42 protein-coding genes and 2 pseudogenes are annotated in these 46,804 nt (G+C 72.8%); 33 read left to right on the top strand and 11 right to left on the bottom strand.

The genetic code is table 11. The features are described 5' to 3' along the window. From ACGF8A_RS18915 to ACGF8A_RS18835, 17 genes and pseudogenes are all read left to right on the top strand, one after another. The coding region (locus ACGF8A_RS18915) for a biotin/lipoyl-containing protein (RefSeq protein WP_393109495.1) at positions 1-426 on the top strand (426 nt) is incomplete at its 5' end. Between the two features lie 5 nt (positions 427-431). Next, the gene (locus tag ACGF8A_RS18910) at positions 432-1,394 is read left to right on the top strand and encodes a hypothetical protein (RefSeq protein WP_393109493.1); all 963 of its coding nucleotides are present in this window, start codon (positions 432-434) and stop codon (positions 1,392-1,394) included. An 85-nt stretch (positions 1,395-1,479) separates the two neighbouring features. Next, complete coding sequence (locus ACGF8A_RS18905; protein WP_393109491.1) at positions 1,480-2,946, top strand: FAD-dependent monooxygenase; 1,467 nt, start codon at positions 1,480-1,482, stop codon at positions 2,944-2,946. 62 nt (positions 2,947-3,008) lie between these two features. Then, positions 3,009-3,338 (top strand): TcmI family type II polyketide cyclase, encoded by a 330-nt coding sequence (locus ACGF8A_RS18900; protein WP_393109489.1) that lies wholly within the window; start codon positions 3,009-3,011, stop codon positions 3,336-3,338. After that, positions 3,335-4,606, top strand: a complete 1,272-nt coding sequence (locus ACGF8A_RS18895; RefSeq protein WP_393109487.1) for a beta-ketoacyl-[acyl-carrier-protein] synthase family protein — start codon at positions 3,335-3,337, stop codon at positions 4,604-4,606. Before ACGF8A_RS18900 ends, ACGF8A_RS18895 begins: the two co-directional genes overlap by 4 nt. After that, complete coding sequence (locus ACGF8A_RS18890) at positions 4,603-5,823, top strand: ketosynthase chain-length factor (RefSeq protein ID WP_393109485.1); 1,221 nt, start codon at positions 4,603-4,605, stop codon at positions 5,821-5,823. Before ACGF8A_RS18895 ends, ACGF8A_RS18890 begins: the two co-directional genes overlap by 4 nt. 473 nt (positions 5,824-6,296) lie before the next feature. Beyond that, positions 6,297-6,569 (top strand): acyl carrier protein, encoded by a 273-nt coding sequence (locus tag ACGF8A_RS18885; protein ID WP_393109483.1) that lies wholly within the window; start codon positions 6,297-6,299, stop codon positions 6,567-6,569. A 130-nt stretch (positions 6,570-6,699) separates the two neighbouring features. Continuing rightward, positions 6,700-7,485, top strand: coding sequence for a 3-oxoacyl-ACP reductase FabG (gene fabG, locus ACGF8A_RS18880; protein ID WP_393109481.1), 786 nt, complete (start codon positions 6,700-6,702; stop codon positions 7,483-7,485). 37 nt (positions 7,486-7,522) lie between these two features. Beyond that, the gene (locus tag ACGF8A_RS18875; RefSeq protein ID WP_393109479.1) at positions 7,523-8,467 is read left to right on the top strand and encodes an aromatase/cyclase; all 945 of its coding nucleotides are present in this window, start codon (positions 7,523-7,525) and stop codon (positions 8,465-8,467) included. Next, positions 8,455-10,779: pseudogene (locus ACGF8A_RS18870) on the top strand (SDR family oxidoreductase); the annotation flags it as partial. The gene ACGF8A_RS18875 and the pseudogene ACGF8A_RS18870, both read left to right, overlap by 13 nt. Before the next feature lie 4 nt (positions 10,780-10,783). Then, on the top strand, positions 10,784-12,202 hold the full coding sequence (locus ACGF8A_RS18865; RefSeq protein ID WP_393109477.1) for an MFS transporter: 1,419 nt from the start codon (positions 10,784-10,786) through the stop codon (positions 12,200-12,202). A gap of 62 nt (positions 12,203-12,264) precedes the next feature. Further along, positions 12,265-12,714, top strand: a complete 450-nt coding sequence (locus ACGF8A_RS18860; protein ID WP_393109475.1) for an acyl carrier protein — start codon at positions 12,265-12,267, stop codon at positions 12,712-12,714. Next, positions 12,711-13,520 (top strand): 4'-phosphopantetheinyl transferase family protein, encoded by an 810-nt coding sequence (locus tag ACGF8A_RS18855; RefSeq protein WP_393109473.1) that lies wholly within the window; start codon positions 12,711-12,713, stop codon positions 13,518-13,520. Before ACGF8A_RS18860 ends, ACGF8A_RS18855 begins: the two co-directional genes overlap by 4 nt. A gap of 9 nt (positions 13,521-13,529) precedes the next feature. Continuing rightward, on the top strand, positions 13,530-15,161 hold the full coding sequence (locus ACGF8A_RS18850; RefSeq protein WP_393109471.1) for an acyl-CoA carboxylase subunit beta: 1,632 nt from the start codon (positions 13,530-13,532) through the stop codon (positions 15,159-15,161). Next, positions 15,158-15,388, top strand: a complete 231-nt coding sequence (locus tag ACGF8A_RS18845; protein ID WP_393109469.1) for an acyl-CoA carboxylase subunit epsilon — start codon at positions 15,158-15,160, stop codon at positions 15,386-15,388. Before ACGF8A_RS18850 ends, ACGF8A_RS18845 begins: the two co-directional genes overlap by 4 nt. 69 nt (positions 15,389-15,457) lie before the next feature. Then, positions 15,458-16,384, top strand: coding sequence for a nuclear transport factor 2 family protein (locus tag ACGF8A_RS18840; protein WP_393109467.1), 927 nt, complete (start codon positions 15,458-15,460; stop codon positions 16,382-16,384). Between the two features lie 177 nt (positions 16,385-16,561). After that, entirely contained in the window at positions 16,562-17,551 is a 990-nt protein-coding gene (locus ACGF8A_RS18835) for an NAD-dependent epimerase/dehydratase family protein (RefSeq protein ID WP_393109465.1), read from the top strand. Between the two features lie 4 nt (positions 17,552-17,555). Here ACGF8A_RS18835 and ACGF8A_RS18830 read toward each other — a convergent pair whose 3' ends face one another. The 5 genes from ACGF8A_RS18830 to ACGF8A_RS18810 all read right to left on the bottom strand — a co-directional run bounded on the left by ACGF8A_RS18830 (position 17,556) and on the right by ACGF8A_RS18810 (position 21,932). Further along, positions 17,556-18,719: a serine hydrolase domain-containing protein gene (locus ACGF8A_RS18830; RefSeq protein WP_393109463.1), complete on the bottom strand. Its 1,164-nt coding sequence runs from the start codon at positions 18,717-18,719 to the stop codon at positions 17,556-17,558. Positions 18,720-18,798: 79 nt separating this feature from the next. Further along, positions 18,799-19,245, bottom strand: a complete 447-nt coding sequence (locus ACGF8A_RS18825; protein ID WP_393109461.1) for an organic hydroperoxide resistance protein — start codon at positions 19,243-19,245, stop codon at positions 18,799-18,801. 119 nt (positions 19,246-19,364) lie between these two features. Then, a complete protein-coding gene (locus ACGF8A_RS18820) occupies positions 19,365-20,126 on the bottom strand; it encodes an energy-coupling factor ABC transporter ATP-binding protein (protein ID WP_393109459.1) in 762 nt (253 codons plus the stop codon). Further along, the gene (cbiQ, locus tag ACGF8A_RS18815; protein WP_393109457.1) at positions 20,114-20,875 is read right to left on the bottom strand and encodes a cobalt ECF transporter T component CbiQ; all 762 of its coding nucleotides are present in this window, start codon (positions 20,873-20,875) and stop codon (positions 20,114-20,116) included. Before cbiQ ends, ACGF8A_RS18820 begins: the two co-directional genes overlap by 13 nt. 1 nt (position 20,876) lies before the next feature. After that, on the bottom strand, positions 20,877-21,932 hold the full coding sequence (locus tag ACGF8A_RS18810) for an energy-coupling factor ABC transporter permease (RefSeq protein WP_393109455.1): 1,056 nt from the start codon (positions 21,930-21,932) through the stop codon (positions 20,877-20,879). 166 nt (positions 21,933-22,098) lie between these two features. On the opposite strand from ACGF8A_RS18810, the gene ACGF8A_RS18805 reads away from it, so the two are divergent. Next, positions 22,099-22,458 carry an SsgA family sporulation/cell division regulator gene (locus ACGF8A_RS18805; protein ID WP_393109453.1) on the top strand — a complete coding sequence of 120 codons (360 nt, stop codon included), beginning with the start codon at positions 22,099-22,101 and terminating at the stop codon, positions 22,456-22,458. A gap of 10 nt (positions 22,459-22,468) precedes the next feature. Here ACGF8A_RS18805 and ACGF8A_RS18800 read toward each other — a convergent pair whose 3' ends face one another. Continuing rightward, positions 22,469-24,142, bottom strand: coding sequence for a penicillin-binding transpeptidase domain-containing protein (locus ACGF8A_RS18800; protein ID WP_393109451.1), 1,674 nt, complete (start codon positions 24,140-24,142; stop codon positions 22,469-22,471). Positions 24,143-24,223: 81 nt separating this feature from the next. Continuing rightward, on the bottom strand, positions 24,224-24,565 hold the full coding sequence (locus ACGF8A_RS18795) for a hypothetical protein (RefSeq protein ID WP_393109449.1): 342 nt from the start codon (positions 24,563-24,565) through the stop codon (positions 24,224-24,226). A 224-nt stretch (positions 24,566-24,789) separates the two neighbouring features. Here ACGF8A_RS18795 and ACGF8A_RS18790 point away from each other — a divergent pair, with 224 nt between their 5' ends. Beyond that, the gene (locus tag ACGF8A_RS18790; protein WP_393109447.1) at positions 24,790-25,161 is read left to right on the top strand and encodes a hypothetical protein; all 372 of its coding nucleotides are present in this window, start codon (positions 24,790-24,792) and stop codon (positions 25,159-25,161) included. Positions 25,162-25,176: 15 nt separating this feature from the next. Here ACGF8A_RS18790 and ACGF8A_RS18785 read toward each other — a convergent pair whose 3' ends face one another. Then, positions 25,177-26,922, bottom strand: a complete 1,746-nt coding sequence (locus ACGF8A_RS18785; protein WP_393109445.1) for a dolichyl-phosphate-mannose--protein mannosyltransferase — start codon at positions 26,920-26,922, stop codon at positions 25,177-25,179. A 62-nt stretch (positions 26,923-26,984) separates the two neighbouring features. Here ACGF8A_RS18785 and rsmI point away from each other — a divergent pair, with 62 nt between their 5' ends. The 10 genes and pseudogenes from rsmI (at position 26,985) to ACGF8A_RS18735 (ending at position 39,469) form a co-directional block, all read left to right on the top strand. Then, positions 26,985-27,830, top strand: a complete 846-nt coding sequence (gene rsmI, locus ACGF8A_RS18780) for a 16S rRNA (cytidine(1402)-2'-O)-methyltransferase (RefSeq protein ID WP_393109443.1) — start codon at positions 26,985-26,987, stop codon at positions 27,828-27,830. Then, positions 27,820-28,204, top strand: a pseudogene (locus tag ACGF8A_RS18775) (hypothetical protein). Before rsmI ends, ACGF8A_RS18775 begins: the two are co-directional and overlap by 11 nt. A gap of 46 nt (positions 28,205-28,250) precedes the next feature. Beyond that, a complete protein-coding gene (locus ACGF8A_RS18770; protein ID WP_393109441.1) occupies positions 28,251-29,183 on the top strand; it encodes a TatD family hydrolase in 933 nt (310 codons plus the stop codon). A gap of 93 nt (positions 29,184-29,276) precedes the next feature. Further along, positions 29,277-30,692 (top strand): ubiquitin-like domain-containing protein, encoded by a 1,416-nt coding sequence (locus ACGF8A_RS18765; RefSeq protein WP_393109439.1) that lies wholly within the window; start codon positions 29,277-29,279, stop codon positions 30,690-30,692. A 31-nt stretch (positions 30,693-30,723) separates the two neighbouring features. Further along, positions 30,724-31,623, top strand: coding sequence for a 16S rRNA (adenine(1518)-N(6)/adenine(1519)-N(6))-dimethyltransferase RsmA (gene rsmA, locus ACGF8A_RS18760; protein WP_393109437.1), 900 nt, complete (start codon positions 30,724-30,726; stop codon positions 31,621-31,623). Beyond that, positions 31,620-32,519, top strand: a complete 900-nt coding sequence (locus ACGF8A_RS18755) for a 4-(cytidine 5'-diphospho)-2-C-methyl-D-erythritol kinase (protein WP_393109435.1) — start codon at positions 31,620-31,622, stop codon at positions 32,517-32,519. Before rsmA ends, ACGF8A_RS18755 begins: the two co-directional genes overlap by 4 nt. 178 nt (positions 32,520-32,697) lie before the next feature. Further along, entirely contained in the window at positions 32,698-34,506 is a 1,809-nt protein-coding gene (locus ACGF8A_RS18750) for an ABC-F family ATP-binding cassette domain-containing protein (protein ID WP_393109433.1), read from the top strand. Positions 34,507-34,754: 248 nt separating this feature from the next. Then, the gene (locus tag ACGF8A_RS18745; RefSeq protein ID WP_393109431.1) at positions 34,755-36,518 is read left to right on the top strand and encodes a PQQ-binding-like beta-propeller repeat protein; all 1,764 of its coding nucleotides are present in this window, start codon (positions 34,755-34,757) and stop codon (positions 36,516-36,518) included. Positions 36,519-36,567: 49 nt separating this feature from the next. After that, entirely contained in the window at positions 36,568-38,451 is a 1,884-nt protein-coding gene (locus tag ACGF8A_RS18740; RefSeq protein WP_393109429.1) for a PQQ-binding-like beta-propeller repeat protein, read from the top strand. A 328-nt stretch (positions 38,452-38,779) separates the two neighbouring features. Further along, positions 38,780-39,469: a LuxR C-terminal-related transcriptional regulator gene (locus ACGF8A_RS18735; RefSeq protein WP_393109427.1), complete on the top strand. Its 690-nt coding sequence runs from the start codon at positions 38,780-38,782 to the stop codon at positions 39,467-39,469. 166 nt (positions 39,470-39,635) lie between these two features. Here the strand turns inward: ACGF8A_RS18735 and ACGF8A_RS18730 are convergent, their stop codons facing one another. Both ACGF8A_RS18730 and ACGF8A_RS18725 read right to left on the bottom strand, forming a co-directional pair. After that, positions 39,636-39,947, bottom strand: coding sequence for a hypothetical protein (locus ACGF8A_RS18730; protein ID WP_393109425.1), 312 nt, complete (start codon positions 39,945-39,947; stop codon positions 39,636-39,638). A 21-nt stretch (positions 39,948-39,968) separates the two neighbouring features. Next, entirely contained in the window at positions 39,969-41,648 is a 1,680-nt protein-coding gene (locus ACGF8A_RS18725) for a sodium:solute symporter family protein (protein ID WP_393109423.1), read from the bottom strand. A 196-nt stretch (positions 41,649-41,844) separates the two neighbouring features. Between ACGF8A_RS18725 and galT the strand changes: the two genes are divergently transcribed. The 3 genes from galT to galK are packed head-to-tail and all read left to right on the top strand — an operon-like array spanning position 41,845 to position 45,066. Then, entirely contained in the window at positions 41,845-42,906 is a 1,062-nt protein-coding gene (galT, locus tag ACGF8A_RS18720; RefSeq protein WP_393109421.1) for a galactose-1-phosphate uridylyltransferase, read from the top strand. After that, positions 42,903-43,865 carry a UDP-glucose 4-epimerase GalE gene (gene galE / locus ACGF8A_RS18715; protein ID WP_393109419.1) on the top strand — a complete coding sequence of 321 codons (963 nt, stop codon included), beginning with the start codon at positions 42,903-42,905 and terminating at the stop codon, positions 43,863-43,865. Before galT ends, galE begins: the two co-directional genes overlap by 4 nt. A 28-nt stretch (positions 43,866-43,893) precedes the next feature. Continuing rightward, on the top strand, positions 43,894-45,066 hold the full coding sequence (gene galK / locus ACGF8A_RS18710; protein WP_393109417.1) for a galactokinase: 1,173 nt from the start codon (positions 43,894-43,896) through the stop codon (positions 45,064-45,066). Between the two features lie 30 nt (positions 45,067-45,096). Here galK and ACGF8A_RS18705 read toward each other — a convergent pair whose 3' ends face one another. Then, complete coding sequence (locus ACGF8A_RS18705) at positions 45,097-45,558, bottom strand: GNAT family N-acetyltransferase (protein WP_393109506.1); 462 nt, start codon at positions 45,556-45,558, stop codon at positions 45,097-45,099. A 298-nt stretch (positions 45,559-45,856) separates the two neighbouring features. On the opposite strand from ACGF8A_RS18705, the gene ACGF8A_RS18700 reads away from it, so the two are divergent. After that, the gene (locus tag ACGF8A_RS18700; protein WP_393109415.1) at positions 45,857-46,627 is read left to right on the top strand and encodes a LuxR C-terminal-related transcriptional regulator; all 771 of its coding nucleotides are present in this window, start codon (positions 45,857-45,859) and stop codon (positions 46,625-46,627) included. Positions 46,628-46,804 lie beyond the last annotated feature (177 nt).

The raw sequence follows: 46,804 nt of genomic DNA, 5'->3' as shown, positions 1-46,804 counted from the left end.
ATCAAACCCTTCACCGCCCCCGCGGACACGGAGGCCGAGGAGGAGCTGGACCGCGAGACCGTCGTCGTCGAGGTCGGCGGCAAGCGGCTGGAGGTGACGCTGCCCGCATCCCTCGGGCGGGTCGCGGAACGGCTGCCGAGCCTCGTCGGTGCGGGCGCGGCCAGGCCGCGGCGCCGGAACCCCGGCGGCGGTGCGGGCGCCGGCGTCTGCGGCGACACCCTCACCTCCCCGATGCAGGGCACCGTCGTCAAGGTCGCGGTGTCTCAGGGGCAGCGGGTCGAGCAGGGCGAGCTGGTCGTCGTACTCGAAGCGATGAAGATGGAGCAGCCGCTCACCGCGCACAAGTCCGGCACCGTCACGGGGCTGGCCGCCACGGCGGGTCAGGCCCTGTCCTCCGGTGCCGCCGTCTGTGACATCAAGGACTGATCCACTTGGCAGCACTCACCTACAGCGATGCCGTACGCGAGGCGCTCCAGCGGCTGCGCGGCGTGGGCTTCGAGCACGGCGGGTCCTTCGTCAACCACGCGCCGATGGCCGCCGAGGCGCTGGCGCACATGGGATACGCCGACGAGGTGCCCGGCTGGGTCGACCACAACCTGCGGGGCCGGGAGTACCACGACGCCCCCGGCCGCCGCTGGGACATCGACCCCGGCGACGCCGGGGACTGGCGGGGCGCGCTCGGCAACTTCTCCCGCGTCGCCGACTGGACCGCCCTGTTCGAGCGGGAGCTGGCCGGGGCGCCGTGGACCGAGGTCCTGGCCCGCTGGTGGCCCCGGCTGCTGCCCGGCATGTCGGGGATGCTGACGCACGGGGTGATCCGCACCGCCCACGCCGTGCGTGCCGTCGTCGCCGCCGGCACGGAGAACCGGCTCCAGCTGGCCGAACTGGCCCAGGGGCTGGGCTACTGGGCCGCGCGGCACTCCACCGGCGGGGTCACCGTGGCCGGGGAACCCTCGCCGGTCCTGCCGGACGGGGACGACGGGCGGGAGCCGGTCGTGCGCGCGCTGGACGATCTGGTCGCCGAGTACTGCGGGATCTATGCCACCGTCTCCCAGCGGCATCCGATCCCGCTGATCCACGCGGTCACCGGGCCGGCGGCCGTCCGGCTCGTCGTCCCGCACCTGCCCGAGGACCAGCGGCTGCCGTCGTACCAGGTCGCGCGGGCCGTCAGCCGCACGATGCTCGACTGGTTCCACGCCACGCCCCGGCCGGCGGCACCGCTGCCCCAGGCGCCGGACGTGGCCGAGGTGTTCGCGCGGGCCGCCGCGATCGGCGACGAGCACACCATCAAGCTCGCCGAGGTCGCGGTGCGCCACGAGGCGATCGCCCCCGACCCGCGGCACGCGGCCGCCGCCCAGGTGGCCAACGAGGGCATCGGCCGCTTCCACCGCTGAACACGCTCGCCGGTTCGCACTGTTTCCGAGCTCTTTCCGACCCGTACCTTCCCCGCCCGGAGGGCGGGTTGTCCCGAGGAGTGTCATGGACGCAACTGTCATCGTCGTGGGCGCCGGACCGGCCGGGATGATGCTGGCCGGCGAGCTGCGGCTCGCCGGCACCGACGTCATCGTCCTGGAGAGGCTGGCCGAGCGGACCGGGGAGTCACGTGGCCTCGGCTTCACCGCCCGCACCATGGAGATCTTCGACCAGCGCGGACTGCTTCCCCGGTTCGGCGAGATCGAGGTCAGCAACGTGGGTCACTTCGGTGGCCTGCCGGTCGACTTCGGCGTGCTCGACGGGGCCCACCAGGCCGCCAAGACCATCCCGCAGTCGGTCACCGAGACCGTCCTGGAGGAATGGGCGACCCAGCTCGGCGCGGACATCCGGCGCCGGCACGACGTGCTGTCCGTCAAGGAGAAGGAGGACAGCGTCGAGGTCGAGGTGCGCGGACCCGACGGGGTGCACCGGCTGCGCGCCGAGTACCTCGTCGGCTGCGACGGCGGCCGCTCCGCCATCCGCAAGGCCGCCGGCTTCGACTTCCCCGGCACGGCGGCCACGCTGGAGATGTTCCTCGCCGACGTCAAGGGCATCACGCTGGAGCCCCGGATGATCGGTGAGACCCTGCCCGGCGGCATGGTGATGGTCGGCCCGCTGCCCGGCGGGATCACCCGGCTGATCGTGTGCGAGCGGGGCACCCCGCCGCAGCGCCGCGAGCAGCCGCCGACCTGGGACGAGGTGGCCGCGGCCTGGCAGCGGCTGACCGGCGACGACATCTCGCACGCCGAGCCGGTGTGGGTGTCGTCCTTCGGCGACGCGACCCGGCAGGTCACCGAGTACCGGCGGGGGCGGGTCCTCCTCGCCGGCGACTCCGCGCACATCCACCTGCCGGCCGGCGGCCAGGGCATGAACACCAGCATCCAGGACTCGGTCAACCTCGGCTGGAAGCTCGGCGCCGTGGCACGGGGCCGGGCGCCGGAGGCGCTGCTCGACACCTACCACGCCGAGCGGCACCCGGTCGGCAGGCGGCTGCTGATGAACACCCAGGCGCAGGGTCTGCTGTTCCTGTCCGGGCCCGAGGTGCAGCCGCTGCGCGACGTGCTGACCGAGCTGATCCGGTACCCCGAGGTCGGCCGGCACTTCGCGGCGATGGTGTCCGGTCTGGAGATCCGCTACGACCTCGACGGCGGGCCCCACCCGCTGCTCGGCCGCCGGCTGCCCGACGTGCGGCTGACCGGGCACCGGCTGGTCTCCTCCAGCACCGAGGCGCTGCACGCGGGCCGGGGTGTGCTGCTGGACCTCGCCGGCAACGAGCGGCTGCGCGACCGGGCCTGGGACTGGCAGGACCGCATCGACATCGTCACGGCCGCGCCCGTCCTGCCGGAGAACAGCCCGCTCGCCGGCACCACCGCGGTCCTCGTCCGCCCCGACGGCTACGTGGCCTGGGCGGCCCCCGGCAGCCACGCGGACCTCCCGATGGCCCTGGAGCGCTGGTTCGGCCCGGCGCGCTGAGCACGGCCGCTCCTGCCCTGTCCCACGTACCCCACGTATCGCGTACCGCTGAGGGAGAGACCATGCACAGCACCTTGATCGTCGCCCGGATGGACCCGGGCCACAGTCACGAGGTGGCCCAGCTGTTCGAGGAGTTCGACCAGACCGCGATGCCGCATCTGATGGGCACCCGGCGGCGTCAGCTCTTCGCCTACCGCGGCCTGTACTTCCACCTCCAGGACTTCGACACCGACAACGGCGGCGAGCTGATCGAGGCGGCCAAGGCCGACCCCCGCTTCGTGCAGATCAGCGAGGACCTCAAGCCGTTCATCGAGGCCTACGACCCCGCGACGTGGCGGTCCCCCGCCGACGCCGTCGCCACGCGCTTCTACGACTGGGAGGGCCGGGCGTGAGCGCCAGGCGAGTGGTCATCACCGGGGTCGGCGTCACGGCCCCCGGCGGTGTCGGCACCAAGAACTTCTGGAAGCTGCTCAGCGAGGGGCGCACCGCCACCCGGGGCATCACCTTCTTCGACCCCTCCTCCTTCCGCTCCCGCGTCGCCGCCGAGATCGACTTCGACCCGGAGGCGCACGGGCTCGGCCCGCAGGAGATCCGCCGGATGGACCGGGCGGCCCAGCTGGCGGTGGTCACCGCGCGCGAGGCGCTCGCCGACAGCGGCCTGGACCTGACGGGCGCCGACCCGCACCGGGTCGGCGTCACCATCGGCAGCGCGGTCGGCGCCACCATGGGCCTCGACCAGGAGTACCGCGTCGTCAGCGACGGCGGCCGGCTCGACCTGGTGGACCACACCTACGCCGTGCCGCACCTCTACGACTACCTGGTGCCGAGCTCCTTCGCCGCCGAGGTGGCGTGGGCGGTGGGAGCCGAGGGACCCGCCACGGTGGTCTCCACCGGCTGCACCTCCGGGCTGGACTCCGTCGGCCATGCCGCCGAGCTGATCCGTGAGGGCTCGGCCTGCGCCGTGGTGGCGGGCGCGACGGACGCCCCGATCTCCCCGATCACCCTGGCCTGCTTCGACGCGATCAAGGCCACCACCCCGCGCAACGACGACCCCGAGCACGCCTCGCGCCCCTTCGACGGGACCCGCAACGGCTTCGTGCTCGGCGAGGGTTCGGCGGTGTTCGTCCTGGAGGAGCTCCAAGGAGCGCTGAAGCGGGGCGCGCACATCTACGCCGAGATCGCCGGCTACGCCTCGCGCTGCAACGCCTTCCACATGACCGGACTGCGCCCGGACGGCGTGGAGATGGCCGAGGCCATCACGGTCGCGCTGGACGAGGCCCGCCTGAACCCCGAGGCCGTCGACTACGTCAACGCGCACGGCTCGGGCACCAAGCAGAACGACCGGCACGAGACGGCCGCGTTCAAGAAGAGCCTCGGCGACCACGCCTACCGGACCCCGGTGTCCTCCATCAAGTCGATGGTCGGGCACTCGCTCGGCGCGATCGGCTCGATCGAGATCGCCGCATCGGTCCTCGCCATGGAGCACAACGTCGTGCCCCCGACGGCGAACCTGCACACCCCCGACCCGGAGTGCGACCTGGACTACGTGCCACTGACAGCCCGTGAGCACCGCACCGACGCGGTGCTGACCGTCGGCAGCGGCTTCGGTGGCTTCCAGAGCGCGATGGTGGTCGCCCGACCGGAGAGGAGCGCGGCATGAGCACGGCCGCGACGCGCACCGTCGTCACGGGGCTCGGCATAGCCGCCCCCAACGGCCTCGGTACCACCGACTACTGGGCGGCCACCCGCTCGGGCAAGAGCGGCATCGGCCGCATCACCCGCTTCGACCCCACCGGCTACCCGGCGAAGCTCGCCGGCCAGGTACCCGGCTTCAGCGCCGCCGACCACCTGCCCAGCCGGCTGCTCGCGCAGACCGACCACATGACCCGCCTCGCCCTGGTCGCCACCGACTGGGCGCTGGCCGACGCGGGCGTCACACCCGCCGAGCTGCCCGCGTACGACATGGGCGTGGTCACCGCCAGCTCCTCCGGCGGCTTCGAGTTCGGCCAGGGCGAGCTGCAGAAGCTGTGGAGCCAGGGCAGCCAGTACGTCTCGGCGTACCAGTCCTTCGCCTGGTTCTACGCCGTCAACAGCGGCCAGATCTCCATCCGCAACGGCATGAAGGGACCGAGCGGCGTGCTGGTCTCCGACCAGGCCGGCGGTCTTGACGCGATCGCCCACGCCCGGCGGCAGATCCGCAAGGGCACCCAGCTGATCGTCTCCGGATCGATCGACGCCGCGATCTGCCCTTGGGGCTGGGTCGCCCAGCTGGCGAGCGGACGGCTGTCCGAGGGGGAGGAGCCCGACGCGGCCTACCTGCCCTTCGACGCGGCCGCCGCCGGTCACGTGCCCGGTGAGGGCGGCGCCATCCTGATCCTGGAGTCCGCCGAGGCCGCCGCCCGGCGCGGGGCGCGGGTGTACGGCGAGATCGCCGGCTACGGGGCCACCTTCGACCCGGCGCCCGGCAGCGGCCGCCCGCCCGGCCTGCGCAAGGCGGTCGAACTCGCCCTCGCCGACGCGGGCGTGGACGCCGGTGACGTCGACGTCGTGTTCGCCGACGCGGCGGCCGTGCCCGAGCTGGACCGGATCGAGGCGGACGCGCTGAACGAGGTGTTCGGGCCGCACGGCGTCATGGTCACCGCCCCCAAGACGATGACCGGCCGCCTGTACTCGGGCGCCGCCCCCCTCGACGTGGCCACCGCCCTGCTCGCCATCCGGGACGGCGTCGTGCCGGCCACCACCCACGTGCACCCCGACGCCTCCTACGACCTCGACCTGGTCACCGGCGAGGCACGCGTCACGGAGGTCCGCACCGCGCTGGTCCTCGCCCGCGGCCACGCCGGCTTCAACGCGGCGACGGTGGTCACGGCCGCGTAGGCCGTCCGGCGGTTGCGGGGTGGGTGCCGCCGGGGTGGGTGCCGCACGCGGGTGCCGGGGGATCTGTCCGGCGCTCTCTGCGCGGTCCGCTCCGGTGTCCCGCCCCGTGGCGCGCAGCACCTGGCCGGTCCTCGCCGCCACCACGCCGAGCGCGAGGCGGCGACGGTGGTCACGGCCGCGTAGGCCGTCCGGCGGTCGGCGTGGCGTCGTCGCCCGCCGGCGGAGCGGCCCCGCCGCATGCCGCACCGCCCTGTCCTCGTCCGCCGCCGGCGAATGCGGCCGCGCCCGGGTCGCGGCGGCGTTCCTCGCCCCGGTCGCCTCCGGTTGCCCGGAAGGCGCCGGGCGCCCGCCGCGCGGCGTCTCCGCACCGCCCCTGAACGCGCCCGCGCGCCCGGTCCGTCCGTCTCTCCCACGCCGGTCCGGGCCGCGGGCGTCCGCACGTCCCCGCACCACTCAGACGAGAGGAACCTCCCGTGCCCACCCAGTCCTTCACCCTCGACGACCTCAAGCGCATCCTCCTGGAGTCCGCCGGGGCGGACGAGAACATCGACCTGGACGGCGACATCCTCGACACCGACTTCGAGGAGCTCAGCTACGAGTCGCTGGCCATCCTGGAGACCTGCGGCCGCATAGAGCGCGACTACGGCATCTCCCTCGACGACGGCGTGGTCACCGAGGCGAGGACGCCGCGCGCCCTGCTGGAGCTCGTCAACGCCCAGCTCGCCGAGTCGGCGCGGGCCGCCTGAACCCGCGCGGCACCGCCGCCGGAACAGCCCGCCCCGTGCGCCGGTGCCCGTCCCCGAGCGGGGCACCGGCGCACGCCCTTCACCCGCCCGAACACCCGCCCGACCACCCGCCCACAAGGGAGCAGCAGACATGTCCGACAAGCACGAGCGGGTCGCCCTCGTCTCCGGCGCCACCAGCGGAATCGGCCTCGCGGTCGCGCGGCTGCTGGCCCAGCAGGGCCACCGCGTCTTCCTCGGCTCCCGCGACGCCGGCAACGTCGCCCGGACCGTCAAGGAGCTGACCGCCGAGGGCCTCGACGTCGACGGTGCCACCCTCGACGTGCGCTCGGCACTGTCCATCGAGAACTTCGTGCAGGCCGCCGTCGACCGCTTCGGCACCGTCGACGTCCTGGTCAACAACGCGGGCCGGTCCGGCGGCGGCGTCACCGCCGACATCGACGACGAGCTCTGGTACGACGTCGTCGAGACCAACCTCAACAGCGTCTTCCGGCTCACCCGCGCGGTGCTCACCACGGGCGGCATGCGGCACAGGGACCGCGGCCGGATCATCAACATCGCCTCCACGGCCGGCAAGCAGGGCGTGGTCCTCGGCGCCCCCTACTCCGCCTCCAAGCACGGCGTCGTCGGCTTCACCAAGGCCCTCGGCAACGAACTCGCCCCCACCGGCATCACCGTCAACGCGGTCTGCCCGGGCTACGTCGAGACGCCCATGGCGCAGCGGGTCCGCGCCGGTTACGCGGCGGCGTACGAGACCAGCGAGGACGCCATCATGGAGAAGTTCACGGCGAAGATCCCGCTCGGCCGCTACTCCACCCCCGAGGAGGTCGCCGGGCTGGTCGGCTACCTCGCGTCCGACACCGCCGCCTCCATCACGGCCCAGGCCCTGAACGTCTGCGGCGGCCTCGGCAACTTCTGACCCGCCCGCCACCCGTACCCTTCCGAGGAGTTCACGCATGTCCGCATCCGAGCTGCGGGAAGTCGAGCACGAGATCACGATCTCCGCGCCGGCCGCCGACGTCTACCGGCTGATCGCCGACGTGGCGAACTGGCCGCGGATCTTCCCCCCGACCATCTACGTCGACCACCTGGAGCGCTCCGGGGACGAGGAGCTGATCCGGATCTGGGCGACCGCCAACGGCGAGCCCAAGAACTGGACCTCGCGCCGCGTGCTGGACCCGGGGGCCCTGCGGATCACCTTCCGCCAGCAGGTCTCCACCCCGCCGGTCGCCTCCATGGGCGGCACCTGGATCATCGAGCCGCAGGGTGAGGGCACCTCGCGCGTGCGGCTGCTGCACGACTACACGGCCGTCGACGACGACCCGGCGAGCCTTACGTGGATCGACGAGGCCGTGGACCGCAACTCCCGCTCGGAACTGGCGGCTTTGAAGACCAACGTCGAACTGGCCGCCGCCTCCGCGGAGCTGACGTTCTCCTTCGAGGACACCGTCGAGGTGGAGGGGTCCGCCAAGGACGTCTACGACTTCGTCAACGAGGCCGGCCTGTGGTCCGAGCGGCTGCCGCACGTGGCGACCGTCCGGCTCACCGAGGACACCCCGGGGCTGCAGACCCTGGAGATGGACACCCGCGCCAAGGACGGCTCCACGCACACCACCCGTTCCTACCGGGTGTGCCTTCAGGGCCGCAGGATCGCCTACAAGCAGACCACGCTGCCGGCGCTGATGAACCTGCACACCGGCTACTGGACGTTCACCGACCACGGCACCGGCAGCACCGCCTCCTCGCAGCACACCGTCGTGCTGCGCCCGGAGAACATCGAGAAGATCCTCGGTCCCGGGGCGGGCGTCGCCGAGGCCCGGGAGTACGTGCGCTCGGCGCTGAGCACCAACAGCCGGGCCACCCTGGGCCACGCCAAGGCGTACGCCGAAGCGAGGCGCTGACCGTGTCCGGCGCCGACGCGGTCGATACGGACGTCATCGTGGTCGGCGCCGGACCCGTAGGGCTGATGCTCGCCGGGGAACTGCGGCTCGGCGGCGCCGAGGTGACCGTACTGGAACGCCTCGACGCGGCCACCACGCAGTCGCGGGCCTCCACGCTGCACGCGCGGACCATGGAGATCCTGAAGCAGCGCGGACTGCTCGACGGGCCGGACGGGTTCGGCGACCCGCTGCCGCCGCACGAGCCGCGCGGCCACTTCGGCGGGCTGCCGCTGGACCTCACGCTGCCCAGCCCCTGGCCGGGGCAGTGGAAGGTGCCGCAGGTGCGCACCGAGGAACTCCTCGGCGCCCGCGCGGCCCGCCTCGGCGCCCGCGTCCTGCGCGGCCACGAGGTCGTCGAACTGACCCAGGACCAGGAGCGGGTGACGGTGACGGCCCGGCACGCCGGGCGGCCGGTGACGCTGACCGCGCGGTACGCCGTCGGCTGCGACGGCGAGCGGTCGGCGGTACGGCGGCTCGCGGGCGTCGCCTTCCCCGGCAGCGACGCCGAGCGGGAGCTGATCCGCGCCGACGTCGCCGGCATCGAGATCCCGGGCCGGCGGTTCCAGCGGCTGCCGAAGGGGCTCGCCATCGCCGCCCGGCGCGGCGACGGCGTGACGCGCGTGATGGTCCACCGGTTCGGCTCCCCGCCGCGGTCCGGCGAGGCACGCTTCGCCGACATCGTCGCCGCCTGGCGCGAGGTCACCGGCGAGGACATCGCCCACGGCACCCCGCTGTGGGTCAACTCCTTCGGCGACGCCTCCCGGCAGGCCGAGCGCTACCGCGCCGGCCGCGTGCTGCTCGCCGGGGACGCCGCCCACCAGCAGATGCCGATCGGCGGCCAGGCCCTCAACCTCGGCCTGCAGGACGCCGTCAACCTCGGCTGGAAACTGGCGGCGACCGTACGCGGGCGCGCCCCCGGGGGACTGCTCGACACCTACCACGAGGAACGCCACGCGGTCGGACGCCGGGTCCTGTCCCACATCCGCGCCCAGGCCCGGCTGCTGCTGGGCGGGCCGGAGGTGGAGGCGCTGCGCTCGGTGATCGGCGAGCTGACGTCGTACGAGCGGGTGCGGGCGCATCTGGCGGGCACGATCAGCGGCCTGGACGTGCGGTACGGCACGGGCACCGGGCCCGTCGGGACGCGGCTGCCCGACGCGGAACTCGCCGGCGCCACCGGGCCGCGCTCCACCCTGGACCTGCTCCGCGAGGCGCGCGGCGTGCTGCTCGTCCTGACCGGGGTGGCGGAGCCGTTCGCGCAGGCGGCGCGGCCGTGGTCCGGGGCCGTCGACACCGTGGGCGCACGCCCCGCTCCCGGCGGTGCGACTCCCGGCGTGGCCGCCCTCCTCGTACGGCCCGACGGGCACATCGCCTGGGCCGGCGACACCCCGGACGGCCTGGAAGCGGCGCTCGCCCGCTGGTTCACGCCGGGAACGCGCACCGCACCCCTGCACCCCAGTCACCCCCACCCCCACCCCCACCCCCACCGACACCACGACGTCAGGAGAAGGAAGATGGGCAACCTGAGCGGCAGGACGGCGCTCGTCACGGGCGCCAGCCGAGGCATGGGCCGGGCCACCGCCGAGCGGCTCGCCCGCGACGGCGCGCTGGTCGCCGTGCACTACGGCACCAGCGAGGACGCGGCCGCCGAGGTGGTCGCCGGCATCGAGCGGGACGGCGGCCGGGCGTTCGCCGTACGCGCCGAACTCGGCACCCCCGGCGACGTGCACGAGCTGTTCCTCGCCCTGGAGCAGGGCCTGAAGGAGCGCACCGGCTCCACCGAGCTGAACATCCTGGTCAACAACGCCGGTGTGATGGGCGGGGTCAAGCCCGAGGACACCACGCCGGACATGTTCGACCGGATCTTCGCCGTCAACGCCAGGGCGCCGTTCTTCCTCGTCCAGCGGGCCCTGACGAACATGCCCGACGGCGGGCGGATCGTGAACATCTCCTCGGGTCTGACCCGGTTCGCCAACCCCGACGAGATCGCCTACGCGATGAGCAAGGGCGCCGTCGAACAGCTCGCGCTGCACTACGCCAAGGCCCTCGGCCCGCGCGGCATCACCGTCAACAGCGTCGCCCCCGGCATCACCCGCAACGGCAACCCGCTGTTCGACATCCCCGAGGCCGTCGAGGCGATGTCGGCGCTGTCCACCTTCAACCGGGTCGGCGAACCGCAGGACGTCGCCGACGTGGTCGCCTTCCTCGTCTCCGACGATGCCCGCTGGGTCACCGGCTCCTTCGTCGACGCGAGCGGCGGCACCCTCCTGGGGTGACGCCGTGACCAGGACGCACCCCGCGGCCGAGGCCGGTACCGGGGACGCGCGGTGGAGCCCCCGGCTGTGGGGGCTCCTGCTCGTGCTCGCCGGGAACATGCTCATCGACGCGCTCGAGGTGTCCGTCGCGGTCGTGGCGCTGCCCTCGATCGGCACCGGCCTCGGGCTGCCCCTGACCGGCGTGCACTGGGCGATGACCGGTTTCGCCGTCGGCTTCGGCGGCCTGCTGCTGTTCGGCGCCCGCGTGGTGGGCCTGCTGGGCCGCCGCCGGGTCTACCTGGCGGCGCTGCTCGCCTTCGCCGCCGCCTCCGCCCTCAGCGCGCTCGCCCAGGAACCGGCGCTGCTCGTCGCCACCCGCCTTGTCAAGGGCTTCTGCGCGGCGCTGACCGCCCCCACCGGCCTCGCCATCATCGCCACCGCCTTCCCGCAGGGCCCGCCCCGCGACCGGGCGGTGTCCGTCTACGCCCTGTTCGGTGCCGGCGGTTTCACCGCCGGCCTGCTGCTGTCCGGCTGGCTCACGGAGATCAGCTGGCGGCTGTCCTTCGCGTTCCCGGCCCCGGTCGTGCTGATCCTCTTCGCCCTCGGCCTCAAGCTGATCCCCGACGAGGAGCGCACCGCCGCGGGCGCCACCCCACGCCGTTACGACCTCGCCGGCGCCGTCACCTTCACCGCGGCGCTCCTCGCCCTCGTCCACGGCATCGGCGCCGTGCCCGCGCACGGCTGGACCGGTGCCGGGGCCGCGGTGCCGCTCACCGCCGCCGTGCTGCTGCTCGTGGCCTTCGCGGTCGTCGAACGCACCACGCCCGACCCCCTGGTGAAACCACTGCGCGACGCCGCGCTGATCCGCTCGGCGCTCGGCGCGGCCTGCCTCAACGGCTCCTATCTGGGGCTGCTGTTCGTGCTGACGTACCAGATGCAGACCGTCGCCGGCTGGTCGCCGTCGACGGCCGCGCTGGCCCTGGTCCCGGCCGCCGCCCCGCCCGCGCTCACCGCGCTCGCCTCCGGGCGCCTGGTCGCCCGCTTCGGCGCACCCCGGCTGATCGTGGCCGGGGCCGCCTGCGCGTTCGCCGGGTACCTGCTCCAGCTCGGGCCCGCCGGCCCGCTGGACTACCCCGCCCGGCTGCTGCCGACGCTGCTGCTGGCCGGCGCCGCCTTCGTCTTGTCCTTCGCCGCGCTGAACATGCAGGCGACCTCGGGTCTCGGCCCCGCCGACCGGGCGGCTGCGAGCGGCCAGTACCAGACGGCCGTCCAGCTGGCCGCCGCTCTCGCGGTCGCGGCCGTCGCCGCGCTGCTCGCCTCGACCGCGGCCCCCGGCGCCACCGTGGCCGAGGCCGTGGAGGCCTGCCGTCCCGCGCTGATCCTCGTGGCCGCACTCGGCGGACTCGGCATCCTCGTCGGCCTCACCGGCCTCGGGCGCCGCTGAGCCGTCCCGGACCAACCCGCCCGCCCTTCCCTCCAGCCACCCACTCCCGACGGGGCACGCCCATGGACCAGACAACGAAGACCTGGGTCTTCGACGACCTCGACGATTTCGACGACCTGGACTACGAGTTCGCGCAGGACACCGTCGTCGACGTCGCCCCCCCGGACCCGGCCCACCTGGCCGCCTGCGGCGAGAGAGAGCGGGTCCGGCTGATCGACGCGTACGTACGGGCCGAACTCGCCCGGGTGCTGCGGGTGCCGCCGCACACCATCGACACCGAGGGGCGGCCGATGAACAGCCTCGGCATCGGCTCGATCAACGGCCTCGAACTCCAGCGCCGGATGGAGGCGGCCCTCCACCTCGACGTCAACCTCAACATGCTGCTGCGCGCCAACAGCGCCGCCGAACTCATCGAGTGCCTGTCCGGGCAGCTCGGCCCCGGGGACAGCCCGCACAAACGCGGCGGGCAGGGCGTCCACCTGGTCTCGCACGACCGGCCGGGCGCGACGTGATCCCGGAGCTGGTGGTCCGCGAGGGACCCGAGACCGCGAGGACGCGGCTGCCGGCCCCGGGGCAGCTCGACGTGTGGCTGGTGCGCCGGCCCAAGCTGGAGACGGCGGCCGAGCTGCTGGACCTGTCCGAGCTGGACGACGCGGAACGCCGGCGCACCGCCTCCTTCGTACGTCCCACGGACGGCATCACGTACGCCTCCGCGCATGTGGCGCTGCGCCGGCTGCTCGGCGCCTATCTGGGGCTGGCGCCGCGCGAGGTGCCGTTCGTCCGGGAGCCCTGCCCGGGCTGCGGCAAACCGCACGGACGGCCCGCGGTCGCCCACCCCGACCCGCCGCTGCACTTCTCCCTGGCGCACAGCCACGGCGTGGCCGTCGTCGCCGTCGCCGCCACCGTGCTCGGCGCCGACGTGGAGCGGCTGCCGAGGGACGAGACGGTCGAGGTGTGCGCCCCGGCGCTGCACCCGGGGGAGCAGCAGGAGCTGGCGGACCTGCCCGTCGAGGAGCGGCGTGAGCTCTTCGGGCGGATGTGGACCCGCAAGGAGGCCTACCTCAAGGCGCTGGGCACCGGCCTGTCCCGCGACCCGGGCCAGGACTATCTGGGGGCCGACCGGCGCCGCCGCCCGTCCGGCTGGACGCTGCTGGACCTGCCGTCCGGGCCGCGCCACAACGCCGCCGTCGCCGTGCTGGGCGGACCCCCGGACCGGGTCACCGTGCGCTGGGTGCCGCCCGTCGCGCTGTACGCCGGCGGGACGGTGGACCTGGACGGCGGCGGCATGACCACGCAGGAACACGACTGGGGAGCGTGAGACCCACCCATGACGACCGATCAGAAATCCGATCACCCCGGGGCCCCGGCCGCCGAACGGCCCAGCCTGCACGACCGTGAGCACCGCGGTCAGTGGAGCGCCGCGGAGCGGCTGGAGGAGCTGAGCCTGATCAAGCAGGCCGCCCGGCACGGCGATCCGCTGGCCACCGAACGGCAGCACGCCAAGGGCAAGCTCACCGCCCACGAACGCATCGAACTCCTGCTTGACGAGGGGTCGTTCACCGAGGTCGAGATGTTGCGCCGGCATCGGGCCAGCGGCTTCGGCCTGGAGAAGAAGCGTCCCTACACCGACGGTGTGATCACCGGCTGGGGCACGGTCCACGGCCGTACGGTCTTCGTCTACGCGCACGACTTCCGGATCTTCGGCGGAGCCCTCGGTGAGGCACACGCCCAGAAGATCCACAAGATCATGGACATGGCCATGGCGGCAGGCGCGCCGCTGGTGTCGCTCAACGACGGCGCGGGCGCCCGGATCCAGGAGGGCGTCAGCGCGCTGGCCGGCTACGGCGGCATCTTCCAGCGCAACACCCGCGCGTCCGGCGTCATCCCGCAGATCAGCGTGATGCTCGGCCCCTGTGCGGGCGGCGCCGCCTACAGCCCCGCCCTGACCGACTTCGTCTTCATGGTCCGCGACATCGCCCAGATGTTCATCACCGGGCCCGACGTGGTCAAGGCGGTCACCGGAGAGGAGATCTCCCAGAACGACCTCGGCGGAGCCGACGTGCACGCCACCACCTCCGGTGTCGCCCACTTCGCCTACGACGACGTCCGCGCCTGCATGGAGGACGTGCGCCACCTGCTCTCCCTGCTGCCGGCCAACAACCGTGACCTGCCGCCCAGGATGCCGAGCGCCGACCCGGCCGACCGGCGCACCGACCGGCTGCTGGACATCGTGCCCGGCGACCCGAGCCGGGTGTACGACATCCGGACGGTCATCGAGGAGATCGTCGACGACGGCGACCACTTCGAGGTCCACCCCGGCTGGGCGACCAACGTGGTGTGCGCGCTGGCCCGGCTGGACGGCGAGGTCGTCGGAGTCGTCGCCAACCAGCCGGCCTCCTACGCCGGGGTGCTCGACATCGACGCCAGCGAGAAGGCGGCGCGGTTCGTGCAGTTCTGCGACGCCTTCAACATCCCCATCGTCACGCTGATCGACGTGCCGGGATTCCTGCCGGGCGTCGACCAGGAGCACAACGGGATCATCCGGCGCGGCGCCAAGCTGCTGTACGCCTACTGCAACGCCACGGTGCCGCGCATCTCGCTGGTGCTGCGCAAGGCGTACGGCGGCGCGTACATCGTGATGGACTCCCGGTCCATCGGCACCGACCTGGCACTGGCCTGGCCGTCCAACGAGATCGCGGTGATGGGCGCGGAGGGCGCGGCGAACGTCATCTTCCGCCGGGAGATCGCCGGCTCGGACGACCCGGAGACGACCCGCGCCCAGAAGATCAAGGAGTACCAGGCGGAGCTGATGCACCCCTACTACGCCGCCGAACGCGGCCTGATCGACGATGTGATCGACCCCCGGGACACCCGCGGGGCCCTCGTCCGCGCCCTGTCGATGCTGCGCAGCAAGCAGGCCGACCTGCCGTGCCGCAAGCACGGCAACCCGCCGCAGTGAGCACGCGGGACGCGCTGGTCATCAAGGTCGTCAAGGGCACCGCGACACCGGCCGAACTCGCGGCCCTGACCAGTGTGCTGCTCTCCCGCGCCGCCGCGCTCGCGGCGGCCGGCCCCGGCCTGCAGGAGCAGGCCCCCACCCCCACGGCGGCCTGGCGCCGCCCGGAACGCGTCCCGGCGCACCGCGACCCACGGGGGTGGCGGGTGTCGGGCAGCCGGGCGGCGTAGGAGCTCCGCCCCAGGTGCCGTCGATCGCCCCCTCGTCAAGGGGCGCTGCCGAAACGGAGCTTGTTCCCCATGACCTCCCCGCACCACGGACAGACCGACACCGTCACCCTCCCGCGGGCCGAACTCGACGACCTGCGGGGGCGGTTGCGTGAACTGGCCGACCGGGCCGAGATCACCGGCCTCGTCGACCGCTACGTCACCCTGCTCGACGCCCAGGACGCCCACGGGTACGACGAGAGCTGGCCCCGCACGGTCTTCACGGACGACTGCCGGCTGGAGTTCCCGGTCGGCACGGTGCGCGGCCTGGACACCGCCGCCGCCTTCCACTTCGACCGCAAGTCACGCTTCGCCCGCACCCACCATCTGGCCTCCAACTACGGCATCGCGCTGGACGGCGACACCGCCCGCGTCCGGGTCCACATCCTCGCCTCGCACGTCCACCACGACGACGGCCCCGACCCCGGCGGCCGCTTCGACATCGGCGGCTACAGCGAGGGCGAGACCGTCCGCACCCCGGACGGCTGGCGGATCAGCCGCTGGCGCTTCCACCTGGTGTGGTCCGACGGAGCCGGACCGCGCCCGGGTCCCGCGCCCACCGCCCTGCGCAGCTCCCAGCCCCGTCCGCGCACCGCTCCCACACCCCGGAAGGACGACACCGTGTCACCGACTCCCGTCCCGGCCCCGGACCCCGGCTCCTGGCGCACCGCCACCGGCGAGGAACGGCTGCGGGCCGTCGAGGCGTTCGTCTGCCGCACCCTGGAGACGTACCTCGACGTCCCGCCCGCCCACCGCATCCACCGCGACCGCCCGCTCTACGCCCAGGGCATCGACTCCCTCACCGCCCTGGCCTTCCAGCGCAGGCTGGAGAACGCCCTGCGGATCCCGGTGCCCACCCACCACCTCCTGCGCGAGCAGTCGGTCAGCGAACTCGCCGCCACCCTCGACGACCTGCTCACCCACGCCGGGCGCGGACAGGCCGCGACGGCGTCCGTGTAGGGCGCACCCGCACGCGGGCGTGCCGCCACCGACGGGCGGCGGCACCCGCCCCGCTCAAGTCCCCTTGCCCACCGGACCGCCGGTGTAGAAAGGTGACGCGACGAAGCGGACGCGACGAAGCCGACGCGACGCACCTGAGGACTCGTCCAGCTCACCGACCCCCGCGGAAGGCCGCACTTGAGCCCGCACTTGAGCCCCGAACGCATCCTGGTGACCGGTGGCACCGGTTTCATCGGCTCCCACGTCGTACCCCTGCTCCGGACCGCCTCCGCCGCCCCGCACGGCCCCGCCCTCCGGCTGCTCACCCACCGCCGCCCCGGTCCCGGCGCCACCGGCGCCGAGCTGGAGACCGTGTACGGCGACCTCGCCGACCCGGCCTCGCTGCACGGCGTGTGCGAGGGCGTCGGCACCGTCCTGCATCTCGCCGCCCGCATCGCAGGCACCCCCGAGGAGTGCCGGACCGTCAACGAGGAGGGCACCCGCGCCCTGCTCGCCGAGGCGGCCAGGGCGGGCGTACGCCGGATCGTGCAGCTCGGCACCGCCGCCGTGTACGGCGACGGACCGCACCGCGGCGAGCCCGAGGGCCGGATCGCCGAGGCGCCGGTGACCCCGACCAGCCGTACCCGCCTCGCCGGTGAACGGCTGGTGCTGGCCGCCGGGGGCACCGTCGTCCGCCCGTACCTCGTCTACGGCGAGGGCGACGCCTGGGTCGTGCCCGGCATCGTCCAGCTGCTGCGCCGCCTGCCGCACTGGGTGGACGGCGCGGGCTCCCGCCTCTCCCTGATCCCGGCCCCCGTCCTGGCGCGTGCCCTGGCCGAGCTGGCCCTCGCGCCCCGGGCGCCGGGCGCCGGTGTGCTGCACGCGGCGCACCCCGAGCCCGTGACCCTGCGCGAACTCGTCACGACCGTCTGCGGGGCCCTGGAGCTGCCCCTGCCGTCCGGCGACCTCGGTCTCGACGAGGCACTGCGCCGGCTCGACGCCCACGGCTCTGGCGCCCGGCGTCCGCTGGAGCTGGTCGCCGTCGACCGCTGGTACGACAGCGCCGCCCTGTGGTCACGGCTGACCACCGGCCCCGGCGCCCCGTTCGCCGCGGCGTTCAAGGAGTGCGCCCCCTGGTACCGCCGCGCCCTCGCGGACGGCGGCCGGCCCGGAGCAGCCCTGCGGTAGCCGCTCAGCCGGCCGGCACACCGCGCAGCGCCCGCACCAGTGCCTGGGCCCGGGGGTCCGCGGTGACGCTCTTGCGGAAGCCGTTGGTGACATAGCCGAAGGCGATCCCCGACCCGGGGTCCGCGAAGCCGAGCGCGCCGCCGCGGCCGGGGTGGCCGAAGGAGGTGCCGGACAGCAGCGGGGACGCGCTGCCGTGCAGCATGTAGCCGAGCCCGAAGCGCGTGCCGACGACGAGCACCCGGTCCGGCCCCGCCGACTGTTCCGCGCGCGCCAGTTCCAGCGTCCCGGGCGTGAACAGCCGTGTCCCGCCGTCCACCGCACCGATCAGCGAGGCGTAGAAGCGGGCGAGTCCGTCGGCCGTCGCGATGCCGTTGGAGGCGGCGAGGGCGGCGGACCGGTAGACGGGGTCGTTCTCGTCGGGCGCCGGCGAGATCGCCCCGAAGGCGCGGCGGGTGAGGGAGTCCGGGTCGGCGTAGGCGTCGGACACCGCCCGCTTGGGCCGCGTCCGCAGCCCGTTCGCCGCGTCCGGGCCCTCGACCTTGCCGACCCGCCCCACGCGCGCCGCCTCCCGGTCCGGCAGCCCGAGCCACAGCTTGGCGCCGACCGGCCCGGCGATCTCCTCGGCGATCCACTCGCCGACGGAGCGCCCGCTGACCCGCCGTACCACTTCGGCGACCAGCCAGCTGTAGGTCTGGGCGTGATACCCGTGGGCGCTCCCCGGCTCCCACGCCGGTGCCTGCGCGGCCACCGCGGCGGCGCCGAGGTCGGGGTCGGCGGCCTCGGCCACGGTCAGCGGCCGGTCGAGCGCCGGCACCCCGGCCCGGTGCGCGAGCAGATGCCGTACGAGGGTCCGCTCCTTGCCCGCCGCCTTGTACTCCGGCCACACCTCACCGACCGGCGCGTCCAGGTCCAGCTCACCCCGCTGGTGCAGCAGCAGGAGTACGGCGGCGGCGACGCCCTTGGTCGCCGAGCGCACGATCTGCGCCGTGCCGTGTTCCCAGGGCGCGGTGCCGTCGACGTCCTTCGTGCCGCCCCACAGGTCGACGACCTTGTGCCCGTCCCGGTAGACGGTCACGGCGGCCCCGCGGTCGCCGAGCGCCTCGAAGTTCCTGGCGAACGCATCCCTGACCGGCTCGAAGCCCTCGGCCACTGTGCCGTTCACGTCCACGTCCGCACTCCGTTCCCTTCACACACCTGCGACGGTGGGTGCAACGCACACGGAGAGCCCGCGATTCCTCCGCCCGCCCCTAGCCCAGCAGGATCGTGACCTCGACGTTGCCGCGGGTGGCGTTGGAGTACGGGCACACCTCGTGGGCCTCGTCCACCAGCTTGGCGGCGACGTCCGCGTCCAGGACCGGCAGCGAGACGCTCAGGGCGACGGCGAGACCGTAGCCGCGCCGGCTGTTGGGGCCGATGCCGACCTTCGCGGCGACCGTGGAACCGGTTAGGTCGTAGCCGGACCGGTTGCCGACCAGGATCAGCGCGTTGTGGAAGCAGGTGCTGTACCCGGCCGCGAACAGCTGCTCCGGGTTGGTGCCGTTGCCGTCGCCGCCCAGCTCCGGCGGCATCGCCACCTTCAGCTCGATCTGCCCGTCCTGGCTGGTGACATAGCCCTCGCGGCCGCCGTGCGAGGTGGCTTCGGCGACATACATGATCTTCCGCGGGCGGGTCTCGGCGGCGGTGCCGTCGGTCAAGGCTGGCCTCCCCAGGCAGGAAACGTGAACCCGGCAACTACTTCGTGCACAAGGTACTGGCCGGTGGGGCGGCCTTGTTACCAGGGGTAGCGCCCCGGGGTGACGCGAGCGGCCCCGCCTCACCCGCGTGTCGTCACCGAGCGCGGGTCGAAGCCGAAGGGCAGCTCCAGACGGTGGGCGCGCATCAGGGCGTCGTCGCCGAGGAGGTCGCCGGTCGGCCCGTCCGCCGCGATCACGCCCTCGCTGAGGATCAGCGCGCGCGGGCAGAGTTCCATGGCGTACGGCAGGTCGTGGGTGACCATCAGCACGGTCACGTCCAGCGCGCGCAGGATGTCCGCGAGTTCCCGCCGCGAGGCGGGGTCGAGGTTGGACGACGGCTCGTCCAGGACCAGGATCTCCGGCTCCATGGCGAGCACGGTCGCCACGGCCACCCGGCGCCGCTGCCCGAAGGACAGGTGATGCGGCGGACGGTCCTGGAACCCGGCCATCCCGACCTGCTCCAGCGCCCGCTCCACCCGGGCCCGCAGCTCCTGCCCCTTCAGCCCGGCCGCCGCCGGCCCGAAGGCCACGTCCTCGCGGACGGTCGGCATGAAGAGCTGGTCGTCGGGGTCCTGGAAGACGATCCCGACCTTGCGCCGGATCTCGGCCATGTGCGTGCGGTCCACGGGCAGCCCGGCGACCCGCACCGAGCCCGCGCCCCCGCCGAGGACGCCGTTGAGGTGGAGCACGAGGGTGGTCTTCCCGGCGCCGTTCGGCCCGAGCAGCGCGACCCGCTCGCCACGCCCGACGCGGAAGTCCACGCCGAAGAGGGCCTGATGGCCGTCGGGGTAGGCGAACGCGAGGCCGCGGACCTCCAGGGAAGCTTCCGTCACAGCACCCATCCCAGCAGACAGACGACCAGGGCGGCACACGGCAGGGCGAGGGCGTACGACCACTGCGCCCGGGACGCGGTCACCTCGTCGATCGTCGGCATCACACCGCTGTACCCCCGGCTCACCATCGCCAGATGGACCCGCTCGCCGCGCTCGTAGCACCGGATGAACAGCGCGCCCGACGACTTGGCGAGCACCCCCCAGTGCCGCGGACCGCGCGCCTCGAACCCGCGCGACTCCCGGGCGATCCGCATCCGCCGCATCTCGTCGGTGATGACATCGGCGTACCGGATCATGAAGGACGCGATCTGCACCAGCAGCGGCGGCAGCTTCAGCCGTTCCAGGCCGAGCAGCAGCTCGCGCAGCTCGGTGGTGGCGGCCAGCAGCACGGACGCGGCGACGCCCAGGGTGCCCTTGGCGAGCACGTTCCAGGCCCCCCACAGGCCACTGACGCTCAGCGACATGCCCAGCACCTCGACCCGCTCGCCCTGCGCCACGAACGGCAGCAGCACCGCGAACGCGACGAACGGCGCCTCGATCAGCAGCCGTTTCAGCAGGAAGAGCGGGGGGACGCGCCCGAGCCCGGCCACCACCGCCAGCAGCCCGGCGTACGCCCCGAAGGCCCACACAGCCTCGCGCGGGGTGGACACCACGACCACCACGAAGGCGAACGTGGCCGCGAGCTTGGTGTGCGGCGGCAGGGCGTGCACGGGTGACGAGGTGCGCCGGTAGAGCTTGTGGGCGTGCCCCGCACCCATGTCAGACGTTCGTGCTCGTGGGCGAGACGCCGTCCGTCTCGTCCGTACGGCGCCGGCGCACCGTCCAGAACACCGCGCTGCCCGCGACGACGGTCACGCCGACGCCGATCACACCGGCGAGGCCGCCGGAGAGCCGGGCGTCGTCGACGTCCTTGACGCCGTAGTCGGCGAGCGGGGAGCCGGCGTTGTGGTGTTCCTCGGCGGACTCGGCGAAGCCCTTGTCCTCGGCGACCTTCTCCAGCCCGTCCGGGCTGGCCGAGGCGTAGAAGCTGACGATGCCGGCCAGGACCAGGGAGGCGGCGAGACCGCCGCCCCACAGCGTGCGGTGCGAGGTCCGGGCGGCGGGCGCGGGTGCCTCGGGGGCGGGGGCGTCGACGAGTTCGCCGCCGACCCGCAGCTTCAGCGGCCGGCGCAGGTCCCGGGCGCCGTACACGAGGTCCGGCCGCACCGCGAGGACGGCGCCGACGGTCAGCGCGGTGATCACGGCCTCGCCGATGCCGATCAGGACGTGCACGCCGACCATCGCGGTGGCGACCTTGCCGACGGGGACCTCGGTGGTCCCGCCGATCGCGTAGAACGCGGTGAAGGCCAGGGCGGCGGCCGGCACCGAGACCAGCGCGGCGACGAAGGAGGCGGCGGTGATCGACCGCCGGGTGACGGGCAGCACCTTCACCAGGGCGCGGAAGACGAGGTAGGCGACGACGACACCGACCACCGACATGTCGGTGATGTTCACACCGAGCGCCGTCAGGCCGCCGTCGGCGAACAGGATGCCCTGCATGAGCAGGACGACGGATATGCACAGGGCCCCGGTGAAGGGGCCGACGAGTATCGCGGCGAGCGCGCCGCCGAGCAGATGGCCGCTGGTCCCGGCCGCGACCGGGAAGTTCAGCATCTGCACCGCGAAGATGAACGCCGCCACCAGCCCGGCCAGCGGCGCGGTCCGCTCGTCCAGCTCACGGCGGGCGCCGCGCAGGCTCACGGCGATGGCGCCGGCGGCGACGACTCCGGCCGCGGCGGACGTGGGCGCGTCGATGAATCCGTCAGGTACATGCACGCTTCGATGATGTGGCTTGATGCGAACCACTTGCAAGAGCGAGGCTCTCCCGTTGTAAAGCTGAGATAAGCCGCTCCGCCAGGCGTAATCCCGGAAATATGGGACATTGGAGGGGTGGCGGATTCATGGTCTCCGCTCAGGTGACGCACGGTGAAAGGGCCGTCCGATGTCCGTAGTGGAGCAGTACGCGCGCGCTCATATCGTCACGGACACGGATGTCCAGCCGCTGGACGAGCGAGGAGCGATTCCGGTCGTCCTGCGCTACGACCCCGACCGTGACCCCCGCGCCGTGCGTATAGGCCTGCCCGGCCCGCACGAGTGGACCTTCGCCCGGGAGCTCCTCGAACAGGGCCTGCGCGCCCCGGCCGGCTCCGGCGACGTCCGGGTGTGGCCGTGCGGGCGGGTGCAGGCCGTCATCGAGTTCCACTCCCCGCGGGGAACCGCGGTCGTCCAGTTCGACACGAAGGCGCTGATCCGCTTCCTGCGGCGTACCTACATGGCCGCCGCTACCCCCGTCGGCAGCTGACCGCGCGCCGTCAGCCGCCCTGCTTCAGCAGCGCCGCCACGATCGGCCCCGCCGTCTCCCCGCCGTGCCCGGCCGCCTGGACCACACCGGCCGCCGCGAGATCTCCCCGGTACGCGGTGAACCAGCCGTTGGGCTTCTTCTGCCCGTCGACCTCCGCGGACCCGGTCTTGGCGCCGACGTCGCCGGTGACCCCCGCCATCGCCTCCGCGGCCGTACCGTACGCCGCCGTGTAGGCCATCAGCCCGCGCAGCTTCGCCAGCGTGTCCGCGGACATCGTGCGGGCGGCCGTGGCCAGGGTGCGGTCGTCCACGGACGGGGCGACCAGGTACGGCTGGCGGAAGACGCCCGCCTTGACCGTCGCCGACACCGACGCCATGTTCAGCGGGTTCATCCGCACCCCGCCCTGGCCGATGAGCGACGCCGCCATCGGCGCGGCCGACTGCACCGGCACGGCACCGTCGAAGGTGGGCACGCCGATCGCCCAGTCGTTCAGCGACAGCCCGAACACCTGCTGCGCCTGCTTGGTCAGGTCGGCGTCGTCCAGCTCGGGCGCCTGGCTGATGAACGCCGTGTTGCAGGACCGGGCGAAACTCGCCTTGAAGGTGCCGCCCTTGATCTCGAACTTGTCGTCGTTGTGGAACTTCCAGCCGCCGTAAGTGAAGTACTTGGGACACGGGTGCGCCTTGTCGGGCGAGGCCAGCCCCTTCTCGATGAGCAGCGACGAGGTGACGACCTTCATCGTGGAGCCGGGCGCCAGCGATCCCTGGAACGCGGTGTTGAAGTTCGGGTTGGAGTTCGCCACCGCCAGGATCTCGCCCGTCGAGGGCCGCAGGACGACCACGGAGGCACGGGCGCGTGAGCCGACCTGCTGCTCCGCGGCCGCCTGCATGGTCGCGCTGAGCGTCGTCCGCACCTCGCCCGGCGTGCCCTCGCTCAGCTCCAGGACGGTCTTGTCGGACAGCTTCTGCTTCCCGGAGGCCTTGCCGCGGACCACCCGGAGTTCCACGCCGGCCTTGCCGCCCGCCGTCTTGCCGTACTTCTCGCGCAGCCCGTCCAGGACCGGCCCCAGCGACGTGTACCGCTCGGTGGTCAGCTCGTCGCCGTCCCGGTCCAGCGCCGTCACCGGCGGCGTGCCCGCCTCGCCGGTGACCAGCCGGTCGCCCTCGCGCAGCTCGGGGTGCAGGACCGAGGGCTGCCAGCTCACCAGCGGCTCGCCGTCCGCGGCCCGGCGGACGACCTTCAGCGAACTCCGGTACGTCAGCGGCTTGCTGACGTCCTGGTACACCACCGTGCCCTTCACCGTGAACGGCACGGTGTCGCCGGTACGCGCACCCGGAGTGAGCGTGAGGTCCTTGATGTGGGCGTCCTCGGCGTACGCGGCCAGCACCGCCCTCGCCGCCGCGGCGTCGTCGGTGGCGGCCGCCGCGCCGGTCACCTCGCCCCGCTGCCAGGCCGTGAGGAACGCCTGGGCCGCGGTGCCGACCTCCTTCGCCGACAGCGGGCCGGTCCTCACCGGCCTCTCCCGCCCGGCGGCCGCCGTGGACGCGCTGTTGTCGGCCGCGGCGCCGGTGCCGAACAGCGCGTAGGCGCCGATCCCGGCACCGCCCACGACCACGGCGATCACGCCGCCGATGACGGCGGGCCTCGTCTTCCGTCGCTCGGCGACGCGCCTTCTCTTGCCCACTGCTTCCCGATCCTCCGCGCAGTCCCAGGCCCCCGCCCCTTACGAGGCGCGGCCCTTACGGCCGTACCGGCCTCGTGGTCGTCACAGTCCCCAACGACGGCACCACCCTAGAGTCCCCGCCTGTGCGGGTGACGTCAGCCACCCGCACGCAGGACGGCCGCCACGATCGGGCCCGCCGCCTCGCCGCCCCGACGCCGCCTTCTCGCCCGGTCCCTGCTCCCGGGCCGCGAAGAACTGACGGACCGTCTCCCGCACCTCGGCATCGGTCGGCGGTCCGGTACGCAGGGGCTCGCTCTCGCCCGCGGCCGCTGTTCCCCCGTCACCGTTCAACGCGGACACGAAGTTGAAGGTGCCGTATCCGGCTCCTCCCACCATCACCGCGAACACACCGCCGACGACGGCGGCCTTGACCCCCTTGCGCATGACGCGACCCTCCCCGTTCACCGGTCTCCGCACTCTAGGCGGGAGTCATGGTGCAGGGGGCACGGGTTTCTCGGATTGTGAGGCGTGGGCTACGTGCGTTCGATTGGACACGCAAGTGGAGGGGGAGTACCAAGGAAGCGAAGGCCCGTGCACCTTTTCCCTCGCCCTCCGTTCGGCCGCGAAGCCGGGCCTTTCCGCGCATTCGTGTCCGTAAGGAGGCTGGCATGCGTACAAGAAGGATCATGGTCGCGCTCGTGGCGCCCCTCGCCCTGGCGACCGCGTTCGCCCTCCCGTCGGCCACGGCTGCGCAGGCCGCCGCGCAGGGAACGGCGGCCGTGGCGGCCCCGGAGTCCACCGCCACCCTGGCACCCACCTCGCCCAGGGACTTCCAGCGCGGCTACCAGGACGGATCCCACCGCGGCTGGAGCGACGGGTCCAGGGACGGCCGCAGCTGCGACTACCGCGACAACTACCGCCCGTGGACCGACCGAGGCAACCGTGACTACCGCGACGGCTACCGCAAGGGCTACCGCGGCGCCTACGAGTCCGCCTTCGACCGCACCGCCAGGCGCTGCGACTCCCAGCGGCATTTCTAGGAGCCGCTCGTACGGCTACACCCAGGTGTCCAGCCACATCCGCGACCGCCAGTCGTCCATCGGGATCGACCGGCCGGTGTAGATGGGCCAGAAGTACACGAAGTTCCAGGCGATCAGCAGCACCAGGACGCCCGCTCCCGTCGCTCCCGCCACGCGGCGGCTGTCGGTGGAACCGGGTGGGCCGACCAGGGCGCCGAGCAGCATCGCGACCGCCAGGCAGAGGAACGGCACGAAGACGACGGCGTAGAAGAAGAAGATCGTCCGCTCCTGGTACAGGAACCAGGGGAGATAGCCCGCGACGATCCCGCAGGCGATGGCGCCCGCGCGCCAGTCGCGGCGGAAGAACCAGCGCCAGAGCACGTACAGCAGCGCGAAGCACGCCACCCACCACAGCGTCGGCGTGCCCAGCGCCAGCACCTCGCGCGCACACTTGTCGCCCGCGTCCACCGGGCAGCCGTCCGCGCCGGGGGCGGGGGACTCGTAGAAGTACGACACCGGGCGGCCGGTGACGATCCAGCTCCACGGGTTGGACTGGTAGGTGTGCGGCGAGGACAGGCCGACGTGGAACTCGTACACCTGGCTCTCGTAGTGCCACAGGCTGCGCCACCAGTCGGGGAACAGCCACGACCAGGAGCTGTCCTTGCCGTCGGTGGCCGCCCAGTTGCGGTAGTAGCCGCCCGATCCGTCGGTGGGGGAGAGGATCCAGCCGGTCCAGGACACGACGTAGGTGACGATCGCGACCGGGACCGTCGACAGGAACGCCAAGCCGAGATCGCGCCGGATCACCGCCCTGTACGGGTGCCGCGCCCCCGCCACCCTGCGGGCCGCGACGTCCCAGAGCACCGCCATCACACAGAACGCGGCCAGGATGTACAGGCCGTTCCACTTGGTGCCGATGGCCAGGCCCAGCATCAGACCCGCCGCGATCCGCCACGGGCGCCACCCGATGCGGGTCTCCTGCGCCGTCCGTGCGTCCGGCCGGACCCGGCCGTCGGCGTCCGCGGGCAGCGCGGCGGCCAGTCTCGCCCGCGCCCGGTCCCGGTCGACGAGCAGGCAGCCGAACGCCGCCAGCACGAAGAACATCAGCACGCCGTCGAGCAGCGCCGTGCGGCTCATCACGAAGTGCAGCCCGTCCACCGCCATCAGCGCGCCCGCGAGGCAGCCGAGGAAGGTGGAGCGGAACAGGCGGCGGCCGATCCGGCACAGCAGGAGGACGGACAGCGTGCCCAGCAGGGCGGTCATGAACCGCCAGCCGAACGGGTCGAACCCGAACATCAGCTCGCCGAGCCCGATCACGTACTTGCCGACCGGCGGATGCACGACGTACGCCGCGTCCGCCGGGATCGGCACGTCGCCGCCCCGGGACAGGATGAGGTCGTTGACGTTCTTGTCCCAGTTGACCTCGAACCCGCGGTGGACGAGCGCCCAGGCGTCCTTGGCGTAGTACGTCTCGTCGAATATCACCGCCTTCGGGCTGCCCAGGTTCCAGAACCGCAGCACACCCGCGAACAGCGTCACCAGCAGCGGCCCGCCCCAGCCGGACCAGCGGGCGATGCGCGTGGCCAGCGGATACCGGATGCCGAGCGCCGCCCACAGCCGTGGGCCCGGCTCGGTGTACGGCGGTACGAGGCGGTCCCGGACGTCGCCGCGGGAGCCGGCCGGTGTGTAGCCGAAACGGCGCAGCCGCTGCTGCCACGAGGGCCGCTGCTCGTGGGAGGCCTGGTCCTGCCGGGTGTCCGTGGAGGACGCGGTACTGGTCACCGCGCCATCGTAGGGAACCCGTCTGTGGGAGTCCCGTGGACCGCCCCTGCGAGGATGGAAACGTGACAGGAACCCTTGTTTTGGCAGGCACCCCCATCGGCGACGTCGCGGACGCGCCGCCGAGGCTCTCCGCGGAACTTCAGCGGGCGGACGTGGTCGCCGCCGAGGACACCCGGCGGCTGCGCCGGCTGACCCAGGCGCTGGGCGTGACGCCCCGGGGGCGGGTGGTGTCGTACTTCGAGGGCAACGAGGCGGCGCGTACGCCGGAGCTGGTCGAGGAGCTGGTGGGCGGCGCGCGGGTGCTGCTCGTCACGGACGCCGGGATGCCGTCGGTGTCGGACCCGGGGTACCGGCTGGTGGCGGCGGCGGTGGAGCGGGACGTCCGGGTCACCGCCGTGCCGGGGCCGTCCGCCGTGCTGACCGCTCTGGCCCTGTCGGGGCTGCCGGTGGACCGGTTCTGCTTCGAGGGGTTCCTGCCGCGCAAGGCGGGGGAGCGGCTGTCGCGGCTGCGGGAGGCCGCCGGGGAACGGCGGACGCTGGTCTACTTCGAGGCACCGCACCGTCTGGACGACACGCTGACGGCGATGGCCGAGGCGTTCGGAGCGCAGCGGCGGGCGGCCGTCTGCCGGGAGCTGACGAAGACGTACGAGGAGGTACGGCGGGGGACGCTCGGGGAGTTGGCCGAGTGGGCGGGCGAGGGGGTACGCGGCGAGATCACCGTGGTGGTCGAGGGCGCCCCCGACAAGGGGCCCGAGGACGTCGGCCCCGAGGAGCTGGTGCGGCGGGTGCGGGTGCGGGAGGACGCCGGCGAGCGGCGCAAGGAGGCCATCGCGGCGGTGGCCGTGGAGGCGGGAGTGCCCAAGCGGGTCGTGTTCGACGCGGTGGTGGCCGCCAAGCGTGCGCCGTGAGATCGCAGGACACACCGGCCTTCGCGACGGGGCGACCGCCGTGGTCGACGAGTCGTACTCCTTCGCCTGCATGCGATGCGGGCACGGGTGGGAGCAGTCGTACGAGATGGAGCACCACGTCGACGGCGGGGCACGAGTTCGTCCTGTACGTGGCCGACGGGCGGGTCGTGCCGTCGCCGCCGAGCAGGTCCGCCTGCCGTCGCTGCGACGGCCAGGTGGTGCGGATCATGCGGGCCGGCCAGGTGTCGTCGGCGCGCGACGCGGGACGGCGGCAACGGCCGGCCGCGGTGCGACGGCAGGCCGGGGCGGCCGGCGAGCAGCGTCACGGGCACCTGTCCGGCCTGCTGCGCGTCCTGCGGCGCAAGGCCGGCTGAGCCGGCCCTGGGCGTGTCCCTCCCGTACGGCTCGTACGATCGGAGCATGCCCACCTCCGACAAGAACGCCGCGCCGCCCCTGCCGCCGCCCCTCGGCGTGCCGGTCGCCGACTCGCACACCCACCTGGACATGCAGTCCGGCACCGTGGAGGAAGGCCTCGCCAAGGCCGCGTCGGTCGGAGTCACGACGGTCGTGCATGTCGGCTGCGACGTGAACGGCTCCCGGTGGGCGGCCGAGACGGCGGCGGCGTACGAGAACGTGCACGCGGCCGTCGCGCTGCACCCCAACGAGGCCCCGCGCATCGTGCACGGCACACCTCTTTCCGGGGGCCAAGCCCCCCAGACCCCCCGCGACGGCCTGTCCCGGCAGTGGGAGCGCGAGCCCGGCGGGGACGCGGCGCTGGACGAGGCGCTCGCCGAGATCGAGCGGCTCGCCGCGCTGCCCCACGTGAAGGCCGTCGGCGAGACGGGCCTCGACCACTTCCGTACCGGGCCCGAGGGCAGGGCGGCGCAGGAGCGGTCCTTCCGCGCGCACATCGAGATCGCCAAGCGGCACGGCAAGGCACTGGTCATCCACGACCGCGACGCCCACGCGGACGTGCTGCGCGTCCTGAAGGAGGAGGGCGCGCCCGAGCGGACGGTGTTCCACTGCTACTCCGGGGACGCCGAGATGGCCGAGGTGTGCGCGCGCGCCGGGTACTACATGTCCTTCGCCGGCAACGTCACCTTCAAGAACGCCCAGAACCTGCGCGACGCGCTGGCGGTGGCCCCGCTGGAGCTGGTCCTGGTGGAGACCGACGCGCCCTTTCTGACGCCGGCGCCCTACCGCGGACGGCCCAACGCCCCGTATCTCGTACCGGTCACGGTGCGCGCGATGGCCGCCGTGCGCGGCATCGACGAGGACGCCATGGCCACCGCGCTCGGCGCGAACACGGCACAGGCCTTCGGGTACGGCGCACAACGGCGCCACACTGTGTAGTCGCGTCGCTTTGGAGAGTGACGATCGCTCCGCTAGGTTCTGGGGGCCCGATCCGGACCCTTCTGGACTCTCCGGCCCCTGGAGCGTGTCGGCGTGAGCAACTCGCAGTACGAGACATACGGGACCAACCAGTCGTACGGGATCTTCGACTCCCTCGACGCGTACGAGCCGCCGCCGGCGTACGACGACGCGTGGGACGTGCACAGCGCCCCGACGCTGCCCCACGGCACCACCTACGCCGCCGATGCCGCGTACGACCCGTACGGCGCCACGTCGGGCGACACCTACCGGCCCGCCTACGAGACGGCCGAGCCGCTGGTGCCCCGGCAGGGCTCGCCGGAGACGCCGGCCACCGCCCGACGCCGGGCCGGTGGGCGCGCCGCGCGCCGGCGTAAGGGGCGGTACGCGGAGCGCCCGGACACCCCCGTCCGCCGGCTGCTGCCGCGTGCGCTGGTCGTCGCGTTCCTCGCCGGTGGCACCACGGCCTTCGTCGCCGAGGACAAGGCCGTCGAGCTGACCGTCGACGGCGAGCCCCGCCGGCTGCACACCTTCGCCGACGACGTCGGTGAGCTGCTCGCCGAGGAGGGCGTCGAGATCGGCGCGCACGACGTGATCACGCCCACGCCCGGCACGGAACTGGGCCACGGCGACGAGATCGCCGTGCGCTACGGCCGCCCCGTGCGACTCACCCTCGACGGGCACCGCCAGGAGGTGTGGACGACGGCGCGGACGGTGGAGGGGGCACTCAGACAGCTCGGGGTGCGGGCACAGGGCGCGTACCTGTCCGCGTCGCGCTCGCAGCCCATCGGGCGTGCCGGTCTCGCCCTCGACGTGCGCACCGAGCGGTCGGTGACGGTCATGGCGGACGGGCGGGCCCGCACCGTGCGCACCAACGCGGCCACCGTCGGCGAGGCCGTCCGCGCGGCCGGGGTCACCCTGCGCGGCCAGGACACCACCTCCGTGCCGCCGGACAGCTTCCCGCGCGACGGGCAGACGGTCACCGTGCTGCGGATCACCGGCGGCAGGGAGACCCGCGAGGAGGAGATCCCCTTCGAGGTGCGGCGGGTCGAGGACCCCACGGTGTTCAAGGGCACGGAGGTGGTCGAGCAGGCCGGGCAGCCCGGACTGCGCCGGGTCACCTACTCCCTGCGGACCGTCAACGGGGTCCGCCAGCAGCCGCGCCGGATCAGGACCGAGCTGGTGCGCGAGCCGGCCGCGCGGATCGTGAAGGTCGGCACCAAACCGATGCCCACCTCGGTCCAGGGCGCCGACCACCTCGACTGGCGGGGCCTCGCCGTCTGCGAGTCCGGCGGCGACCCCCGAGCCGTGGACCCGTCGGGGACGTACGGGGGCCTCTACCAGTTCGACACCGGGACCTGGCACAGCCTCGGCGGCACCGGCCGCCCCCAGGACGCCCCCGCGGCGGAGCAGACGTACCGCGCGAAGAAGCTGTACACCCGGCGTGGCACCGGCCCCTGGCCGCACTGCGGAGCGCGGCTGCGCGGCTAGCCGCGGCGGCGGCCACGGATAGGCTGTCGCCGTGAGCAGCCCCACCCCCGACGCCCTCCTGGGTCCCGCCGACATCCGTGAGCTGGCGGAAGTCCTCGGCGTACGGCCCACCAAGCAGCGCGGCCAGAACTTCGTCATCGACGCCAACACGGTCCGCCGTATCGTCCGTACCGCCCAGGTACGGCCCGACGACGTGGTCGTGGAGGTCGGGCCGGGGCTCGGCTCGCTCACCCTCGCGCTGCTGGAGGTGGCCGACCGGGTCACCGCCGTCGAGATCGACGACGTCCTGGCCGCCGCGCTGCCCGCCACCGTCGCGGCACGCATGCCTCAGCGTGCCGACCGGTTCGCGCTGGTGCACTCCGACGCGATGCGCGTCACCGAACTGCCCGGCCCCGCGCCGACCGCGCTGGTGGCGAATCTGCCGTACAACGTGGCCGTCCCCGTGCTGCTGCACATGCTCGACACCTTCCCGAGCATCGAGCGCACCCTCGTGATGGTGCAGGCGGAGGTCGCCGACCGGCTCGCGGCGCCGCCCGGTTCCAAGGTGTACGGCGTGCCGTCGGTGAAGGCCAACTGGTTCGCCGAGGTCAAACGGGCCGGCGCGATCGGCCGCAACGTCTTCTGGCCCGCCCCGAACGTGGACAGCGGGCTCGTCTCGCTCACCCGGCGCACCGAGCCGATCAGGACCACCGCCTCGCAGGGCGAGGTCTTCGCCGTCGTCGACGCGGCCTTCGCCCAGCGCCGCAAGACCCTGCGGGCCGCGCTGTCCGGGTGGGCCGGTTCCGCGGCAGCCGCCGAGGCGGCGCTCGTCGCGGCGGGCGTCTCGCCGCAGGCGCGCGGCGAGTCCCTGACGGTCGAGGAGTTCGCCCGGATCGCGGAGGCCGCGCCGGCGCGGGCCACGACCCCCGCACCCCCGAAGGAGAACAAGTGAGCGTCACGGTACGTGTCCCCGCCAAGGTCAACGTCCAGCTCGCGGTCGGCGCCGCCCGCCCCGACGGCTACCACGACCTGGCCAACGTCTTCCTCGCGGTCGGGCTCTACGACGAGGTCACCGTCACCGCGTCCGACGAACTGCGCGTCACCTGCGAAGGACCCGACGCCGCCCAGGTCCCCCTTGACCGGACGAACCTGGCGGCCCGGGCGGCGCAGGCCCTCGCCGTCCGCTACGGCCGCTCCTCCGGCGTCCACATCCACATCGCCAAGGACATCCCCGTCGCGGGCGGCATGGCGGGCGGCAGCGCGGACGGCGCGGGCGCGCTGCTCGCCTGCGACGCCCTGTGGGGCACGGGCGCCTCCCGCGAGGAACTCCTCGACATCTGCGCGGAGCTGGGCAGCGACGTGCCGTTCAGCCTGGTCGGCGGGGCGGCGCTGGGCACCGGCCGGGGCGAGGAACTGACCCCGCTCGAGGTCGGCGGCACCTTCCACTGGGTGTTCGCGATGGCGGACCGCGGGCTGTCCACCCCGGCCGTGTTCCGGGAGTTCGACCGGCTCGCCGAGGGCACGGACGTCCCGGAGCCCGTCGTCTCCCAGGACCTGCTCGGCGCCCTCGCCAAGGGCGACCCCGACGCGCTCGCCGCCGCCGTCTCCAACGACCTCCAGCCCGCGGCCCTCTCCCTCTTCCCCGCCCTCGCCGGCACCCTCGCGGCGGGCCGCGCCGCCGGCGCCCTGGCCGCGCTGGTCTCGGGCTCCGGCCCGACCACGGCCTTCCTCGCCCGTGACCCGCGGTCCGCGGCGAAGGTGGCGGCGGCGCTGAGCGCGTCGGGCACGTGCCGGACGGCGCGCACCGCGTCGGGTCCGGCGCCGGGCGCCACGGTCCTGGGCGGTTGATCCGGAGCGCCACGGGCGGGAAGGTCAACGCGAGTTGATCTTCTTCGCCCGATCTCGGTCATGTACGACCTCCTCGCCGAGATCCGCGTGGCCGCCACCCGCTGACGGCGCGGCGACGGGGCACCTCCCCGCGACCGTTAGGCTGGGAGGCTGACCGATCCCCGCGAGCAGGAGCGAAATGGCCGTCAACCTGGTCAATGTCGAGAACGTCAGCAAGGTGTACGGCACCCGCGCGCTCCTCGACGGCATCTCCCTCGGCGTCTCCGAAGGGGACCGCATCGGCGTCGTCGGCCGCAACGGCGACGGCAAGACCACGCTCATCCGGATGCTGGCCCGCCTGGAGGAGGCCGACACGGGCCGCGTCACCCACTCCGGCGGCCTGCGCATGGGCGTCCTCACCCAGCACGACTCCCTCGACCCCGAGGCCACCGTCCGCCACGAGGTCATCGGCGACATGGCCGACCACGAGTGGGCGGGCGACGCCAAGGTCCGCGACGTGCTCACCGGCCTGTTCGGCGGGCTGGACCTGCCCGGCTTCCCGCAGGGCCTCGACACCGTCATCGGCCCGCTCTCCGGTGGTGAGCGGCGCCGCATCGCGCTCGCCAAGCTGCTGATCGACGACCAGGACCTGATCGTCCTGGACGAGCCCACCAACCACCTCGACGTCGAGGGCATCGCCTGGCTCGCCCAGCACCTGCGCGAGCGCCGGTCCGCGCTGGTCTGCGTCACCCACGACCGCTGGTTCCTCGACCAGGTCTGCACCCGCATGTGGGACGTGCAGCGCGGCGTCGTCCACGAGTACGAGGGCGGCTACTCCGACTACGTCTTCGCCCGCGCCGAACGCGAGCGGATCGCCGCGACCGAGGAGGTCAAGCGGCAGAACCTGGTCCGCAAGGAACTGGCCTGGCTGCGCCGCGGCGCCCCTGCCCGCACCTCCAAGCCGCGCTTCCGCGTGGAGGCCGCCAACGAGCTGATCAAGGACGTGCCACCGCCCCGGGACCGCTCCGAGCTGATGAAGTTCGCGTCCTCGCGGCTCGGCAAGACCGTCTTCGACCTGGAGGACATCACCGTCCAGGCCGGGCCCAAGGTGCTCCTCAAGCACGTCACCTGGCAGCTCGGCCCCGGCGATCGCATCGGCCTGGTGGGCGTCAACGGCGCCGGCAAGACCTCGCTGCTGCGGGCCATGGCCGAGGCGGCGCTCACGCAGGGGGAGACGCAGCCCACGGGCGGGCGCATCGCCGTCGGCAAGACCGTCAAGCTCGCCTACCTCTCCCAGGAGGTCGCCGAACTCGACCCCGGCCGGCGGGTCCTCGAGGCCGTGCAGCAGGTGCGTGAGCGCGTCGACCTCGGCAAGGGGCGCGAACTCACCGCGGGCCAGCTGTGCGAGACGTTCGGCTTCGGCAAGGAGAAGCAGTGGACGCCGGTCGGGGACCTGTCCGGCGGTGAGCGGCGCCGGCTGCAACTGCTGAGGCTGCTGATGGACGAGCCGAACGTCCTCTTCCTCGACGAGCCGACCAACGACCTCGACATCGAGACGCTGACCCAGCTGGAGGACGTCCTCGACGGCTGGCCCGGCTCGATGATCGTGATCTCCCACGACCGCTTCTTCGTCGAGCGCACCACGGACCGGGTGTTCGCCCTGCTCGGCGACGGCACGCTGCGGATGCTGCCGCGCGGGATCGACGAATACCTTGAGCGCCGCCGGAAGATGGAGGAGGCCGTCGCGGCCGCCTCCCCGGCGGCCGCGCCGGTGAAGCCGGTGGCCGAGAAGAGCACCGCCGACCAGCGCGCCGCCAAGAAGGAACTCCAGAAGATCGAGCGGCAGTTGGACAAGATCTCCGAGCGCGAGACCAAGCTGCACTCGCAGATCGCCGAGAACGCCACGGACTTCGCGAAGGTGGCCGAACTCGACGCCGAGCTGCGTGGGTTGGCGGGGGAGCGCGAAGAGCTGGAGATGCGCTGGCTGGAACTGGCCGAGGACGCCTGAGCCGCGGCGCGGCAGGCGCACTCGACTCCTGCGCGCAGGGCGCGCGCCGCGTAAAGGGGGCGTGAAGGCGCGTAACAACGGCATCACGGGCCGGTGCTCCCTTGGGAACAGGGGCGTATCGGGCCCGGTTCGTCCCTGGTTCCGGGTGATAGAAATGGGCGGTCTGAGAACCGTCTGAGAATCGTGGGTGTGGCGGAAACGCGGCGCCAGGGGCGCGGAGCCACATCAGTCACAAGGGGGAACCGCTGATGACCCAGCCACCCAACCAGCCGCCGGGTGGCGGCTTCGGCGCGCCACAGGACCAGCCGCCCGGTGGCGGCTTCGGCGCACCGCAGGACCCGCGGCAGTCCGGCGGTTTCGGCGCGCCACAGCCCCCGTCGCAGGGCACGCCCCCGCCGCCGGCCCAGCCCCCGCACGCTCCGCCCCAGCCGGGGTACGGCTATCCGCAGCAGCCCGGCCCGTACGGAACCCCGGGCCCCTACGGGCAGCCCCAGCAGCCGGGGCCGTACGGACGGCAGCCCGGCTACGGCTACCCGCAGCCCCAGTACCCCGGCGCCCCCGGCACTCCCCCCGGCCCCGGCTCGCGCAACCCCTTCCGGGGCAGGCCCGCGCTGGCCGTCGGGGCCGCGGTGGCGGCGCTGCTGCTGATCGGCGGCACCGTCTACGCCGTGACCAGCGGCGACGGCGACGACAAGAAGCCGGTCGCCGAGCAGAGCGACGATCCCAAGCCCTCGGCGTCCGACGCCCCGGTCAACCCCGGCGACGGCAGCGGTGACGGCGGCGCCGACCCCGACGACCTCAACGAGGGCCGCAAGGCGGGCGAGGCGAAGGTGCTCTGGTACAAGGAGGCGCCCGACGCCCCCGGTTCCGGCGCCGACGCCCCCGGCATGTGGATCACCGACAAGACGGCGGTGAAGGCGGCGTACAAGGAACTCGTCGCCTACGACGTCGCCGACGGCAAGCCCACTTGGGACCCGATCACCTTCCCGCAGAAGATCTGCTCGGTCACCTCGCAGAAGACGGCCGACGACAAGATAGTCGTGGCGTACATGAGCGGCGCCAGCGACCGCGCCAAGTGCAACCAGATGCAGCTGATCGACCTCGGCACCGGCGAGAAGGGCTGGAGCGGCGAGGTCGCGGACGGCGCGCTCTTCGACAGCGCGCTCAGCATCGAACTCACGCTGGCCGGAAACACGTTGATGGTGGGCCGCTCGCAGTCGGGCACGGCCTACGACGTCACCACCGGCAAGAAGCTGTTCGACAAGAAGAAGTACGGCGACTCCTGTTTCCCCGGCGCGTTCGCGGGCGGCAGCCGGCTGATCTCCGTGGCGTCCTGCGGCGCGGCCACCGACAACGAGCACGACGAGATCCAGGAGCTGGACCCGAGGACCGGCAAGGTCAAGTGGACCCAGGCCTTCGAGAAGGGCTGGGAGATCGAGCGTGCCTTCTCCGTCGACCCGCTGGTGATCTACAGCACCAACGACGACAAGGACGCCTGGAACATCTCCACGCTGGACGCCAGGGGCGGCTTCCGCTCCCAGGTGAAGATCGACGAGAGCTTCGCACCGGAGTGCGGCTGGTCCGTCCTCCAGCGCGACCTGACCGGCTGTGAGGGCGTCGCCGCCGACGCCGACACCCTCTACCTGCCCACCGAGGCCTCCGGCGGCGCCAACGAGATCGTCGCGATCAACCTCGCCACCGGCAAGGAGAAGTGGCGCGTGAAGTCCCCGGCGGAGGAGTCGATGCTGCCGCTCCAGGTCGCGGGCGGCAAGCTCACCGCGTACGTCGAGCCGTCGTACGACGGGGGCGGCCAGATCGTGTCCGTCCCGACGACCGGCAGCAGCCGCACGCCGACGAAGCTGCTGCAGAACCCCGCGGGCGCCGCGGCGGTCGAGAACAGCTTCTTCTCGCGGGACGTCGCCTGGGTGGACGGCCGCTTCTACATCTCCACCACCCGGCTGTCCGGCTCGGACGACGCCAAGGAGAAGCTGATGCTCGCCTACGGCAAGTGACGCGCCCCCACGACTCGTTCCGTCCCCGTCTCCGCGAGGTACCCACGTCATGACCCAGCCGCCGCCTCCGCCGCCCAACCAGCCCCCGCAGGGGGATGGGCCCGGCCCTTCGCAGCCCCGGCCGCCGCAGCAGCCGCAGCCCCAGCCCGGGTCCCAGCCGGGGCCCCAGGACCAGCCGCCGCAGCAGCCGCCCGCCTTCGGTGCGCCGCAGCCGCCCGCCGCACCGCCCACTCCGCAGCCGCAGCCGCAGCCGCAGCCTCAGCCGCAGCCGCAGCCGCAGCCGCAGCAGCCGCAGCAGGCGCAGCAGGCGCCGGCGGGCTACGGATATCCGCAGCAGCAGCCCGGGTACGGGTATCCGCAGAGCCCGCCGACGCCACCGCAGCAGCCCGGGTACGGCTACCCCGGGGCGCCGGGGCCCCATCCGTACGGGCAGCCCGCACCGGGCTACGCGCAGCCGACCGTGCCGATGCACCCGCAGCCGGGTCAGCCGGGCGGTGGCAAGCAGGCGCTCAAGGCGCAGGTGGCCATCGTCGTGGCCGCCGTCGTGGCGATCGCGCTGATCATCGGTGGCGGCGTCTGGTACTCGAAGTCGTCCGCCGACAGCGGCAGGGCCACCGCTGGCTCCAGCGACGGCAAGGGTGACGGCAAGGGTGGCGAGGGCTCCTCCAAGGGCTCCGAGAAGGTGCCCGCCGACCCGAACTCCAAGGTGCTGTTCCAGATCCCGGCGCCCGAGGTCGACAAGGACGACTCCGTCGTCGTCTCCGGCTCCTGGCTCACCGACAAGGTGTACGCCAAGGCCGGCGTCGCCGAGATCGTCGGCTACGACCGGGACAAGGGCACCGAGCTGTGGACGATCCCGCTGCCCGGGCCGGTCTGCGAGGCCACCCGGCACGCGACGGCCGACGGGAGGACGGCGGTCGTCTTCCAGCCCCGGATGCCCGCGAAGAACTCCTCCGAGGGGTGCAGCCAGGTCGCGGCGATCGATCTGAACGCGGGCAAGAAGCTGTGGACGAAGACCGCCAACTCCGGGGACCAGGCGATCAACTTCGACAACGTCACCGTGAGCGCCGGCACGGTCGCCGTGGGCAGCACGAGCGGCGGTGCCGCGTTCGACATCGCCAGCGGCAAGTCGCTGTGGTCGCCGAAGCCCGGCGACACCTGCTACGACGCCGGGTACGGCGGCGGCGCCAAGCTGGTCGCGGTGCGCAAGTGCGGGCAGTACGAGGCGCGTGAGCTGCACATCCAGACCATCGACCCGAAGTCCGGGAAGGTGATCTCGGAGTACAGGATGGCCAAGGGCATCGAGTACGCCAGCGTCGTGTCGACCGAACCGCTGGTGGTCGCGGCCGACGTGGGTGACTCGGCCGGGGACGGCAGCGGCATCTCGGACTTCTTCTCCGTGGACAACAGCACGGGCAAGCTGCGGGCGCGGATCTCGGCGCCGGGTGACTCCTACGCCGCCGACTGCGACGGGATCTCCCGGGTCGAGGACTGCACCGGGCTCGCGGTCGGCAACGACCGGCTGTACGTGCCGACGGAGGAGCAGGACAGCTCCGGTGACCTCGGCCGGATGAACTCGGTCGTCGTGTTCGACCTTGCCACCGGGAAGCAGACCGGGCAGCGGGCGGACGCCGGGGACGGATACACGATGACGCCGCTGCGGATGGACGGCGGGAACGTGATCGCGTACAAGAGCGGGCCCTACAACAAGGGCGGGCAGATCGTCAGCATCGACGGCGGCAGCTTCGAGCAGGTCAAGCTGATGGAGAACCCCGGGACCGACTCGGTGCGGGACGTGGAGTCGGGCAAGGAGCCGGCGTACGGCGAAGTGCTCTACGCACAGGGGCGGTTGTACATGTCCGAGGTGTACGTCAGTGGGTCGGCCGCGAGCGGGGACGAGTACCTCGCCATCGCGTTCGGGGTGAGTGGCTGACGACTTGGCGTCGTCGGCATCGTCGTCGGGTGTGCGGCCCCGTCCCTGTCCAGGGGCGGGGCCGCGCGCTTACCGCTCAACACCCTCGAATGAGCGGATTTTCGGCGATCAGGGGCGCTTCTCACGAGTAGAGGCAGCGGGACGTCGAACAAGCGTGTAGCTTCCGGGGCATGACGGGCGTCTATGCCGGGGGGCGGGCGTCCGGGGGCTGTACTTGGTGTGTTCCGTGTGGGTTCTGGGTCTGTCCGTGGGGACCTCTGGGCATCCATAGTGGGCGTCCATCGGGGGACTGGGGCTGGGACTGGGACTGGGGGCTGGGGGGATCTCGATGGGAGTGCGGCTCATGGTGGTCGACGACCACCGATTGCTCGCGGAGGCGCTGGCCTCGGCGCTGAAGCTGCGGGGGCACCGGGTGCTGGCCGCGGCGGCGCCGGCCGTGGGGGCGGCGGAGCTGGTGATCGCGCGGGCGCCGGAGGTGTGCCTGTGGGGGACGGCGACGCCTGCCGAGGCGGGGGCGTTCGATCCCGTGCAGCGGATCAAGCGGGAGCGGGGGCAGGTGGCGGTGCTGGTGCTGGGGCCGGTGCCGAGTCCGCGGGGGATCGCGGCGGCGTTCGCGGCGGGGGCGTCCGGATATGTGCGGCACGACGAGCGCATCGAGGGTGTGGAGCGGGCGATCATGAAGGCGCGGGCGGGGGAGGCCGCGGTGGCGCCGCAGTTGTTGCAGGGGGCGTTCAGTGAGCTGCTGAATCCCGCGGCGCAGCCGGACGACGAGGGGCAGCGGCTGTTGGAGATGCTGACGCCGAGGGAGGTGGAGGTGCTGGTCCGGGTGGCCGAAGGGGAGGACACGCGGCTGATCGCGGCGGGGATGGGAATCGCGCCCTCGACGGCCCGCACCCATGTTCAGCGCGTCCTGATGAAGCTGGGCGTCGGCTCGCGTCTGGAGGCCGCGGCCCTGGCGGCCCGCACCGGGTTGCTGGACCGGGCGGGGCCGCTGCCGGGGCGTGGTGGCGAGGGCTGACGCCTGCGGCGGCCTGTTTCCGACCCGTGGGGCCCGCTGCAGCGCCAGCGGTGCGTGTCGTGTCGGGTCATGCCCCGCCGTCTCGCCGTACGCGGGTGGGGGCTGTGCCGGCGTGTGGTGGCTTTGCGGTGCCCCGTCCCCCGGGTGGGGACGGGGCGTGGGTGGGCTACTGCTGGTCGGGGGTTTCGGGTGGGGGCGGTGGGGCCGTGGGGCGGAGTTTCAGCCAGGCCAGGAAGAACAGGCCCAGCAGGAGCATGCCCAGGCCGGTCCAGAGGTTGATGTTGACGCCCTCGGCCTTCTCGATCGCCGCCTCGTCGTCCGTGAGTCCCACGATGGTGACGATGACGCCGTAGACGACGAACAGGCTGCCGATGATGCGGCGGATGTCGAAGAGGCGGGCGGCCGTGGCGGACTTGCCCTCCAGTTCGGTGACCTCGCGCAGGACGTCGTCCTCGGAGTACTCGTGGTGCTCTGACATGGTCTCTCAATCCTCCCGCGGTCAGAACGAGAACGGGATGTAGCAGGCGGCAGCCAGGATCACCGCGCCCCAGCCGAGCAGCGCGGGCTTGCGGTACCACGCGTCGTCGCCCTCCGCGGGCGGCTCCGCCATGCCGGGCGAGCGGGTGCCGTAGACGAGTCCCTGGAGCTCCCGCTCGGGCTTGGGCGCGGTGAAGAGGGAGACGGCGACCATGACCACCGCGCCGGCCACGAAGCCCGCGATCGCGGAGACGAAGTTGGCGCCCTGGTCGGAGGGGATGTCGATGACGCCCTCCTTGTAGATCACGAAGTAGTTGACCATCGCCGCCGTGGTGCCCGCCAGCAGGCCCCAGAAGCCCGACTTCATCGACGCGCGCTTCCAGAACATGCCGATGATGAAGACGACGAACATCGGGACGTTGAAGAAGGAGAACAGCGTCTGGAGGTACGCCATGATGTTCGAGAAGGACGACGCGAGGAACGCCGTGCCGATGGAGGCCAGCACGCCGATCGCCGTGATCAGGCGGCCGAAGCGCACGTAGTAGGCGTCCTCCTGGCCCCGTTTCACGTACCTGGCCCAGATGTCGTTGGTGAACACCGTGTTGAACGACGACACGTTGGCCGCCATGCCGGCCATGAAGGCCGCCAGCAGGCCGGTCACCGCGATGCCGAGGACGCCGTTGGGCAGCAGGTCCTGCATCAGGTAGGGGATCGCGTCGTTGTACTGGTAGCCCGACTCGGGGGTGCCGAACTGCGGGATCAGCGCGGCGGCGACCAGCCCCGGGATCATCACCAGGAAGACGATGAAGATCTTCGGGAACGCGGCGATCAGCGGGGTGCGCTGGGCGGCCGAGAGGTTCTTGGCCGAGAGCGCGCGCTGGACCTCCGCGAAGTTCGTGGTCCAGTAGCCGAAGGAGAGGACGAAGCCGAGGCCCAGGACGATGGTGAGCCAGTTCGCGCCGAGCGGGTTGGCGTCGCCGATGCCCGTACCGCCCCAGGCGGTCATGAAGTCGTCGCCGCGGCTGGCGGTGAGTGTGTCGGACAGGCCGTCCCAGCCGCCGGCCTTCTTCAGGCCGAGCACCGTGATCGGGATCAGGGCGGCGAGGATCACGAAGAACTGCAGCACCTCGTTGTAGATCGCCGAGGAGAGGCCGCCGAGGGTGATGTAGGCGAGCACGAAGAAGCCGGCGACGACGATGGCCACCCACTCCGGCCAGCCGAGCAGCGCCTCCACGACGATCGCGAGGGCGTAGAGGTTGACGCCCGAGATCAGGATGGCGGCGAGGGCGAACAGGATCGAGGAGAGCAGGTGCGCCGGCTTGTCGAAGCGCAGGAGCAGGAACTCGGGGACCGAGCGGACCTTGCTGCCGTAGTAGAAGGGCATCATCACCAGGCCCAGGAAGACCATGGCCGGGATGGCGCCGATCCAGTACCAGTGGGTGGTGTAGACGCCGTACTGCGCGCTGTTGGCGGCCATGCCGAGGATCTCGGTGGCTCCCAGGTTGGCCGCGATGAACGCGAGGCCCGTGACCCAGGCGGGCAGGGAGCGGCCGGACAGGAAGAAGTCGAGGCTGGTCCTGACCGACCGGCGGGCGGCGAAGCCGATGCCGAGGACCACGACGAAGTAGATACCGAGGAGCGTGTAGTCGAGCCAGTTGGTGGGGAGCCGTAGCTCGGCGGACAGGTATGTGGGGGTTTCCATACGCACTCGCTTCGTTGCGTGAACTGATCCGGAGCGAAAACTACGCCTGGGCGTTCGCTAATTGAACACGTTCGATGTCGAGCTCTGTTTGATTGTGATGCCGACTGTCCCCTGGTGAGTTGTGTTCTGGTATGTTGAGTTATGTTGGTTGAGTGGGTGGCTGGTAAGACTCGAAGGCTCGAAAGAGGAGTCCGCGGTGAAGAAGACCTCGACCCGTCTGGCCGACGGTCGTGAGCTGATCTACTACGACCTGCGGGACGACGCCGTGCGCGACGCGGTCGACCACCGCCCGCTGGAGCGGACCGTCACGACCTCCGAGGTCCGCCGCGACGAGCTGCTGGGCGACTCGGTCGCGATCGCCTCGCACCGCCAGGGCCGGACCTACCACCCGCCGGCCGACCAGTGCCCCCTGTGCCCGTCGCGGGGAGAGCGGCTGAGCGAGATCCCGGACCCGACGTACGACGTGGTCGTCTTCGAGAACCGCTTTCCGTCGCTGGCCGGCGACTTCGGGCGCTGCGAGGTCGTCTGCTTCACCTCCGACCACACCGCGTCCTTCGCCGACCTGAGCGAGGAGCAGGCGCGCCTGGTCCTCGACGCGTGGACGGACCGTACGTCGGAGCTGTCCCATCTGCCCTCCGTGGAACAGGTCTTCTGCTTCGAGAACCGGGGTGCGGAGATCGGTGTGACCCTGGGTCACCCGCACGGGCAGATCTACGCCTACCCCTTCACCACCCCCCGTACCGCCCTGATGCTCCGGTCCCTCGCGGCCCACAAGGAGGCGACCGGCGGGGAGAACCTCTTCGACGCCGTGGTCGAGCGCGAGCTCGCCGGCGAGCGCGTCGTCCTTGCGGGTGAACACTGGGTGGCCTTCGTGCCGTACGCCGCGCGCTGGCCCTACGAGGTCCACCTGTACCCGCGCCGCCGGGTGCCCGACCTGCTCGCGCTGGACGAGGCGGCGCGCTCGGAATTCGCCCAGGTCCATCTGGAACTCTTGAGGCGCTTCGACCGGATCTTCGGCGAGGGTGAGCCTCCGACGCCGTACATCGCCGCCTGGCACCAGGCGCCGTTCGGCCCGCTGGCGGAGTTCGAGGGCGTCAGCCGTGACGACTTCGCGCTCCACCTGGAGCTTTTCACCATCCGCCGAACTTCCGGCAAGCTGAAGTTTCTCGCGGGTTCCGAATCCGGCATGAGCGTGTTCATCAACGACGTGCCGCCGGAGCGCGCGGCCGAGCGACTGCGAGAGGTAGCTAGTACATGAGCGGGAAGTACCTGGTCACCGGTGGAGCGGGATACGTGGGCAGCGTGGTCGCCCAGCACCTGCTGGAGGCGGGCCACGAGGTCGTCGTCCTCGACAACCTGTCCACCGGATTCCGTGAGGGCGTGCCCGCCGGTGCCTCCTTCGTCGAGGGCGACGTCCGCGACGCCGCGAAGTGGCTGGACTCCTCCTTCGACGCGGTGCTCCACTTCGCCGCCTTCTCCCAGGTCGGCGAGTCCGTCGTGAAGCCGGAGAAGTACTGGGACAACAACGTCGGCGGCACCATGGCGCTGCTCGCCGCCATGCGGGCGGCCGGGGTGCGCAAGCTGGTCTTCTCCTCCACGGCCGCCACCTACGGCGAGCCGCGCGAGGTCCCGATCGTCGAGTCCGCGCCGGCCGCGCCGACCAACCCCTACGGCGCCTCCAAGCTCGCCGTCGACCACATGATCACCGGTGAGGCGCAGGCGCACGGACTGGCCGCGGTGTCGCTGCGCTACTTCAACGTGGCGGGCGCCTACGGCGAGTTCGGGGAGCGGCACGACCCCGAGTCGCACCTGATCCCGCTGGTCCTCCAGGTGGCCCAGGGCCGGCGCGACGCGATCTCCGTCTACGGCGACGACTACCCGACGCCGGACGGCACCTGCGTCCGTGACTACATCCACGTCGCGGACCTTGCGGAGGCCCATCTGCTCGCCGTCGGCGCCGCCGTGCCCGGCGAGCACCTGATCTGCAACCTCGGCAACGGCAACGGCTTCTCCGTCCGCGAGGTCGTCGAGACCGTCCGCCAGGTCACCGGCCACCCGGTCCCCGAGGTCGTGGCCCCGCGCCGGGGCGGCGATCCGGCGGTGCTGGTGGCGTCGGCGCAGACCGCCCGCGAGCGGCTCGGCTGGCACCCCTCCCGCGCGGACCTCGCCGAAATCGTCGCGGACGCCTGGGAGTTCACGCAGCGGCGCGGCAAGTAGACACGGACGGAAGGTCAGGGGTCAGGGCATGAGCGAGGCCAGTGAGACGGTCGCCGGGGCCGTCGCCGAACGGTTCCGGGAGCTGTACGGGGCCGACCCGCAGGGCGTGTGGGCCGCGCCGGGGCGGGTCAACCTCATCGGCGAGCACACCGACTACAACGACGGCTTCGTGATGCCGTTCGCGCTGCCGCACACCGCCGTCGCCGCGCTCTCCCGGCGCGAGGACGGCGTCCTGCGACTGCATTCGGCGGACGTCGAGGGCGGCGTGGCCGAGCTGCGCGTCGACGCCCTGGAGCCGGAGTCGGACCGGAACTGGACGGCGTACCCGTCGGGCGTGGTGTGGGCGCTGCGCGCCGCGGGCCACGAGGTGACCGGCGCGGACATCCACCTGTCCGCCACCGTCCCGGCGGGCGCGGGCCTGTCCTCGTCTGCGGCGCTCGAGGTGGTGATCGCCCTCGCCCTGAACGACCTGTACGGCCTCGGCCTGCAGGGCCGGCAACTGGCCCGCCTGTGCCAGCGCGCCGAGAACGTCTACGTCGGCGCCCCCGTCGGGATCATGGACCAGACCGCGTCCGCCTGCTGCACCGCCGGCCACGCCCTGTTCCTCGACACCCGCGACCTCTCCCAGCGCCAGATCCCCTTCGACCTCGCCGCCGAGGGGATGCGCCTGCTGGTGGTCGACACCCGCGTCAAGCACGAGCACAGCACCGGCGAGTACGGCAGACGCCGGGCCGGCTGCGAGAAGGGCGCGGCCCTGCTGGGCGTCGACGCCCTGCGCGACATCCCCTACGACGGGCTGGACGCGGCGCTGGACCGCCTCGGCGACGAGGAGGAGGTGCGCCGGCTCGTCCGGCACGTCGTCACGGAGGACGAGCGCGTCGAACGTGTCGTCGCCCTGCTGGAGTCCGGCGGGACCAGGGCGATCGGCCCGGTCCTCACCGAGGGCCACGCCTCCCTGCGGGACGACTTCCGCATCTCCTGCCCGGAGCTGGACCTGGTCGTCGACACCGCCCTGTCCGCCGGGGCCCTCGGTGCCCGGATGACGGGTGGCGGCTTCGGCGGCTCGGCGATCGTGCTCGCCGCGGTGACGGACGTCGACGGCATCACCAAGGCGGTCCAGGAGGCGTTCGCGAACGCCGGCTTCACTGCGCCCCGGGTGTTCGAAGCGGTGCCTTCGGCGGGGGCGCGGCGGCTGCGCTAGGTAGGTGTACTCGGCAGGGCAGCGGCGCCGTCAGCCGGTTCCGAGACCCTTGGTCAGGGTGAACTCCGTGACGCCCGGCGGGTAGTCGGGGATCGTGCCGACCACCTCGTACCCCTGCTTGCGGTAGAAGTCCGGGGCCTGGAAGTCCCAGGTCTCCAGGCGGGCGGCGGTGCAGCGGCGCTCCTCGCGGGCGGCACGCTCCGCCTCCGCCAGCAGGCGCGAGCCCAGGCCGGTGCCCCGGTGGCGTCCGTCGACCCAGAGGTAGGTGACGTGCAGCCAGGTCGCCCAGGTGTGCCCCACCAGGCCGCCGGCCAGGTCGCCGGTGGCGTCCAACGCCCAGACGTGCAGGGGCGATTCGCGCGCGGCGGGCGTGTCGCGCAGGGCGCGCAGCACCGGGGAGGCCGCCGTATTGGTGTCGCGGAGCCGGGAACGGAGAAGATCGCGCCGGGACTTGTCGACTTCTGTCTCAAGACGAAACATGCGGCTCACCATAAACGCGCCGGACAGCCAGTTCTGCAAATTGCCTTCCGCTCCTGCCTCCCGCCCGTACTCTGATGAAAGCACCGGTGGGGGCCGGTGCTGTTCAGGGGGCGAGACAAGTCGGGTACGACGCCCGAAGTGGGGGTAGCAGTTTCTGCACGGCGGCGGCCGTGCGGCTGCGGCGACCCCGTCCTGGGGAACGGCGACACACAACAACCCAGGAGCGCTTCGGGCGTCGTACCCGCACCGGTCACCGGTCCCCGTCGATGGGCGTTCCCCTGCTCTTGGAGAGCTCGGGGAAGGGGGTTTCGTGGTACGCATCCGAGTCCTGGTCGTCGACGACCACCGCATCTTCGCCGAGTCCCTCGCAGCGGCGCTCGCCGCCGAGCCCGACGTCGACGTCTCCGCGGCCGGCAGTGGTCCCGCCGCGGTGCGCAGCCTGGAGCGCGCGGCCGCCGAGGGCCGTCGCTTCGACGTGCTGCTCGTCGACGCCGACCTGGGCGGCACCGTACCCGGCATACGGCCCGCGGTGCCCGTGCAGGACGGCGGGGACGGGGTCGTGGACGGAATCTCCCTGGTCGCCGGCGTCCGTGTCGCACAGCCCGGGGTGCGGGTCGTGGTGCTCGCCGAGAAGGACGACCCGCGGCGTGCGGCGCTCGCCCTGCAGGCCGGCGCGAGCGGCTGGGTCGCCAAGGACTGCTCGCTGTCCCGGCTGCTCACCGTCATCCGGGGCGTGCTGCGCGACGAGACCCATCTGCCGCCCGCACTGCTCACCGGCGTGCTGCGCGAACTGACCGCCGCCCGCAGGCACCGCACCGAGAGCGAACGGCTGGTCGAGTCCCTCACCCCGCGCGAGCGTGAGGTGCTGCGCTGCATGGTCGCGGGCCTGGGCCGCAAGGCCGTCGCCGAGCGCCTCTACCTCTCCCCGCACACCGTGCGCACCCACATGCAGAACGTCCTCGGCAAACTCGGCGTCCACTCCACCCTCGCCGCCGTCGCCCTGGCCCGCCGCGCAGGCGTGGGCCCGGCCGACCTGGGCCCCGCCACCAGAATCCCCCCGGAGGAAAGCAACAGCGCCTGAGTCCACGCCCGGCTGGGCGGCGTCCGCAAAGGGCGCGGGGAACTGCGCGACCAGCCACAACGGCCCGCAGCCGACAACCGGCCGAGGGAGACGCGGGGCGTATGTGAACGCCCGGCTGGGCGGCGTCCGTAAAGGGGGCGCGGGGAACTGCGCGACCAGCCACAACGGCCCGCAGCC

The sequence above is a fragment of the Streptomyces sp. NPDC047706 genome (genome assembly GCF_043204795.1).
In the GTDB taxonomy this organism is placed as follows: Bacteria; Actinomycetota; Actinomycetes; order Streptomycetales; family Streptomycetaceae; genus Streptomyces.
The sequence above is the reverse complement of the archived record's forward strand: the minus strand, read 5'-3'. Positions and strand labels throughout refer to the sequence as shown.

What these genes read in the sequence shown, in the direction of transcription:
- ACGF8A_RS18795 (WP_393109449.1), bottom strand. Translation starts at nt 24,565, where the DNA reads ATGCGCAAGGGGGTCAAGGCCGCCGTCGTCGGCGGTGTGTTCGCGGTG.
- ACGF8A_RS18905 (WP_393109491.1), top strand. Translation starts at nt 1,480, where the DNA reads ATGGACGCAACTGTCATCGTCGTGGGCGCCGGACCGGCCGGGATGATG.
- ACGF8A_RS18725 (WP_393109423.1), bottom strand. Translation starts at nt 41,648, where the DNA reads ATGGAAACCCCCACATACCTGTCCGCCGAGCTACGGCTCCCCACCAAC.
- ACGF8A_RS18740 (WP_393109429.1), top strand. Translation starts at nt 36,568, where the DNA reads ATGACCCAGCCGCCGCCTCCGCCGCCCAACCAGCCCCCGCAGGGGGAT.
- galE (WP_393109419.1), top strand. Translation starts at nt 42,903, where the DNA reads ATGAGCGGGAAGTACCTGGTCACCGGTGGAGCGGGATACGTGGGCAGC.
- ACGF8A_RS18705 (WP_393109506.1), bottom strand. Translation starts at nt 45,558, where the DNA reads ATGGTGAGCCGCATGTTTCGTCTTGAGACAGAAGTCGACAAGTCCCGG.
- ACGF8A_RS18840 (WP_393109467.1), top strand. Translation starts at nt 15,458, where the DNA reads ATGACCTCCCCGCACCACGGACAGACCGACACCGTCACCCTCCCGCGG.
- ACGF8A_RS18730 (WP_393109425.1), bottom strand. Translation starts at nt 39,947, where the DNA reads ATGTCAGAGCACCACGAGTACTCCGAGGACGACGTCCTGCGCGAGGTC.
- ACGF8A_RS18860 (WP_393109475.1), top strand. Translation starts at nt 12,265, where the DNA reads ATGGACCAGACAACGAAGACCTGGGTCTTCGACGACCTCGACGATTTC.
- ACGF8A_RS18790 (WP_393109447.1), top strand. Translation starts at nt 24,790, where the DNA reads ATGCGTACAAGAAGGATCATGGTCGCGCTCGTGGCGCCCCTCGCCCTG.
- ACGF8A_RS18745 (WP_393109431.1), top strand. Translation starts at nt 34,755, where the DNA reads ATGACCCAGCCACCCAACCAGCCGCCGGGTGGCGGCTTCGGCGCGCCA.
- cbiQ (WP_393109457.1), bottom strand. Translation starts at nt 20,875, where the DNA reads ATGGGTGCGGGGCACGCCCACAAGCTCTACCGGCGCACCTCGTCACCC.
- fabG (WP_393109481.1), top strand. Translation starts at nt 6,700, where the DNA reads ATGTCCGACAAGCACGAGCGGGTCGCCCTCGTCTCCGGCGCCACCAGC.
- ACGF8A_RS18875 (WP_393109479.1), top strand. Translation starts at nt 7,523, where the DNA reads ATGTCCGCATCCGAGCTGCGGGAAGTCGAGCACGAGATCACGATCTCC.
- ACGF8A_RS18900 (WP_393109489.1), top strand. Translation starts at nt 3,009, where the DNA reads ATGCACAGCACCTTGATCGTCGCCCGGATGGACCCGGGCCACAGTCAC.
- galK (WP_393109417.1), top strand. Translation starts at nt 43,894, where the DNA reads ATGAGCGAGGCCAGTGAGACGGTCGCCGGGGCCGTCGCCGAACGGTTC.
- ACGF8A_RS18750 (WP_393109433.1), top strand. Translation starts at nt 32,698, where the DNA reads ATGGCCGTCAACCTGGTCAATGTCGAGAACGTCAGCAAGGTGTACGGC.
- ACGF8A_RS18820 (WP_393109459.1), bottom strand. Translation starts at nt 20,126, where the DNA reads ATGGGTGCTGTGACGGAAGCTTCCCTGGAGGTCCGCGGCCTCGCGTTC.
- ACGF8A_RS18770 (WP_393109441.1), top strand. Translation starts at nt 28,251, where the DNA reads ATGCCCACCTCCGACAAGAACGCCGCGCCGCCCCTGCCGCCGCCCCTC.
- ACGF8A_RS18735 (WP_393109427.1), top strand. Translation starts at nt 38,780, where the DNA reads ATGGGAGTGCGGCTCATGGTGGTCGACGACCACCGATTGCTCGCGGAG.
- ACGF8A_RS18890 (WP_393109485.1), top strand. Translation starts at nt 4,603, where the DNA reads ATGAGCACGGCCGCGACGCGCACCGTCGTCACGGGGCTCGGCATAGCC.
- ACGF8A_RS18850 (WP_393109471.1), top strand. Translation starts at nt 13,530, where the DNA reads ATGACGACCGATCAGAAATCCGATCACCCCGGGGCCCCGGCCGCCGAA.
- ACGF8A_RS18805 (WP_393109453.1), top strand. Translation starts at nt 22,099, where the DNA reads ATGTCCGTAGTGGAGCAGTACGCGCGCGCTCATATCGTCACGGACACG.